The organism is Mycetocola sp. BIGb0189 (genome assembly GCF_024810155.1).
In the GTDB taxonomy this organism is placed as follows: Bacteria; Actinomycetota; Actinomycetes; order Actinomycetales; family Microbacteriaceae; genus Mycetocola; species Mycetocola lacteus.
On record NZ_JANUED010000003.1, the window covers coordinates 340,076 to 397,746 of the forward strand.

Genomic DNA, 57,671 nt, shown 5'->3' on the forward strand with positions numbered 1-57,671 from the left:
GGTCGGGTGACCAACGGTTGGGAGGGGCCCACCCTGGCCCGTCTGGTGGATGCTCTGGGTGGAGTCGAGCCCGATTCCGGGTGGCCCGCGGGCTTCTCGATTGGACAGGTTCCTGTTCTCGGCGTGGGTGGCACCGAGGACGCGGGTTATACCGCTGTGCCGATTCAGGCGCGCACCACGATCTTTGATGACATGATCGATTCGGCCGCCCACGGGGCAACCTATGCCGAGCGGGTCATGCGTGATTTTGCGGCAACCCAGCCGGCCGGCTGCCGGACCCGCTACATCGCGATCGGGTATTCCCAGGGTGCCATGGCGGCGCGCACGCTCGCCCAGGCGCTGCCCGGGCAGATCTCGGCCATCATGACCTTCGGTGATCCCTATCAGCAGCCCGCGGGTGCCGGTAATGAGCGTGAGGTTTCCGGCCAGGGCATCATTCGCTGGTGGATGGGGGAGCAGCAGCGCACGGCAACCGACAACTTCTACGATTTTGCCGGGTTCAAGAGCGCCCTGTGCCACCCCCGCGATCCGGTGTGCAGCTACAGCTGGCTCTGGGGTCTCGGTGCCCTACTCACGGTTCCCGAGCCGCACCTCAACTATCTTGAGGGGCTCGAGGGCACCATTAAGGCGCGCGAACTGGCCGACGTGGCAGCGTCCCTGTGGGCCGGCGATCGCCCGACCGGGCCGGTCGCTCCACGCCCCGCCCCACGAGACAGCACCTCGGATGCGGCGGGGCCACGACCTGTCCCGGCGCCGCTGCCCGCCCTGAACTCGGCAACCTCGGGCCTGGTGGGCCAGTCGATGCTGTTTGGCGCCGAGTCCGGACTCCCCCTGGGGACGCCGGTGCACTATGAGTACGACACCACCGGCAACGGGGTCTTTGACCGCGCGAGCGATTCTCCGCTGCTGGAAATGGTGTTCCAGAGCCCGGGAGAGCACACGGTGACCGTGCGCATGAGCGCCCCCGACCTCGGCACCATCACCCTCACCAAGACCGTGCACATCCTCGAACGTGGGGTACCCGCGACGGCCAGTAGTGCCGCCTCCGATCTTGGCCGGGGGTGCCGGGGAGACCCGATGGTCTAATGCGCAGATGCCGCGCTTGAATCAACGCTGATGGGCATCGTGGGACCCCGGTCGGGTGCGTGCGCATAGCGTGTATCGGTCCGGTGATGTTTGCGTGCGCCCGTGCGGTGTGCGGCACCCGAGGGCGCGTTTCTGGGAGAATGGAGCCATGTCTTCCTCCGCAGCACCTTCCCGTCCCGGACTCTCCACCCGCATCGATGAGCTGTACGCCGCCAAGGCCAGCGCCGATGACGTGTTTGAGTCCTTCCTTGACTGGGCCACCAGCGGCGGGATCACCCCGTATCCGGCGCAGGAGGAAGCGCTGATGGAGCTGGTGTCCGGGGCCAACGTGATCCTCTCCACTCCGACCGGCTCGGGAAAGTCCCTGGTCGCGATGGGGGCGCACTTTGCCGCCCTGGCCGCGGGGGAGCGCACCTATTACACCGCGCCGATCAAGGCGCTGGTGAGCGAGAAGTTCTTTGCCCTGGTGGAGGCCTTCGGGGCCGAAAACGTCGGCATGGTCACCGGTGACTCGGCCGTCAACGCCGACGCCCCGATCATCTGCTGCACCGCGGAGATTCTGGCTAACCAAGCGCTGCGCGAGGGCGAGGACGCCGATATCGGCCAGGTGGTCATGGATGAGTTTCACTTCTACGGCGACCGCGACCGCGGATGGGCCTGGCAGGTTCCGCTGCTGACCCTGCCTAAAACCCAGTTCCTGCTCCTGTCGGCCACCCTGGGCGACGTAACCGACCTCAAGGCCGACCTCAGTCGCCGCACCGGTCGGGACACCGTGGAGGTCACCGGGGCAACCCGTCCGGTCCCGCTGCACTACAGCTACGTCCAGACCCCCGTCCAGGAGACCATCGAGGAACTGCTGCAGACTCAGCGCGCCCCGATCTACGTGGTGCACTTCGCTCAGGCCGCCGCGGCCGAGCGCGCGCAGGCGCTCACCAGCGTCAAGATTGTCAGCCGCGAGCAGCGGGACGAGATCGCCGAGGCGATCGGCGACTTCCGCTTCACCACCGGCTTTGGCAAGACCCTGTCGCGTCTGGTGCGGATGGGTATCGGCGTGCACCACGCCGGCATGCTGCCGCGCTATCGCCGCCTGGTTGAGCAGCTGGCTCAGCGCGGGCAGCTGCGGGTAATCTGCGGCACCGACACGCTCGGTGTGGGCATCAACGTCCCGATCCGCACGGTGTTGCTCTCCGGGCTGACCAAGTACGACGGTGTCAAGATGCGCCAGCTCCAGGCGCGTGAGTTCCACCAGATCGCCGGCCGGGCCGGCCGCGCGGGCTTTGACACCGCCGGCGACGTGGTCCTCGAGGCGCCCGAGCACGAGATCGAAAACCTCAAGCTGATTCAGAAGGCCGGGGACGACCCCAAGAAGAAGCGCAAGATCATCCGCAAGAAGGCGCCGCAGGGCTTTGTCTCCTGGGGTGAGGCGAGCTTCGAACGCATCATCGAGGCGCAGCCCGAGACGCTGGTCAGTCATATGGAGATCACCCACTCGATGATCCTCAACGTGGTTGCCCACGGTCGGGATGCGTTTGCCCGGGTGCGCGCCCTGGTCTTTGACAACCACGAGCCCCGGACGCGCCAGTTTGAGCTGGCCCGGCGCGCGATCGAGATCTATCGGACCCTGGTCTCCGCGGGCATCATCGAGCGCTTCACCGAGGAGGACGGCAGCATCCAGTACCGTCTGACCGTCGAGCTGCAGGCAAACTTTGCCCTCAACCAGCCGCTGTCGCCCTTTGCGATTGCCGCGCTGGAGCTGCTGGATCCCGACGTGCCGACCCACGCGCTGGATGTGATCTCGGTGATCGAGTCCACCCTGGACGATCCGCGTCCGATTATCAACCAGCAGCAGTTCCTCGCCCGCGGTGAGGCCGTCAACTCGATGAAGTCCGAGGGGATCGAATACGACGAGCGGATGGAGCTGCTCGAGGAGGTCACCCACCCCAAGCCGCTGGCCGAGCTGCTGGATGCGGCGTTTGAGATGTACGCGACCGAGCGACCCTGGGCGCGCGACTTCGAGCTGCGTCCCAAGTCCGTGGTGCGCGACCTGTACGAGCGCGCGATGACCTTCACCGAGTACGTGAGCTTCTATAAGATCGCCCGCTCGGAGGGCCTGGTACTGCGCTACCTGTCCGACGCCTACCGGGCGATCAGCCAGAGCGTGCCCGAGGAATTCAAGAGCGAGGAGCTGCGCGACATCATCGAGTGGCTGGGTGAGCTGGTGCGCCAGGTCGACTCGAGCCTGCTGGATGAGTGGGAGGAACTCGCCCACCCGGATCCCGAAAAGCACGCCGAGCAGGCCCAGGCACTCCCGCCGGCACCGCGCAACATTCTCTCCAACCCGCGAGCGTTCCTGGTACTCATCCGCAACGAGATGTTCCGCCGGGTTCAGCTGGCAGCCCGCGACCGCTTCGACGAGCTCGGTGCGCTGGATGGTGCCGCGGGCTTCGATGCCGACGCTTGGTCCGAGGCGATGGATGCGTACTACGAGGACTACGATTCCCTCGGCGATGGCCCGAGTGCCCGCGGTCCTCAGCTGCTCACCGTGGACCAGTCCCCGGCCGAGTCCGAGGGGGTCTGGAAGGTCCGTCAGGTCTTCGAGGACCCCGACGGCGATGGAGACTGGGGGATCTCGGCGGTGGTCGATTTAGCCGAGTCCGTCGAGGCCGGGGAGGCGATCCTGCGGGTCACCGCGGTGGGTCCACTTCTCGGATAGCAGTCGGTATTGGTAGCGTGTCCTTATGACCACTACACAAAGCCGCGAGAAGAGCCCGGCCGACGAGCGCGGTACCGGTACGCTCGTATCTGTTTTCGGACTGGGTGTCTTCCTCTCCGCACTCATCTACTTTGCAACCACCTCCACCGCGCCCGAGACCTCCGTGGGCCCGATCGTGAACACCGTGCTCATCGTGATCGGTGTGCTGCTGGTGCTGTCGGCCTTCTGGAAGCGCCTGAGCACGGGTAACCGCGTGGCCAGCGCCGTTCTGGGACTCGCCCTGATTTTGCTGCCGCTGCTGGTCAACCTGGGTGAGCGTTCGGCCGAGTGGACCATGCACGTGCTCGGTTTCCTCGCGATCACCGGTATCGCCTTCGGTGCGATCATCGGGGTCATCTCCTACATCTCCATGATTCGCGCACCCAAGTCGCGCTAGTTTTTCGCCACGCAAAAAGCCGGCCGTCACGATCACTCGTGACGGCCGGCTTTTTGTCTATCCGGGCCTACTTGTCCTCGGGCTCGGGGACGATCGTGTTGGCGATCGTGTCCGCGCCGGGCTCCTGCGGAGGCTTGACCGCACCCTCGGGCAGGCGCATCGCTCCGTTGGACACCCGCGCTCCGGCCGGTCGCATCGGTGCAGGCCGCTGCGGCAGACCGCGACGGGCATCACCGGGCAGCGGACGGGAGCGACGACCGTAAATCATCTCCGAGGAGTCCAGCAGCCACGGCACCAGGCTCACCGTGACGCCGTGCACCAGCAGCAGGCGCTGCTGGATCTGGCGCGAGCGGTGGTTATGCAGCAGGCGCTCCCACCAGTGGCCCACGATGTAGGTGGGCATGTACACGGTGACCACGGCCGGGCCGTTTTCCACCCGGTCGCGCTTGATGAACTTCGACACCGGGATCGCCACGTCGCGGTAAGGCGAGGGGATGCAGGATATCTCGATCCCTAGATCCAGTGCCTCCCAGTCGGCCTTGAGCTGTTTGCTGCGTTCGGGATCGATCGAGGCGTGCAGCGCGATCAGGCGGTCGTGCTTGGCGGCGCGGGCATAGTCCAGTGCCTTGAGGGTCGGCTTGTCCAGGCGGCCCACCAGGACCACGGCGAGGTCGCCGTCGGATCCGAACCGGATGTCCGGGTCGACCTGGATCTCCTGGGCCACATCGCGGTAGTAGCGGTGCACGCCGGCCATCAGCAGGCCGAGGATCGGCATGATGACAAACACGACCCATGCGCCGTGGGTGAACTTGGTCACGGTCACGATCAGCAGCACAACCAGGGTGAGCGTGGCACCGAGGCCGTTGATCAGCAGACCCGACATCGAGCCCGGAGCCGACTTATTCTCGCGGCGTACCCGCCGCCAGTGCTTCACCATGCCGAACTGTCCCAGCGTGAACGAGAGGAACACCCCGATCACGTAGAGCTGGATCAGCTGGGTCAGGTTGGCCTGGAAGACCAGCAGGATGCCGATGGCGACCAGACCCAGGATGATCACGCCGTTCGAGTAGATCAGGCGGTCGCCACGGGTGTTCAGCGCCTTGGGGGCGTATCCGTCGCGAGCCAGGACCGACCCGAGCATCGGGAAGCCGTTGAAGGCGGTGTTGGCGGCCAGCAGCAGCACCAGGGCGGTCGCGGCCTGCACCAGGAAGAAGAGGAAGCTGCCATCACCAAAGGTGGCCGAGGCCACCTGCGCGATCAGCGAGCGCTGCGGGGTCGAGGCACAATCGGCAAAGCCCTGCAGGTCGCAGGGCTTCTCGGCGTAGTGCACGCCGGTGGTCAGCGCGAGGGCAGTGAGGCCGGCAAACAGCACGATCGCGATCCCGCCCATGGCCACCAGGGTCTTCTGAGCGTTCTGGATCTTGGGCAGGCGGAATGCCTGCACGCCGTTGGAGATCGCCTCGACACCGGTCAGTGCGCTACACCCGCTGGCAAAGGCGCGCAGGATCAGCAGCACCATCGCGGCCTGGGTGAGGCTCTCACCGTGAACCGTATAGTTCGCGGATTCGGCCACCGGGGCGTCGCCGAGGACCATGCGGACAAAGCCCACCACGATCATCAGGAACACGCTGCCGGCAAAGATGTAGGTCGGCAGCGCAAACAGCTTGCTCGACTCGGAGACGCCACGCAGGTTGACCGCGACCAGGATGATCACAAAGCCGATGGCCATCTCGACGCGCCACTCGTTCAGGAACGGTAGGGCGGAGATGATGTTGTCCACACCGGAGGCGATGGACACGGCCACGGTGAGCGCATAGTCCACCAGCAGGGCGGCGGCCACGGTCAGTCCGGCGGTCTCGCCGAGGTTCTTCCGAGCCACCTCGTAGTCGCCACCCCCGGAGGGGTAGGCCTTGATCAGCTGACGGTAGCTCAGCATCACCACGAGCAGCAGGATGACCACGCAGGCGGCGATCCACGGTGCCAGTGACAGGAACGCCAGCCCGCCGATCATCAGGATCATCAAGAGTTCTTGCGGTGCATAGGCAACCGAGGAGAGGGCATCGCTGGCGAAGATCGGCAGGGCCAGTCTCTTCGAGAGCAACTGACCCTCAAGTTTGTCCGTCGGCAGTGGATCGCCGAGAAGGATGCGTTTAGCCGAGCGTTGATCGCCCGGCGAAACTTCGTTATGCACGCTGTGCTCCCCAATAAAAACGTCACCCGACGGGTGCGCCGGATGATTACCTCGTACATTATGCACCTGTAAGTGGCGGCATGCGCAACGGCCCGCTTCCTTCTCGGCAAGGTCGAAGGAAGCGGGCCGTGGGGTAGATCGGCTCGAAGCCGCTACTTTTTAGTGATTTTCCGCGGGAATACGGGCATCGGCGGGGGCGTTAAGCGCGGTGGCCTCGGCCGAGTGTGAGGCGGCCATCTGATAGGAGTGTTGCATCTTATCGATGTACGCCAGGGCGATGGCCGAGACGATAAATGCGAGGTGAATCAGCACCTGCCAGAGGATCGCGGACTCGGTGTCTCCGAGTCCCTTACCATCGGTGGAGAGCTTGCCAATCTCGATGAAGGTCTTCAGCAGGTGGATCGAGGAGATGCTGATAATCGCCACGGCGAGCTTGAGCTTCAGCATGTTGGCGTTCACATGGGCGAGCCAGTCTGGCTCGTCCGGGTGGCCGTCCAGTCGCATGCGTGAGACGAAGATCTCGTAACCACCGATGATGACCATGATCAGCAGGTTTGCCACCATGACCACGTCGATCAGGCCGAGCACGCTCAGCATGATCAGGTTGGAATCGATGTGGGTGCCGTCGGTGATGACGTGCTCCACGAGGTGCCAGAGTTCCACGCCAAAGACGTAGACATAGACCACCTGGGCGATGATCAGTCCCAGGTAGAGCGGTGCCTGGATCCACCGGCTTGCAAAAATAAGGTAGGCCATCGTGCTGGTCCCGGCCGAGTTACGACGGGGTGCGGGGCGCTGGGGAGCGACGGTCTGGTCGGTCACGGAAAATACTCCTCGGTTCGGGGATCGTGAATCGATCAGCCCAATTTTAGGGGACGGGCGTGTCCAGTCCCGCATCGTGCGCCTGAGGCCCGACACGCTGTCGCCTCCGAACGTGCATGAGATATCAGGTGTGGGTCGAGAACAGACTCAGTCTTTGGGCCTACCTTCGCCCCATAGCCGTGCCGTGCCCCCGCGCAGCACCGCTCGTGAGAAACGTGGCTGCGCTCTCCCCAGGCGGTCCGGAGATCCTCCGGTACCGCGCGGTACAACATTCGGAAATCCTCCGAATGTCCAGTGCGGGACCGGTAAAGGGAGAGCATCATGGCACACTATCGTCGTTACACCGCCGCGCTGTTGGCGGTCGTTCTTGTCGCGGGCGGGGCGCCCCTGGCATTCGCTCAGGAAGGTTCACCCGGTCCGCCGCCGGATGCTCGCGAGCGATTGGCTTCGGCACAGGCCGCCGTGCCCGACACTCCCACGCAGACCACCGCAGGCCCGGCCGCGGGCACCGCACCGGTTGCCGTGTTTGTGCAGCTGCGCGGGCCGAGCGCATTCGAGACTTTCTCCACCGCTCGTGGCGGCGATTCCGCTCGGCGCACCCTGGATACCCGGCGGGATATCACCGAACGCGGCCGTCGCTTGGCCTCCGACCTTGGGCAGACCCCGTTATACATCACCACCGACACGCTCCCGGGCGTCGCGCTCACCGCGTCCGCCGACCAGGTGGAGCGGCTGCGGGCGCGAGATGATGTCCGCAAGGTCACCCCGATCGTAACCAAGAAGCGTGCGACCACGGCGGGCCCGGAGCGGCTCGGAGGAGAACCCGTGCGCAACTCCGTCACGGGAGCAACACCGTATAACGCGGGAACCGTGCGGGATACCCGGGCGGCGGCCGCCTGGCGAGAGACCGGGCGCACGGGCACAGACATCACGATCGCGGTGGTGGATACCGGCATCGACTACACTCACGCGGATTTCGGCGGCCCGGGTACCGCCGAGGCGTTTGCCCAGGCTTCGGCGGCCGAGGCACCGCCGGCGGGCCTGTTTGACCCCGCAAAATTTGCCGGCGGTTACGATTTTGCCGGCGACAGCTACGATCCGAGTCCGGACAGCCCCACCTTTCAGCCCACGCCGAAACCCGACGCCAATCCGCTGGACTGTGCGGAGGCCGGGCATGGAACCCACGTGGCGGGCACCGCTGCCGGATACGGAATCCGCGCCGATGGCACCCCGCAAAACGCCGAAACGGACTTCGCCGCGCTGAGTGATGAGGAGCTTGCCACCCAGCGCCCCGGACCGGGTGCGGCACCGCGGGCAAAGCTGCTGTCCTATCGCGTGTTTGGCTGTGCGGGCAGCACCGACCTGGTGCTTCAAGCCCTAGACCGGGTCCTGGATCCCAACGGTGATGGCAATTTTGATGATCGCGCCGACATTGTCAACCTCTCCCTCGGGAGCGACTATGCGCCCGTAGACGATCCGGAGAACGACATGATCGCGGTGCTGGCGCGGGAGGGTGTGCTCCCGGTGATTGCCGCGGGTAATGCGGGAGACCTCTACGACGTGGGGGGATCACCCGGAAATGCGCCGGCTGCGCTCACCGTTGCCAATGCGATCGGGTCGACTCTCGCCCTCGACCGGGCCGAAATCCTGGCACCGACACCCGGGGAGACCACCGGACAGTACAGCGCCGATTTTGCCTACGCTGCGGCGGATCCGGAGGCCTTGACCGGGACCGTCGTGGCCGGACCGTCCGGGGACAACAGCGAGGGCTGTGAGCCATTTAGCACCGAGGATGCGGCTCGAGTCGCGGGAAACTGGGTGTGGTTGCGCTGGGAGGATGATGTGACTGCCCGCGCCTGCGGTTCGGCCGCCCGTTTTGACGCCGCAGCCGCCGCGGGGGCCCGGGGTGTCGTCCTGGATTCGACCCGAAGCTCCTTTGACGCGGGGATCGCCGGGAACACAACCATTCCGGGTATTCAGCTCACCCGGTCCAGTTCGGAGGCGCTGCGTCCCAGTATCGGTGCACTGCGGGTTCGGCTCTCACCCGAGGGCCGCGGGACCGCGCGCGGCGACTCGGGGTTACCGGGAGCACTCGCGGAGAGTTCCTCGCGCGGCCCACACGGATCGATCGGTGTGGTCAAACCCAATGTGGCCGCCCCGGGTACGCAGATCGCCTCGGCGGGGGCGGGCAGCGGGACCGGTGTGCGGGTGGCAACCGGCACCTCGATGTCCTCGCCACAGGTCGCGGGCATCGCGGCCCTGGTTGCCGAGGGGACCGCGCTGCGCGGTAGCGCACTCAAGACGGCAATTGTCAACACCGCAGACACCGATCTGTTTCGCGCCGACAATCTGTTTGGGCCCGGGCGTGTGGGCACGGGCGGCGTTAATGCGCTGGCCGCGATTCGCGCGCACACCACACTCTCCGACAGCGAGAACGCCGCGGGGGTCAGTGTCGAATTCGGGGTTTCCGAGATCGGTGCCGAGCCGGTGGTCCTGGAGCGGGGGATCACGATCACCAATACCGGGACCACCGCGCGCACCTACGATCTGAGTTATCGCGCGGCGACCACCGTGCCCGGTGCCGAGATTGAGATTCCGCGATCGATACGCGTGGGTGCGGGGGAGAGCGCCCGTATCCCGATCACGCTGCGGATCGAAAACCCCGCGGCGCTGCGGAAAAACATCGACGCGACCCGGGACCGATCCACCTGGGGTGTCGCATGGCAGTATCTGTCGGAGGTATCCGGCACGGTGACGGCAAGCACGCGGGGCGAGCCCCCGCTCCGGGTCGCCGTGCACGCCGCCCCCAAACCCACCGCGGATCTGCGGGCGGCGCTGGGACCCATCGGTCCGGGCGAGAGCGTGTCACCGCTCACGCTGAGCGGACGCGAACTCAATCAGGGCACGCTGGGTGGCGACGGCTATACGTCGCTGATCGCACCGCTTCAGCTCGGCGCGGAGAGCCCGCGTCGTGAGGATCTTGATGTGCGAGGGGACGGGGCCGATGTTCCCTCGGTGCGCGCGCTGGACCTCCGGGCAGTCGGCGCGGGTAGCACGCTCCCCGCGCTGCGAGCCGCCGGAGGGGACCTGACCACCGGCACCCTGTCCTTTGGCATCTCGACCTGGGGTAACTGGGCGGCGCTATCGCCAAGCTCGACGATTGAGGTCTATGTGGATAGCACGGGCAGCGGAACCGAGGACTACCGCGTGGACGTCGCGTTCGCCAGTGTGGTGTCACTGGATCTGCCGTTGGCGCGGCTCACCAGGCTCGGGGAGACGCCCGAGGACGATGTGATTGTGGACTCTCAGCCCGTCAATGTGTTGGACGGCTCGGTGGACACCAACACGTTTGATAACAACGTGCTGGTACTGCCGGTAAGCCTGGATTCGCTGGAGATCGATCCGGAGCGGGTGGGGTCGCTGCGCTATCGTGTGGTCACGTCCTCGCCGTTCTGGGCGCCGGATGGCGTCGCGCAGCCGGTGGATCAGACCGAGGCTCTCAGCTTTGACCCGACCAGTCCGGACCTCTGGGTTGATACGGCCACGGGGGAGCCGGGACCCCTCTATCCGGCGCTCACCGATACCGCACTCCGGGTACACCGCGGGCCCGGCGCGACGGCCGAGTCGAGACTCCTGGTGCTCGCCCTGCACAATCCGACCGGGGATCTCGGGGCGGGTGGTGACGGGGGAGCCCGCACGCAGGTGTTGGCGATCCCGGAGACCGACCCCACCTCGACCCCCGATCCGTCGGGATCGGGTGACCCGACCACCCCGGGTGATCCGTCGCCAGATCTGTCGGCGAGTGTTGCGCCCCCGACGGCCTCGGGTGGCGGAGAGCTGGGGAGGACGGGCGTGCCCGACTGGGTGCCGTTGCTGGTGGGTGCGCTGCTGCTCGCCATCGCCGGCGCGGGCATCCGCATCCGACACGCCCGCCGCCCCTAGACGGACACACAAGACCCTCGGGAAGCGGACTTCCCGAGGGTCTGAGTGGTGGCGTGTGAGATTACACGCCGTAGTACAGCTCGAACTCGTGCCGGGTTGGGGAGGTTGCGGACACACAAGACCCTCGGGAAGCGGACTTCCCGAGGGCCTGAGTGGTGGTGTGTGAGATTACACGCCGTAGTACAGCTCGAACTCGTAGGGGTGCGGCCGCAGAGCCAGCGCCTCGATCTCGACCTTACGCTTGTAGCCGATCCAGGTCTCGATGAGCTCCTGGGTGAACACGCCACCGGCGAGCAGGAAGTCGTGGTCCTCTTCCAGGGCGGACAGGGCGGCCTCCAGGTTCGCGGGAACCTGGGGGATCTCCTTGGCCTCCTCCGGGGGCAGCTCGTAGAGGTCCTTGTCTACCGGAGCCATCGGCTCGATGCGGTTCTTGATGCCGTCGAGGCCAGCCATCAGCTGAGCGGCGAAGGCCAGGTACGGGTTACCCGAGGCGTCGGGGGCGCGGAACTCGATGCGCTTGGCCTTGGGGTTGGTTCCGGTGATCGGGATGCGGATCGCGGCGGAGCGGTTACCGGCCGAGTAGACCAGGTTGACCGGTGCCTCATAGCCCGGAACCAGACGCTTGTAGGAGTTGACGGTCGGGTTGGTGAAGGCCAGGACGGCACCGGCGTGCTTCAGCAGACCACCGATGTACCAGCGGGCGGTGTCGGACAGGCCGCCGTAGCCGTTCTCGTCGTAGAACAGCGGCTCACCGTTCAGCCACAGCGACTGGTGGGTGTGCATACCCGAACCGTTGTCACCGAAGATCGGCTTCGGCATGAAGGTTGCGGTCTTGCCCCACTGCTCGGCGGTGTTCTTGACGATGTACTTGAACTTCAGGATGTCATCGGCCGAGTGAACCATGGTGTCGAAGCGGTAGTTGATCTCGCCCTGGCCGGCGGTGCCGACCTCGTGGTGCGAACGCTCGAGGATCAGGCCGGCGTCGATCAGCTTGAGGCAGATGTCGTCGCGCAGGTCGGCGTGCTTGTCGACCGGGCTGACGGGGAAGTATCCACCCTTATAGCCGGTCTTGTTACCGAGGTTTCCGCCCTCTTCCTTGCGGCCGGTGTTCCAGGCGGCCTCGTCGGAGTCCAGCGAGTAGAACGAACCCTGCGGCTTCGACTCGTAACGAATGTCGTCGAAGATGTAGAACTCGGCCTCGGGGGCGAAGAAGGCGGTGTCGGCGATGCCGGTGGAGGCGAGGTAGTCCTCGGCCTTGCGGGCGATCTGACGCGGGTCCTTCGAGTAACGCTCGCCGTTACGCGGGTTGTAGATGTCGAACACCATGATCAGGGTGCGCTCCTTGCGGAACGGGTCGATGTAGGCGGTGGTGACGTCCGGGATCAGCTGCATGTCCGACTCGTGGATGTTTGCGAATCCGCGAATGGACGAACCGTCAAAGAGCTGGCCAATGGCGAAGAAGTCTTCGTCGACGGTCGCGGCCGGGATGTTAAAGTGCTGCTGGACACCGGGCAGGTCGGTGAAGCGAATGTCAACGAACTTAACGTCCGTTTCCTTAATAAACGCAAGCACCTCGGCGGAATCAGTAAACATTTTGTTTGAGCTCCAAAAATCTGTTCAGAGGGGGATGGCAGGGGGAACATCCTGCTCCGAGCGTACGCAGCAGTCATTTCCCGATGGTGTCACCCATGTTTCGGGCATGTTACGAGTCTACTCACCGTAAACTTGAGGTGTGTCAGGTGAAAAACGGCCCACCACCTTTGGTGAACTCGAACCCAGTAAGTATCCCGGCGAGCGGCTGGGGCTGCCCAATCAGGGCCCGCGCAGTATCGCGCGTGTCGGAAGGCGCTTCGTGGCGCTCTGTATCGACTGGGCTATTGCCTCGGCGGTTCTGCTGCCCTTCGGCCTGCCGCTGGGCACCCTGTGGACCCACGTGGCCTTCGGTGTGTTGCAGATTATTTTCATTCCGACCCTCAGCGGTAGCCTCGGTCACCGCATCATGGGGCTGCATCTGGTGCGTCTGGGGGCGGGCGGCTGGATCGGATTCTGGAAGCCCGTGGTGCGCACCCTGCTGCTGATGCTCGTGGTGCCCGCCCTGGTCTGGGACTCGGACCAGCGAGGCTTCCACGACAAGGTTGCCGGGACCGTGCTGATTCGCACCCGCGCCTAGTTCCTCGAAATCTTGGGCCGAGAACGTACACGCGTTCTCGGCCCCTTTCTTTTCATCCGATCGTGCACCCAGACAGTGCCGCGTACACAAAACCGCCCACCGGATTCCGGTGGGCGGTTTTGTGTACAGAAGAGGATTTAGCGGGCGCGCTGCGGGCGAACCTTGAAGGGGTCAACACCCTTGGGGATGGGCAGGTTGTTTCCCAGCGAGGACAGGCGGTTGTTCACCGCGATAACCTCGGGCTTGGTGAGGTTCTTCTTGACCTTGCGCAGGGTCTTGGGGACCTGGTGCAGCGGCACCGAGTCGGGGTCCGGGCCCACGAAGTAGGTGTTGATCGGCACGTTGGGGAGGATGCGGGCGACCTTGCGGCGCTCATCGTCCAGCAGGCGCTTGGTGCGCGACTGCGGGCCCTCGGCAACCAGCGCGATTCCGCCGCGGCCCACGGCGCGGTAGACGGCGTCCTGGGTGCGGGGGTTGACGTGGATGGGCATCTCATCGCCGCGCCATCCGCGGGGCAGCGAGCTGCGGAAGATCGCGCCCACGGCGCCGGGCTGACCCTCGATCTGACCGTAGGCGGCGCGCTCGGCGCGGCGGCCCAGGATGATCATCGCGATCAGGATACCGGCGAACAGGCCGGCGATCAGCCAGAGAACAAGACCAAATACGCTGCCCGAGGCGAGCCAGAGGGCCATTGCCAGACCCACGACGATTCCGCCGATCAGGCCCAGGGCCATGTACCAAACGACACTCGAGTCGTAGCGGCGGGTCATCTGGAAGACCTGCCACATCTGCTTCAAGCGACCGGGTTCCTTCTGCGCCTTTGCGGGCTTTTCCTTACGTGCCATACTCCCAGGATACCGGTTGGCGAGGGCTTGTGTGTACGCCCAGAGCACATCCAACAACAAAGGCCGGGAACTCCGTTCGGAGTTCCCGGCCCAGGCGGGTTCTAACGTGGGTTAGATACCGAGGTTACCCTCGAAGTTCCCGGCCTCAAGGCGAGCCTTGATGGTGGTCAGGAAGCGAGCGGCGTCGGCACCGTCCACGATGCGGTGGTCGTAGGACAGGGCCAGGTAGACGCTGGAGCGGATGGCGATCGAGTCCACGCCACCGTTGGAGATGACGGCGGGCTTCTTGAAGACCACACCGGTACCCAGGATGGCGCTCTGCGGCAGGAAGACCACGGGGGTGTCGAACAGGGCCCCACGCGAACCGGTGTTGGTCAGCGTGAAGGTTCCGCCCGAGAGCTCGTCCGGGGTCAGCTTGTTGTCGCGGGTGCGAGCGGCCAGGTCACCGATCTCGGTGGCCAGGTCGGCGAGCGAGAGCTCGCCGGCATCGCGCACGACCGGGGTCAGCAGGCCACGCTCGGTGTCCACGGCGATCGAGATGTTCTCGGTGGCCGGGTACACGATGCTGTCGCCGTCTACGGTCGCGTTGATGATCGGGAACTGACGCAGCGCCTCGGCGGCGGCCAGGGCGAAGAACGGCAGGAAGGACAGCTTGGCGCCGGTCTTCTCCAGGAACTCACCCTTGAACTTGTCGCGGAGGATGGCGACGTTGGTCACGTCAACCTCAACCACGGTGGTCAGCTGGGCGGTCTGCTGCAGCGAGGCCACGGCACGCTCGGCCACAACCTTGCGCAGGCGGCTCATCTTGACGGTGGTGCCACGCAGCGGCGAGTTCTCCACGACCGGTGCTGCCGCGGCCGAAGCCGATGCTGCCGGTGCGGAGGTGCCCGCGTTGAGGACGTCTTCCTTGCGGATGCGTCCACCCACGCCGGTGCCCACGACGGTGTTCAGGTCGACACCCTGCTGCTGTGCGAGACGACGCACCAGCGGGGTGACATAACCGTTGCCACCGGCGTTTGCTGCCGGTGCGGCGGGTGCTGCTGCTGCCGGAGCAGCGGCGGGAACCGAGACCGGCTTCACTGCCGCGGTGGGCGGCGGTGCAACGGCCTGGGTCGGTGCCGGAGCGGCGGCAACCGGTGCCGGGGCGGCAGCGGGGGCCGGAGCGGCTACCGGTGCCGGCGCAGCGGCGGGTGCCGGTGCGGCGGGTGCCTCGGCGGCGGGGGCAGCGGGTGCCTCGGCGGCCGGAGCCGCGGCGGCGCCCGAGCCATCGCCAATCTTTACCAGGACGGCGCCAACCTCGACGGTCTCGTCCTCTTCAACCAGAATCTCCTCGATAACGCCGGCAATCGGCGAGGGGATCTCGGTGTCTACCTTGTCGGTCGAAACCTCGAGCAGCGGCTCGTCGACCTCGACCTGATCGCCGACGTTCTTCAGCCAGCGGGTAACGGTGCCCTCGGTGACGCTTTCACCCAGAGCCGGCAGGACCACGGATTCACTCATGACCTTGTCTCCTTAAAACCTAAATTGTGTGTGCGGATGTATCGGTGCGTACTAAAGGGTGTGCAGCGGCTTGCCGGCGAGGTACAGGAACGCCTCGCCCAGTGCCTCGTTCTGCGTGGGGTGCGCGTGGATCAGCGGCGCGATGTCTTCGGGGTGTGCTTCCCAGTTGACAACGAGCTGTGCCTCACCGATCAGCTCACCCACGCGGGCGCCGATCATGTGCACGCCGACCACGGGGCCGTCGTTCACACGAACTACCTTGACGTTTCCGGCGGTGCCCAGGATCTCGCTCTTACCGTTACCGGCAAGGTTGTAGTCGTAGCTGGTGATCGCGTCGGCGCCGAACTTCTCCTTGGCCTTGGCCTCGGTGTAGCCGACCGAGGCGACCTCGGGCTCGCTGTAGGTGACCTTGGGGATGTTGACGTCCTCGATGATGACCGGGTTCAGACCGGCAATCTCCTCGGCGACAAAGATGCCCTGCTGGAAACCACGGTGGGCCAGCTGCAGACCCGGAACGATGTCACCGACGGCCCAGAGGTTGGGGATGTTCGTCTGCAGACGCTCGTTGGTGATCACGAAGCCGCGATCGATGGTCACGCCAACCTCTTCGAAACCGAGGTTTGCGGTGGCGGGGCCACGGCCCACGGCAACCAGGAGGATCTCGGCCTCGATGGTCTTGCCGTCTTCCAGGGTGACCACAACGCCGTTTTCGTGCTGGGTGACGCTCTGGAAGCGGATGCCCAGCGAGTAGTTGATTCCGCGCTTGCGGAACGCACGCTCGAGGCCCTTGGAGATGGCCTCGTCCTCGTTGGGAACCAGGTGCGGCAGACCCTCGATGATGGTCACATCCGAACCGAAGGACTTCCACACGCTGGCGAACTCGACGCCAATCACGCCGCCGCCGAGGATCGCAACGGATCCGGGAACGAACGGAAGCTCAAGCGCCTGCTCGGAGGTCATTACGCGACCGCCGATCTCCAGACCCGGCAGCGAACGGCTGTAGGAACCGGTTGCCAGGATGACATCCTTACCCACGATGGTCTGGTCGCCCACCTGGACGGTGTTGGGGGCGACCAGGCGTCCCTCACCCTCGATGGTGGTGATCTTGCGTGCCTTCACCAGACCCTGAAGTCCCTTGTACTTCTTGGCGATGATGTTCTCGCGGTAGGCGGTTACGCCGGCCATGTCCACACCGTTCAGGGTTGCGGAGATACCGAACTGAGCGGCCTCGCGGGTGACATCGGCGACCTCGGCCGCGTGCAGCAGCGCCTTGGTCGGGATGCAGCCGCGGTGCAGGCAGGTGCCGCCCACCTTGTCCTTCTCAATCAGTGCTACCGAGAAGCCGAGCTCGCTTGCGCGCAGGGCTGCCGCGTAGCCTCCACTTCCACCGCCGAGCACGACGATGTCAAAATTCTGCTCCGTCACTGAGCTACTCCCTCATGAGTCTTGAATTGAGCTGTTTTTGCGAGACCATTGTGTGGCTCGCCTGGGTGGTAAAGGCCACCATAAGAACCTTACTACCTACGCGAATATTCTTCGGCAAGCGACAGCAGCAGACGCACGCCCGAGGCGGTTGCGCCGTTGCCGGTGAAGCCGTATGCGGAACCGCCATTATCGGCGGGTCCCGCGATATCCAGGTGTGCCCAGGGGATCGTGGTCTCCGGAGCGTCCGCGCGCGGGGTCGTGAACTCTTTCAGGAAGTGCGCAGCTACGAGCATGCCGCCGTTGCGGTTTCCGACATTGGCGTTCATGATGTCGGCCACGTTGGAGTTCAGGATGCCGCGCAGTTCGGCGGGCATCGGCATGGCCCAGGCGGGCTCGCCCACGAGCTTGGAGTTGGCGATGACCGACTCGACCAGCGCGTCGTCGCCGAGTACACCCATGTAGCGGTCGCCCAGGGCAACCAGGGCGGCACCGGTAAGGGTCGCGATGTCCACGATCGCGTCGGGCTGCTCCTCACCGGCGGCCACCAGACCGTCGGCCAGAACCAGGCGGCCCTCGGCGTCGGTGTTGGTGACCTCGACGGTGCGTCCACCACGGATGGTGATGACGTCTCCGGGACGGATCGCCGAGCCCGAGGGCATGTTCTCGGCCAGGCACAGCCAGCCGGTGAGGCGTACGGGCAGGTTCAGCTCGGCGGCGGCGGTCAGGGTGCCCAGCACCGCGGCGGCTCCGGCCATGTCGAACTTCATGCCCAGCATCGAGTTGGCGGGCTTCAGCGAGAGTCCGCCGGTGTCGAAGGTGATGCCCTTACCCACCAGGGCGAGGTGCTGGGTAGCGCCCTCGGGGGAGTAGCTGATCTTCAGCAGGCGCGGTCCGCGGGTCGAGCCCTGGCCAACGCCGCTCAGACCGCCGAAGCCGTCGGTGGCGAGGGCTTCCTCGTCCCAGACGGTGAACTCGAGGGGCAGCCCCTCGGCAGCCTGGGTGGCCGCGGTCACCATGCTGGCGGGGTACATGTCGTTGGCGGGGGTGTTCACCAGGTCCTTGACCAGCGAGACGGCCTCGGCCACGGCGGCGGCACGGGCGATGATCGCCAGGTGCTCGTCCTCGGTGCCGGTTCCGGCCTCGGTCAGCACGGTCACGGTCTCCACCGCGCTCTTCTGCTCGGCCTGGGTGGCACCACGGTAGTCGATGAACGAGTAGGTACCGAGTGCGGCACCCTCGGTCACGGCCGACAGTTCGGTCACGTCGGCAACCGGGAGCGCCAGGGCTACGTGCTCGACACCGGCAAGCTGACGGATCGCGGATCCGGCGGCCGAACGCAGACGATCGGTGGTGGGCTCGCCGCCCAGGCCAATCACGGCGAGGGTGTCGGCGATACCGGCCACGGCGGGCAGGCGGACCAGACGGTCGGCGGCACCCGAGATGCCCAGCGGGCCAACCAGCTCGGTCACGGCCTCAAAGCCGGCCGGGGCGACCAGGGTGACGTTGTCGCCGGTTCCGTGGGCGGCGAGAACCAGAACGGTCGCGGCCGCGGAATCGGCAGGGGTGGTGGAGATATTAAGAACGGGAACGGTCATGCCACCATGCTATGCCCATGTGTGCTCGAACCGCCCGTGTGCGCGCGGGTTGCATGCGTGTTCGCTGATGGCAAAGCGGGAGCGACCAAAAACGGAGGATTGTTCCGGTTGTGAGCCCTAGAGTGGATTCATGGCTGACTCCGACCGACTCTTTTCCCTCAGCGCCACCCCCGCGGACATCCCCGCCGGGCTTGATCTTGTGGTGGCTCTCACCGGGTATTCGGATGCCGGTAGCGCCTCGGCACAGTTCATCGACTTCGTCCGGGAAAACCTGGATTCCCGGGTCGTGGCCACCTTCGATAACGACGCACTGCTGGATTACCGCGCCCGTCGCCCGATCGCGACCTTCGATGAGGATCACCTCTCGGACTATGTGCCGCCGCGCCTGGAGCTGACCCTCGTCCACGATGAGCTCTCCCAGCCCTTCCTCTTCCTCAGCGGCTACGAGCCCGATTTTAGGTGGGAGACGTTTGTGCGCTCGATCACCGGACTGATCGACACCCTGGGCATCGCCCGCACCACCTGGCTGCACGCGGTTCCCATGCCGGTGCCGCACACCCGCCCGGTCCCGGTGACCGTGAGTGGAACCCGGGCCGACCTGATCGAGTCGCTGACAGTTTGGCGGCCGCAGACCCAGCTGCCCGCCAACGTCCTGCACCTGCTGGAGTATCGCCTGACCGAGCATGGCCTCGCCGTGGCCGGGCTCGCGCTGCTCACCCCGCACTATCTGAGCGACACCCAGTACCCCGATGTCCTGATCGCGGCGATCGAGTATGTGGGCGCGGCCACCGGGCTGATCCTGCCCACCGACGGTCTGCGTGACCAGGCACGGGAATTTGTGGAGCGTCTGAACGAGCAGGTCGCCGGGAACGATGAGCTGCGTCGCCTGGTGGCCACTCTGGAGGAGCGGCACGACTCCTATATGGAATCGAATATGCCGGCCTCGCCGTTTGTGGCGATGGACGGGTCGCTGCCCTCGGCGGATGAGATTGCCGCCGAGCTCGAGCGCTTCCTGGCCGGACGTCCCGATGGCGAGGACAACGGCGACGACCTGCGCGAGCCGGGGGAGTAGCCCCGCCGCTCGGAGGGCGTGCAGCCGCGGATCACAAGTGTGCAGTGCATCCGATGGCGGGGCGGATCGAATCGTTGCGAGTGGCCCGATAAGCTGAATTGGTGAATACGCGCACCTCCTGGATTGTTTTTTGGATCGGTGCCCTGGCATACATGGTGGCCGTCCTGCAGCGCGCCACGATGGGTGTCGCCGGGGTAGCCGCCGTCGAGCGTTTTGACGCATCAGCCGCGGCGTTTTCGACGCTCGCGGTCATGCAGCTGGTCATCTATGCGGCCATGCAGGTGCCGGTGGGTGTGCTTATCGATCGCCTGGGGCCGCGTGTCCTAATCCTCTTCGGTTTGGGGCTGCTCGCGGTGGGTCAGGTCATCCTGGCGATTGCCGACCAGCTCGGTATTGCGGTCCTCGGACGCATCCTGGTGGGTGCGGGTGATGCGGCGATCTTCGTCTCGGTGCTCCGACTGATCTCCTCCTGGTTTACCGGCAAGTGGGTTCCGCAGCTCTCGCAGTGGATCGGAAACATCGGGCAGCTGGGCCAGGTCCTCTCGGCGCTGCCCTTCGCCTGGGTGCTGCACCGCTTTGGCTGGAGCCCGGCGTTCTTGAGCGCGGCCGCCCTCTGCGTCCTGGCGCTGGTGTTAGTGCTGGCGACCGTGCGTGATCGTCCGCGGGACGCCCCGGTTCCGCCGCCCGTGGGTACCTGGGGACAGTCCGTGCGCGAGCTGGGTATGGCGCTGCGCCGCCCGGGAACCCAGCTGGGATTCTGGTCACACTTCACCACCCAGTCTCCGGGAACCGTGTTCTCGCTGCTCTGGGGGATTCCCTTTATGGTCTACGGCCTAGGGTTCACCGAGGGTTTCGCGGCGGCCATGCTGCTCGTCGTGGTGGCCTCCGGTATTGCAATCGGTCCGGTTCTGGGTCTGCTGAGTGCACGCTACCCGTACCGGCGCAGCAACATCGTGCTGGGCCTGGTCTTCGCGATCGCCGTGGCCTGGGCCGCCGTGCTGCTCTGGCCCGGGACACCGCCACTCTGGCTGGTCATCATCCTGCTCGTCGCGATGGGTGCCGGGGGACCGGGCTCGCTGATCGGCTTCGACTTTGCCCGCACCTATAACCCCTCGCGGGTGCTCGGGTCGGCCAATGGGCTGGTCAACGTGGGCGGATTCAGTGCCAGCTTTGTGATCATGTTCCTGATGGGCGTGATTCTGGACCTCGTTGGTGGCCACGGTGGCCCGCCCGCCGAGGTGTACTCCCTGCACTCGTTCCGGTTTGCGATGATCGTCCAGTTTGTGGTGATCGCCTTTGGTGTGGTGATGCTGTTCCGCGCCCGTCGCCGCACCCGTTCGATTCTTTCCGAGGACGGAATCGAGGTCGGGCCCGTCTGGGTGGCGATGATTGCACGTTTGCGCCGTAAAGATGGTCGCGACGGTCATGACGCATCCTGACATATCCCCAGTTTGGGAATAAAACCGCAGATCCAGGGGTTAAATTCACTGTTCCCCCGCCAAAAAACCACGCCAATACCCCATGATTTGCCCACTGCGCAAGGGGTCGTGGCAAAAAGACCTTCCAAAGCATGGCATAATGGAGGGAAGGACCCGTTCTTGACCGAGCGTGAGGTGGCTTAATTGCCGCGCAACACATTCGGACTTGACATGGGTCCTCGTAATGTCCGAAAACTATCGTGGATTGAGGATGGGTGGGGGATACCACGTACCCCTCCTCAAGACTGAAAGGTGCCTCCATGGCAACCAAGAAAGTGCAGGCTTCGGAAGCCACCGAAGCTGAAACTGTAGCGCCCGCAAAGGCGACTCGGAAAACACCAGTAAGGAAGGCCGCCGCGGCCGAACCGGCAAAGAAGCCGGCGACCAAGCGTGCCGCAAAGAAGGATGCGGTGGACGAGGTTCTCGACGCACCCGACATCGAGGAGGGCGCAGACGAGGAGGAAACCGACAAGAAGTCGGACATTCCCGAGAACCTGCCCCAGGACGCCCTGGTTCTGTCCTCGCAGAACGACGAGGATGAGGTTCCGGTCTATTCGGCAGCCATCACCGGTGCCACCGCCGACCCCGTCAAGGACTACCTCAAGCAGATCGGTAAGGTTGCGCTGCTGAACGCCGCCGAGGAGGTTGAGCTTGCGATGCGTATCGAGGCCGGCCTGTTCGCGGAGGACAAGCTTGCCAACGAGGCCGACGGCATGACCCCGCAGCTCAAGCGTGAGCTGATGTGGGTAGCCAAGGACGGTCAGCGCGCCAAGAGTCACCTGCTCGGCGCGAACCTCCGTCTGGTGGTGTCGCTGGCTAAGCGCTACACCGGTCGTGGCATGCAGTTCCTGGACCTGATCCAGGAGGGTAACCTCGGCCTGATCCGCGCGGTGGAGAAGTTCGACTACACCAAGGGCTTCAAGTTCTCGACGTACGCCACCTGGTGGATCCGTCAGGCGATCACCCGCGCGATGGCCGACCAGGCTCGCACGATCCGTATCCCCGTGCACATGGTTGAGGTCATCAACAAGCTGGCCCGCGTGCAGCGCCAGATGCTGCAGGACCTGGGCCGCGAGCCCACCCCCGAGGAGCTGTCGAAGGAACTCGACATGACCCCGGAGAAGGTCATCGAGGTGCAGAAGTACGGCCGCGAGCCCATCTCCCTGCACACGCCGCTGGGTGAAGACGGTGACAGCGAGTTCGGTGACCTCATCGAGGACACCGAGGCCGTGGTTCCCGCCGACGCCGTGGGCTTCACCATGCTGCAGAAGCAGCTGGAGTCGCTGCTGGACTCGCTCTCCGAGCGTGAGGCCGGCGTGATCCGGATGCGCTTCGGCCTGGGTGATGGCATGCCCAAGACCCTGGACCAGATCGGTGACACCTTCGGGGTGACCCGAGAGCGGATCCGTCAGATCGAGTCGAAGACGATGGCCAAGCTGCGCCACCCGTCCCGCTCGCAGTCGCTGCGTGACTACCTTGAGTAAGCCGGGCGGCGTGAAGTACGTCCTGCCGATCCTCGCCGGACGGGCCGCGCGTTTCGCGACCCGTCTGCGCGGGGGCGGCAGCGCCCTGCCGGGAGTGGTTGTCCAGAAGCTCGCGCCCAACGTCATGCGTGACGTGGCGGCGGGCCTCCCGCACGGCGTGGTGTTCATCCTGGGTTCCAACGGGAAGTCCACCACCACCAACATCATGACCGACGTTGTGCGTGCACACGGCCTCAAGGTGTTCACCAACCCCAGTGGTGCCAACATGCCTCAGGGCATCGCCTCGGCGCTGCTCAAGGAGACCTCGCTGACCGGTCGCCTGGACGCGGATATCGCGATCCTGGAGATCGATGAGGGCTACGGTGTGGTGATTGCCGAGCAGCTGCGTCCGCGCGCCGCGGTGATCCTCAACCTGCTGGTTGATCAGATCTACCGTTTCGGTGAGCCCGACCGGGTCGCGACCATGTTCCGCAACATCGCTCACGCGGTGGATGGCTACGTGGCGCTGAACCGTGACGACAACTTCCTGGCCAAGCTCGGTACCGAGCTGGAGCAGGGTGGCAAGCACCGGGTGGAGTACTTCGGTTCGACCCCCGAGGCGCTGGCCTCGGCCCCGCACGGTCAGGCTTCGGCTCGGGACTACTCGGAGATCGAGGCGTCGGCTAACGGCGCGCACCCGGTCGCCGAGGTGGTTTCGGCCGCCGGTAACGAGGCGGTCATCCGCTTCGCCGGCACCGACTACCCGATCACCATGCCGAGCCGCGGACTGCACTATGCGGTCGACGTGGCCGCCACGCTGACCCTCGCCGCGCACACCCTGGGTGAGCGCTTCGACGTCAATATCGCGCTGAAGGCCGTCCAGGCCGGTAAGACCGTGTACGGTCGCGGCGAGATCATGACCGTGGGTGACCGCGAGGTTGAGATCCTGATGCTCAAGAACCTGGCGTCGCTGCAGCTGAACCTGGATTCGCTCACCTATGAGCCGGACTCGGTACTGTTTGCCTACGATGAGTCGTCCTACGATCCCTCCTGGCTCTACAACGCCGATCTGTCCAAGATCAAGCACGTGGATGTCATCTCGGGCCCCAAGGGTGCGTTTGTCGCGACCCGACTGGCCTATGAGGGCAAGACCTTTGACCGGATCATCCCGGACGTGACCGAGGCCGTGCAGGCAGTGCTTGACGGGCCGCGCCCGGCGAGCGGACGCCACACGTTCTTCCTCGACTATGACCAGATGATGGCAACCCGGAAGTACCTGGGTTATAAGGACCTGGAAGCAGGTGCGGCCTCGTGACCGTCTCCATTCTTGAACTCTTCTCCAACGACCTGGCCCTGAACGGGGACACCGGCAACCGGCGTGCGCTCGCGCACCGTCTGGAGCTCGCCGGTATCGAGGTCGAGCAGCGCACCTACAACCCGGGGGACACCCTGGGTATCCTCCCGGACATCGTGGTGGTGGGCACCGGATCCTCGAGTGCACAGCGTGCCCTCGCCCCGGAGTTTGCGCAGATCGCCGAGCAGCTGCGCGAGTGGGCGAAGGCGGGTGTGGTCTTCCTGGCCGCCGGTGCCGGGTTCCACCTGCTGGGCAAGACGATCAAGCTCGATTCGAATACCGTGATCGAGGGTGCCGGGGTCTTTGACGTGACCGTGGATGCTACCGCGGCGCGGATTGTGACCGAGGCATTTGGTATCGATGGGCAGTTTGGTCTGCTGATCGGCACCGAGAACCACTCGGCCGTGACCACGTTGGCCCAGGGCATGGCGCCGATCGGTGCGGTGCGCAACGGCTTCGGTAACGGCGACGGCCTGGAGGGCGCGGTTGTGGGCAATGCCTACGGCACGCACCTGCACGGCCCGGCGCTGGTCCTGAACCCGGTGTTTGCCGATCACCTGATCAGCCTCGCCGTGGCCCGCACCGGAGACACCTACATCAAGAACGACAAGCACGATGAGCTGGATCAGACCATCGATCTCGCCCGCGAGATCCTGATTGGCAAGCTTCCCCGCTAAGCCGTTCAACCACTAAAATACCCCGCCCGAACCTCGGTTCCGGCGGGGTGTTTTTGTTGGTGAATGGTGTCCACACACCAAAACGTCGCCGTCCGGTTTCCCGGACGGCGACGCGTGGTTTGGGGACTCGCCGCTCTCGCGCTGTATCAGCAGCGCCGGCGAGTGTGGGCGAGCCTTAGGCGCGAGCCTCGCTGAGGCGGGCGCTCTCGTCGTGCCAGTTCGAGGCGACGGCGGCAAGCTTCTCCTGGTACTTCTTACCGTGGTGAGCGCAGAACATGAGCTCGCCATTGGCAAGGGTTACCCGGACGTAGGCCTGTGCACCGCAGCTGTCGCAACGGTCGGCCGCGGTCAGTGCCGGGGCGTCCACCACGCTCGGAGCGCTTTCGGTGATCTGTGTCATGTTTTCCTCCTGACCGGTGAGGAGGCCAATCGTTCGGCCTCACGTCTTATCCAACCACGTCCGGGGGCATTTTCATTCCGTTCCGGGGCAATTTCGCTAGGCGCGTACGCTCAGGCCGTTCACAACGTGTCGGTGGCAGGCGATGTCGGGGGTTTTCGGTAGAATTTATCCCTGTGACCACTGAATACTCCGCGCGCCACCTCTCCGTCCTCGAGGGCCTTGAGGCGGTGCGGAAGCGACCCGGTATGTACATCGGGTCCACCGACTCCCGCGGCCTCATGCACTGCCTCTGGGAGATCATCGACAACTCGGTGGATGAGGCGCTGGCGGGCTTCGGAACCAAGATCAATATCCTGCTGCACCACGACGGCTCCGTCGAGGTGCGCGACACCGCCCGTGGTATCCCGGTAGACATCGAGCCCAAGACCGGGCTGAGCGGTGTCGAGGTCGTCTTCACCAAGTTGCACGCCGGTGGAAAGTTTGGCTCGGGCTCCTATGCAGCCTCGGGTGGTCTGCACGGTGTGGGTGCCTCGGTGGTCAACGCGCTGAGTGCACGCCTCGATGTCGAGGTGGATCGCGGTGGCAAGACCTGGCTGATGTCCTTCAAGCGCGGTGTGCCCGGCGTCTTCGAAGACACCGGCGCGCCCACCCCCGATGCTCCGTTCACCCCGTTCACCGAGTTCGGCGAGCCCGCACTGCGGCCGATCGGCAAGGTCGCCAAGGCCAAGACCGGTACCCGTGTGCGCTACTGGGCCGACCCGCAGATCTTCACCAAGGGTGCCAACTTCCAGATGGACGACCTGATCGGTCGCGCCAAGCAGACGGCATTCCTGATCCCCGGCCTCGGCATCGCCATCGAGGACTCCCGCGGCGAGGAGACCGAATCACACGCCTTCGAGTTTGACGGCGGCATCTCCGAGTTTGTGGACCACCTGGCCCCGGATGCGGCGATCACCGATGTGTGGCGCCTGACCGGAACCTCGACCTTCACCGAGACCGTGCCCGTGCTGACCGACGGTGGGGCGATGGTACCCACCGAGGTGGAGCGCGAGTGCACCGTGGATATCGCGCTGCGCTGGGGCACCGGCTATGAGACGGTGATGCGCAGCTTTGTGAACATCATCGCCACCCCGAAGGGCGGCTCCCACCAGACCGGTTTTGACCAGGGGCTGCTGCGCTTCCTGCGCGCCCAGGTCGAGGCCAACGCGCGTCGCCTGAAGGCCGGAAATGACAAGCTGGATAAGGACGACGTCCTGGCCGGGCTGACCGCGGTCCTGACCGTGCGTCTGGCCGAGCCGCAGTTTGAGGGTCAGACCAAGGAGATCCTGGGTACCCCCGCGGTGCGCGCGATTGTTGCCTCGGTGGTCTCCGGACAGCTCAAGGAACGCTTCGCCTCGACCAAGCGGGATGACAAGACCCAGACCGCCCTGGTGCTGGACAAGGTTGTCGCCGAGATGAAGTCGCGCATTTCCGCGCGCACCCACAAGGAGACACAGCGTCGCAAGAACGCGCTGGAGTCCTCCTCGCTGCCCGCGAAGCTGGTGGATTGCCGCAGCAACGATGTGGAAACCTCCGAGCTGTTCATCGTCGAGGGTGACTCGGCGCTGGGCACCGCCAAGAACGCCCGCGACAGCGAGCACCAGGCGCTGCTGCCGATCCGTGGCAAGATCCTCAACGTGCAGAAGTCCTCGGTGTCCGACATGCTTTCCAACGCCGAGTGCGCGGCGATCATTCAGGTGATCGGTGCCGGATCGGGCCGCAGTTTTGATCTGGACGCCGCCCGCTATGGCAAGGTCATCATCATGAGCGACGCCGATGTGGACGGTGCGCACATTCGTACCCTGCTGCTCACGCTGTTCTTCCGCTACATGCGGCCGATGATCGATGCGGGCCGGGTCTACGCGGCGGTGCCCCCGCTGCACCGGGTGGTGCAGATCAACCCGGGCTCCAAGCCCAATGAGACGATCTACACGTACTCCGAGCAGGAGCTGCACGACCTGCTGGCCGAATTCAAGGCCACCGGAAAGCGCTACCAGGATCCGCAGCGGTACAAGGGTCTGGGCGAGATGGATGCCGACCAGCTGGCAGAAACCACGATGGAACGCTCGGGACGAACCCTGCGCCGCGTACGCATGGGCGACGCCGAGCGAGCTTCCAAGGTTTTTGAGCTGTTGATGGGAAGCGACGTGGCACCGCGTAAGGACTTCATCGTGGAGCACTCGGCGGATCTCAGCCGCGAACGCATCGACGTCTAACCTGCTCCGGCGGATGCCGAATCGCCGCGGGGCACACCACGTCACCTCGGCGCACCAAATCATAAAGGGGCCCGGTCCCACTCATCTGAGTGAGACCGGGCCCCTTTATTGTGGGACCTATTCCAGATCGAGGTCCAGTGCGACCGTCTCGGTGGGTTCCACCGAAAGCACGCCGTCGGTGTCAAAGCCGAGTGGCTGGGCCGGGGTGGCCGAGGCGCGGGCGGGGATCCGGATCACGTCGCCATCCTCGAACGAGGGGGCATCCAGGGGGCCACCCTGCGGAGCGTCACCATCGGACGCGGCGGCAGAGCCGGAGCCGGTGTCGGGCTGGATCGCCCGTCCCAGATAGGTCACCACCTGCTCAAGCGCGGCACCCGAGGCGTCGCGGCGGCCCACCGGCTCGGGCAGCGGACGCGCCGAGCCCTCGACCGAGAGCGCACGCACGGGACCGGGTCCCACCCAGGCGCGTTCGAGGTGGGACTCACCCTTGAGGAACGCGTGGGCCCGGACACCACCGGTCGCACGACCCTTGGCCGGGAAATCGGCAAACGTCGAGGTCTTGGCTCGGCCCGGATCGGTGCCGGGGATCGTGCCCTCGGCCACCGAAATCGTGGTCACCATAATCTCCTCGGCATGCGGCGCCGCGCCAAAGAACAGCACGCGAGCGCTCCCCACCAGCGCGACACCGGCCATACCACCCGCCGGAGCACCCTGCGGGCGCACCGAGGAGGCGACAAAGTGCAGGAGCTTGGCGTCCGAGGTGACAAAAATCAGTTCATCGGTTTCGGCCGGCTGGCTTACTCCCACAACCTCATCGCCGGGCTTCAGCGCGATCACCTCAAACTCGGGCTTATTCGGCCAGGCGTTCGCGGTCACCCGCTTGACCACACCCTGCGCGGTACCCAGCGCAACCGGGCGATCGCTGCCCAGATCAACCAGGGCCAGCACCCGCTCCTTTTTATTGGTCAGCGCGATGTAGTCGGAGATCTTCACACCCGCGGCCAGATGGATCGATGCGGCGGGCACGGCCGGGAGGTCGATGGGGGAGAAGCGGATCAGGCGCCCCAGGTTGGTGACCGCACCGATCTCGGTGCGTGAGGTGGTCTCCAGCACCGAGGCAATCGCGTCGTGCTTGGCGCGGCGCGGAGGCGCGGTGATCGTGACCTCCTCGCCCGCCGGGCGGTCCACCCGCAGCGCGCGGCCGGTGGCACTCAGGAAAATGGTGCAGGCCACATCGGCGACCTCAAGAACAACACCGGCCTTCTTCCGTGCGGACCCGGCGATGCTCGGTGCCGCCTCGGTCAGCATGGTGCGGCGCGGGGTCCCGAACTTCTCGGCCACGGCCTCAAGCTCCTTGGACACCTGGGTGCGGATCCGACGGGTGCTGCTCAGCAGCTTCTCCAGCTCGGCGATCTGTGCCTGCAGCTCATCCCGCTCGGTTTCCAGCTCCATCCGCGAGAACTTGGTCAGGCGACGCAGCCGCAGCTCGAGAATGTACTCGGCCTGCACCTTGGAGAGGTCAAACACCTCCTGAAGCTTCTTGCGAGCAATCTCCGAGTCATCGCTGGCGCGGATGACCTGGATGACCTCGTCGATATCGACAATCGCGATCAGGAGTCCCAGCACCAGGTGCAGGCGTTCCTTGCGTCGAGCCAGGCGGTACTTGGAGCGGCGGGTGACCACCTGAATGCGGTGATCCACGTAGACCTGCAGCAGTTCTCGCAGACCCAGGGTCCGCGGCCCGCCATCCACCAGGGCGACGTTGTTGATGCTGAAGCCATCCTCCAACGGGGTGAACCGGTAGAGCTGTTCCAGCACCGCCTCGGGGCTGAATCCGGTCTTGATGCCGATGACCAGGCGCAGACCGTTGGTCCGGTCGGTGAGGTCGGTGACGTCCGAGATGCCCGAAAGCTTCTTGTTGTTGACGCCGTCCTTGATCTTCTCGATCACCCGCTCGGGCCCCACCAGATAGGGCAGCTCGGTGACCACCAGGCCCTTCTTTCGCGGGGTCAGGTTTTCGACCGTGACCTTGGCGCGGGTTTTGAAAGCGCCGCGGCCGGTTGCGTAGGCATCCTTGATGCCGGCAAGGCCCACGATCGTCCCGCCGGTGGGCAGGTCGGGGCCGGGCACGTACGCCATCAGCTCCTCGAGGGTGGCCTTGGGCTTCTCCAGCAGGAAGCGCGCGGCACCCACAACCTCGATCAGGTTGTGCGGGGCCATGTTGGTGGCCATACCCACGGCAATACCGCTGCCGCCGTTGACCAGGAGGTTCGGATAGGCCGCGGGGAGAACATCGGGCTGCATGAGGGCGCCGTCATAGTTGGGGATGAAGTCCACGACGTCCTCGTCGAGGTTTTCGGTCATCGCCAGCGCGGTCGCGTCCAGGCGCGCCTCGGTGTAGCGCGGGGCCGCGGGACCATCATCCAGCGATCCGAAGTTTCCGTGGCCGTCGATCAGCGGCAGGCGCATCGTGAACGGCTGGGCCAGGCGCACCAGAGCATCGTAAATGGGGGCGTCACCGTGCGGGTGCAGCTTACCCATGACCTCGCCCACCACGCGGGCGGACTTCACATGGTTGCGGTCGGGGCGCAGACCCATGTCGGCCATTTGGTACAGGATGCGGCGCTGCACCGGCTTGAGTCCGTCGCGCGCATCCGGGAGCGCGCGCGAGTAGATGACCGAGTAGGCGTACTCCAGGAAGGAGCCCTCCATCTCATCGGTCACATCAACATCGAGGATGCGTTCGGCGGGGGCAGCGCTGGTGGAAGCGGAGTCTTTTCGGGTCATTCCATAGTTTCGGATGGCCGCGCGAGGAGAACGGCGCGAGGGCGGATGGGAGCCGGGTAAACCATGCCTTCTATGGCACACTTAACCCGATGCCTTCAATGTTACCGACACGCACCGACGTTTCCCGCAGCCAAGCCGATATCCTGCCGAATCTTGTCGCCACTCTGCACCCCGAAACGGGCCTGCCGACGCCCGCGGCGATGCCCGGTGTGCCCCTCGGTCCGGTCCAGTCGGCCATCCTGATCGTGGTGGACGGATTGGGTGCTCAGCAGCTGCGTGCGGCCAAGCCCTATGCGCGCTTTTTGACGGCCCAGAAATTTCCCACCCTGCAGTCGGTGTTCCCCAGCACCACCGCGGCCAGCCTCACCGCGATCATGACCGGTGCCTGGCCCGGAGAGCATGGCGTCGTGGGCTACGAGATGCGCGATGCTCAACACGATCGCATCGTTAACGGACTCACCGGCTGGGATGAGCGGATGGTTCCCGAAACCTGGCAGCTCCGCGAGCCGCTCTTTGAACACGCCGGCCGGCTGGGCCTGCGTCCCTTCGCCGTGGGTACCGGGAAATATGCCACCAGTGGCATGACCCGCGCGATCCTGCGCGGCGCCACCTATGTTCCCGCGGACCGCATCGCCGAGCGCTTCGCACAGGCGGCCAAACTCGCCGAAACCCCCGGGGCGCTGGTGTACCTCTATGTGCCCGAGCTTGATCAGATCGCCCACCGGTTCGGCGTGGCCGATGAGCGCTGGTTGGCCGCGCTGGAGGATCTCGACGCCGAGGTTCGCAAGCTGCATGCGCGCGTGGGATCCGGGGTGGGGATCGCCCTGAGCGCCGACCACGGCATCGTGGATGTCCCCGACTATGCGCACGTACTCTTCGACCAGGATCCCGACCTGGTGGCCGGGATCGGCCTGATCGGCGGGGAGCCTCGAATGCGGCACCTCTACTTTGACGCGGGTGTTTCCCCCGAGCGACGGGCTGCGACCCTCGGTGCCTGGCAGGAGAGCGAGGGGGAGCGCGCCTGGGTGCTCTCCCGGGACGAGGCGATCGCGGCGGGCCTGTTTGGCACTGTGAATCCCACCGTGGTCCCGCGGATTGGCGACGTTCTGGTGGCCGCACGCAAGCGCATTGCCTACTACGATTCGCGACCGACCGATCAGAGCTCGAGGCGAATGGTGGGCCAGCACGGGTCCCTCACCGAGGACGAGGTGCTGGTGCCGTGGATTACCCTCGGAGCCTGGGCCCCGCCGGGCCGCGGCTAGCGGCCGCGCGGTTTCTCGCCCCGATCGCCCTGGCGGCGCAAGCCTGCCTTCGCGGCTGCCGCCCTGCGAGCCAACGATGCTCGGGGAACGATGCTCGGGGTCGGAACCTCGCTGAGCGGGTTCCGACCCCGAGCCGGAAGATCTCCTGGATTCCCGGGGCCTGCGCCCCGGGAATCCAGAAAAGTCCGTGGCGTTAGCCTCGCTGAGCCCGCGCGCGACGCACGGCACCGAGTGCGATACCTGCGGCCATCAGCAGCAGCGCGATGATCGCGCCCGCCTGACCGGCGGCACCGGTCTGGGGGAGACCTCCGCCCGGCTGAGCGCTCGGCGCGGCGATCACGCCGGGGGTTGCGGCGCCGCCGTCACCCGGGGTGACCGGGGTCGGGGTAACCGAGGGGGTGCCGGGGTCCGGAGTCTCCGCATCCACGGCGACCTGAACCTTTCCGGACCAGCTGGCGCTAGCCGAGACGTTTCCGGCGGCATCCACCGCGCGCACCTCAACGCTGTGGTCACCGTTCCCCAGGACGATCGGTCCGTCGGCGGGGATCCACTCGGCGTCGTCCTCGGCAGCGACCTCATCCTGCGCAGCATTCTCGTCCTGAACGGCGGCGGCCAGGGCCACCGACTCGACCCGGGCGGCCGGTTCGGTGGCGACGGTTCCTGCGGGCAGGAAGCGATACTCGACCCGGGGTGCCGGAAGGAAGTCATCCGATGCCGTCACCGTGAGGGTGACCTTCTTGGTGTAGAAGCCGTTGGGGCCCGGCGCCGCGGGGTCCGCGGTGATCGAGACGGTCGGGGCACTGCGATCCACGCCGGGGTAGGACACCACCTGAGCGGTCATGGTGGCGGGGGAGCCGCCCTTGACCTGGGCGCCGGTGCCGTTGATGACGTGGTTGATACCGCCGGTGCCGTTGAGGAACACCGAGGTCAGCGACTCGAAGCGCACGTTGGCGTTCTGCGGTGCCTGAACACCACTCTCGGCGTACACGTGGTTGCCGTTGTTCCGGGTGTCATCGAAGAACGAGTACACACCCATACCCTGCGCCAGGTGGCTGGTTACCGTGTCGGCCACCCGGTAGGAGGAGTATCCCAGCCGGGTGCCGTCCATGTAGTCGGCCTGGGTGGGCGGGTCGTAGGGAAGTTCACTCTGGTAGAAGATGGTGCGGCCGTTGTTGCCGTTCCAGATCACCTGGTTCTTGCCATAGTGCTCCACAAACAGACCGGTCGCGGTCACGTTGTCCGCATTGACCACCACGCCGTGGTCGCCCACGTTGGTGTGCCAGTCCACGCCGTCGCCGTGGTCGGCGCGCCAGGCCCAGATGTGGTCGAGGAGGGTGTTCGGGGTGTTGACCTCGATCGAGGTGGTCGCGTTTCCGGCCCAGGGTCCACCCACGCGGATGAAGACGTCGGACAGCGTGGTGGGGTTCGCCACATCGGCGGCGGTGGCACCCCGGGGGCCCACCTGAACCAGCACGTCGGAATTCTTGGTGTGTGCGTCCACGGTGATTCCCGCAAGCTTCACGCCGGGGACGTCGGCAATCTCGATGGCCGCGGTGCCGTTGTTCGGTACCAGCGATGCGTAGCCGAGACCCAGGACCACGGTGTTGGCCCGGGTGACCTTGATCGGGGCGTTCAGGTAGTACACCTCGGGGGTCAGCAGGAGGTTTTTACCGGAGGCGAGGGCCGCGTTAATAGATGCTGCGGTGTCGCCGGCCTTGGCAATGTAGAAGTCGCTAATCGGCAGGGACTGTCCGGCCGAGGCGTCGGTGGACCAGTTGGTGCCGGTGGAGTTCGTGTGTGCCTTGGGGACAAAGACCTTGAAGTTGTTGCCGTCCTTGTACAGGAACGGAATCTCGCGGGACACCGGGGTCTTATCGACGTTGGTGGTCACGCCGACGCCGCCGGCGCGGGGCTGGCCGAAGTCGGTGGCCGGAGCGTTGGTGACCCCGGAGAAGACGTTGTTCCAGACGCCGCCGTCCCAGCTACCCACCTCGGAGTTCCGGGTGAACCACTGCTGCTGGGAACCGGTGGAGATCGTACCGTCGACCCTGCTGTCAGCCAGGTATCCACCGCTGGCATACTCGCCAAATCGGCCGAAGACCGTCAGATCACCCTTGACGTGGATGCGGCGCAGTGGGGCTGCCTGGGATACCGCGAACCGCATCGTGTTCTCATCGGTGATACCGCTGGGGGTCGGACGCTGGGCGTCCACACCAACGGGCTGCTGGAACGGATTGAAGGCCAGGTTACTCATTGAGCGCCAGAAGCGGGTGAGCGATCCGGGCTGCTGGCAGTCCCAGGGATTGGGCTCACAGGTACGCTCGGGCTCGACGTGAATCGCCCCGTTGATGAGCACATCATCGGGGGATGCCCCGAGGCCCGACACCGACTGGTAGTAGCCCAGGTCCGAGTTAATGATGGTCCCCGGCGCGGGCGTCTGTCCCTGTGCCGGAGGCGTGCCGTAGGTGCCGGGGGCGAAGAAGAACTGGTGGCGCTTGAGACTAAATTCTCCCTCGTGGGAGGCGGCCTGAAGAGCGGAATTGATCGCGTCCACACTCCAGTTTTCGTCAAAGATCGTGACGTTGGGACCAAAGAGTGGATCGGCACCGTGCGCGGCGGGTGCCGAGACAATCGTTCCGGCCGCTGCCAACGCAAGAATCGCGGCGGCCGACACGGCTAAATTTGGCCCATTTTTTTCACGCAATAATTTGGATCGCATGTGTTCTCCCTTGAACAAATGTGAGGGGCGTTTCATCGACTTCGGCGTCGACAGGTGCAGGCTAGCGATTTACTTACTTACCTGTCAACAAGTAAATTTCTACCCGATTCGAAAACCCCGGAATTTCGCGGAATATCGGGCTATTTCCGTATATTCATCCCGGTTTACAAACTGCCCAATTTGGCGAAAATGCCGGATGGCCTCCCTCGGCTGAAGGCACCGAGGTAGGCGTCGAGGTGGCTCGTTTTTGAGTCGATTAATCGGCCCAAAATAGACGCTCGGGGAGGGGGTAAAGCCATCCAAAATCGGGAGGGCCGTCGGCCCCGAGTTGACTTAGTTGGGAGCGCTCTCATAGGATCGGGGACACCGATTGGGAGCGCTCTCACAGCGTCTCAATCCAGAGCGATGAAGCTCACCCCACCACCACGAAGGAGTGATTGTGAACAAGAGTGCTTTCCGCAAGAGTGCGGGCGCCGTTGCGCTGGTATCCGCCGCCGCACTGGTCCTGGCCGGCTGCGCGAGCGACGGCGGCGAGGCGGGATCGGGGGATGGCAAGATTACCCTGACCGTGGCCACGTTTAACGACTTTGGCTACACCGATGCGCTGCTCAAGGAGTACAGCGATGCCCACCCGAACGTCACGGTAGTGCACAACCGGGCGGCGACCAGCAACGACGCCCGAGCAAACTACTTCCAGAAGCTCGGCAAGTCCGGTCTGGCGGACATCGAGGCAATCGAGGTGGACTGGCTGCCCGAGGTAATGAAGTACTCGGACATGCTGGCCCCGGTGCCCGCGAAGCTGCACGATCGCTGGCTGGACTGGAAGGTCAACGCCGCCACCGACTCCGACAAGAACCTGATCGGATACGGCACCGACATCGGCCCCGAGGCCATCTGCTACCGCGGCGACCTGTTTGCCGAGGCAGGGCTGCCCACCGACCGTGCCGAGGTCACCGCGCTGCTGACCGGCGGTTGGGACAAGTACTTCGAGGTGGGTAACGAGTACACCACCAAGACCGGCAAGCCGTTCTTCGACTCCGCCGGCGGCACCTACCAGGGCATGATCAACCAGGTCGAGGCGGCCTATGAGAACCCCAAGACCGGCGACGTCACCGCGACCGATAACCCCGACGTACGCAAGATTTACGACGAGGTACTCGCGGCCAGCAAGACCCAGTCCGCAAAGCTCGGCCAGTGGTCCGATGACTGGAACGCCGGCCTCGCCGACGGTGCCTTCGCCACCATGCTGTGCCCCGGATGGATGCTCGGTGTGATCGAGGGTAACGCCAAGAACGTGACCGGCTGGGACATCGCCAACGTCTTCCCCGGTGGCGGTGGAAACTGGGGAGGTTCCTACCTGACCGTCCCCGCCAAGGGCAAGAACGTCGAGGCCGCCCAGGAGCTCGCCGACTGGCTGACCGCGCCCGAGCAGCAGATCAAGGCGTTTAGCAACTCCGGCAACTTCCCGAGCCAGAACGAGGCCCTCACCAACGCGACCCTGCTTGAGGCCACCAACGAGTACTTCAACACTGCCCCGATCGGGTCGATCTTCTCCGAGCGTGCTCAGGCGGTCACCGTGTCTCCGTTCAAGGGCGAGAAGTACTTCCAGATCAACGATGCGATGCAGAAGGCGCTCACCCGCGTCGAGGAGGGTACGCAGGACGCGGACACCTCCTGGAAGCAGTGGGTTTCCGAGGTCAAGGCCATTAAGTAACGAGGTACCCGGGTGGGGCGGCGACACAGCCGCCCCACCCTCTTTCCCCGTCAAACGTTCTGTCTAGGAGCATCGTGTCCTCTTCCACCACCGCGCCCGGCGGCGCCCGATCCCGCCCCCGTGCTACCCGCCGCGTGGGTTTCGGCGGCGGCCTGTCCCGCTGGGATCTTAAGCTTTCCCCCTACCTCTACATCTCCCCGTTTTTCATCCTGTTCGCGGTCGTGGGACTCTTTCCGATCGCCTTCACCGCGGTCATCTCCTTCATGGAGTGGGACCTGGTGCGCGGCACCGGTGAGTTCATCGGGTTTGAGCAGTACGCCTACGTCCTCGGCCAGCCCAAGTTCTGGCTGGCCCTGCGCAACACGTTCAGCATCTTCCTGCTCTCCAGCGTTCCGCAGCTGATCGTGGCCGTGTTCATCGCCTCACTGCTGGACAAAAACATCCGTGCCAAGACTTTCTGGCGGATGGGTGTGCTGGTGCCCTACGTGATGGCCCCGGTGGCCGTGGCCCTGATTTTCAGCAACATGTTTGGTGACCGCTACGGCATCATCAACACCCTGATCCAGACGATCGGCCTGGAGCCGATTCCCTGGCACTCCAACGCCTTCTTCAGCCACGTCGCCATCGCCACGATGGTGAACTTCCGCTGGACCGGTTATAACATCCTGATTCTGCTGGCCGCGATGCAGGCGGTCTCCCGGGACTACTACGAGGCAGCCACCGTGGACGGTGCCGGCCCCATCCGCCAGTTCTTCTCGATCACCCTGCCGAGCCTCAAGCCCACGCTGATCTTTGTGATCATCACCTCGACTATTGGTGGTCTGCAGATCTTCGACGAGCCGCGCATGTATGACCGGCCCGGCACCGGAGGACCCAACAGCCAGTGGCTGACCATCTCGCTCTACCTCTACAACACCGGCTGGGGGGAGTGGAACTTCGGTCGTGCCGCGGCGCTGGCCTGGATCCTGTTCATCATCATTCTGCTGATCGGTGTGATCAACCTGTTTGTCACCCGCAATCTGGTTCGGGACGAGGGTGGGCACCGTCCGCCCACCCGGCGCGAGCGCCGTATCGCCGCACGCGACCGGGCCTCCGTGTCCGCCTCGGCAGTATCCAGTTCGAAATCTCAGGAGGTATCGCGATGAGCGCACCCACCCTGTCGCCGTCTCGCGCGACCCCGGCCCCCGCGCCGCGCCGCCGCCGAACCGTGCGCGGCTCCCGTCCCGGCTGGATCGTCTACGGGATTCTCGGGGCGATGATTGCCGGGAGCCTGTTCCCGTTCTGGTGGTCGTTCCTGATCGGTTCGGGGGATGCTCAGACCATTCGTAACCCCTCCTGGATTCCCGGCGGAAACTTCATTGACAACGCCCTCACGGTGATCAACGACCCGGCGGTGAACTTCTGGCTGGCACTCTGGAACTCCTTCTACAGCTCGGCACTGATCGCGCTCTCGGTGGTGTTCTTCTCCACGCTGGCCGGCTGGGCCTTTGCCAAACTCAAGTTCCGCGGCGGCAATGTGCTGCTGATCTTTGTGATCGCGACCATGGCCGTGCCGACCCAGCTGGGTGTGGTTCCGCTGTACATCCTGTTCTCGGACCTGGGCTGGACCGGCACCATCGGGGCGATTATCGTGCCCGCGCTGACCAGCGCGTTTGGGGTGTTCTGGATGACCCAGTACCTGCGTCAGGCGGTACCCGATGAGCTCCTGGAGGCCGCCCGGGTGGATGGCGCCAGCTCCTTCCGCACCTTCCTGACCGTGGGGCTGCCCGCCGCCCGTCCGGCGGCGGCGATGCTGGCGCTGTTTACCTTCATTTCCTCCTGGAACAATTTTTTCTGGCCGTTTATCGTGCTGGATCGTCAAAACCCGACCCTTCCGGTGGCCCTCTCGCTGCTGCAGTCGAACCACTTTGTGGACTATTCGATCGTGCTGGCCGGAGTGCTACTGTCCACGATTCCGCTGCTTGTCCTGTTTGTCTTCACCGGCAAGCAGCTGGTGAGTGGGATCATGGCAGGAGCGGTCAAGGGTTAGTTCGTTTCTCAAGAAAGAGATCACCATGTCATCACCACGCTCCTTCCCTCGGGACTTCGTTTTTGGTGCGGCCACGGCCGCATACCAGATCGAGGGTGCCGCCTTTGAAGATGGACGCACCGCGTCGATCTGGGATGAGTTTGCCCGGGTGCCGGGTGCCGTCATCAACGCCGATAATGGCGATGTGGCCTGCGACCACTACCACCGCTATCGCGAGGATGTGGCGCTGATGAAGGGGCTCGGCCTGGAGTCCTACCGCTTCTCGACGTCCTGGTCGCGGGTGCGGCCGGATGCGGGTGCCGTCAATCCGGCGGGGATCGACTTCTACAGTCGTCTGGTGGATGAGCTCCTGGAGGCTGGCATCATGCCCTGGCTGACCCTGTATCACTGGGACATGCCTCAGGCCCTCCAGGAGCGCGGTGGCTGGACGATTCGCGAATCCGCCGATCTGTTCACCGAGTACGCGCTCTCGGTCCACGATGCGCTGGGGGACCGGGTTACCAACTGGGCGACCCTGAACGAGCCCTGGTGCTCCTCGTTCCTCAGCCACATCGCCGGCGCACACGCCCCCGGACACCAGGACGCCGGTGAGGGACTGCTCGCCGCGCACCACCTGCTGCTCGGACACGGGCAGGTGGTGCGCGAGCTGCGCGCGCGTGATGAGTCGCTGAACCTGGGGATCACCCTCAACCTGACGGTGGCCGACCCGGTGGACCCGCACGATGCACGCGACCAAAAGGCCGCCCGCAAACTCGACGGGCAGTTCAACCGTTGGTTCCTGGATCCGGTGTTCCGCGGCGTCTACCCGGCAGATATCCTGTCCGATATCCGAACCGAGGAACCGCTGGCTCTGAAGCGCCTGGAGGCGGCGGTGCACGAGGGTGACCTCGATGTGATTTCGACGCCGATCGACACCCTGGGCGTGAACTACTATCAGGGCGAGTTTGTGTCGGGTACCGCCCCGGCGGTCCCCCCGATCGAGCTTGAGGCGCCCACCGATCGCGCGATTCGTGCCCCCTGGCCGGCCCCGGCCGACATCCACCCGCACGAGCGAGGCCTGGCCCGCACCGGACAGGGGTGGGAGGTTCAGCCCGAGGGCCTGACCCGCGTGCTCACCCGGGTGTGGGAGGAGTATGCGCGGCCCACCGACACCGTCCTGTTTGTCACCGAAAACGGTGCCGCCTACGATGACGAGGTGGTGATCGAGGACGCTCAGGAGCGTGTGCACGATGTGGAGCGGACCGCGTTCTTGCGATCGCATCTGGGTGCCGTGCTGGACGCGGCCGAGGCCGGAGTGGACGTGCGTGGATACTTCTACTGGTCCCTGATGGACAACTATGAGTGGGCCTGGGGATATCGGAAGCGTTTCGGTATCGTGCGCGTGGATTACGACACTCAGCAGCGCACGCTCAAGGACAGTGCCATGGAGTATCATCGGATCATTCGGAACCGGACCCTGTCCGTTCCGACGTACACGGGTGTGCCGCTGTACCTGCACACGCACTAGTCAAGGAGGCGCCGAGTGGGCCCCGCACAACCCCCGGTCACACTCGAGGCGGTCGCCGCCCTGTCGGGCGTTTCTCGTTCCACCGTTTCCCGTGTGGTTAACGGTGCCCAGGCGGTGAGTCCGGCCGCTCGCGAGGCCGTAGAACGTGCGATCGCCGAGCTTTCCTATGTGCCGAACCAGGCTGCGCGCAGCCTGGTTCGGCGCCAGACCAAGGCCATCGCGCTGGTGGTCCCCGAGGACACCAGCCGCTTTTTCGGCGATCCGTTCTTTGCCACCGTGGTCTCCGGGGTGCACCGCCGCCTCAGCCAGTCCGACTACGTACTCAACATCTTTATCGCCACCGATGATGATGGCGACAAGACCACCGCCTATCTGCGCGGCGGCAATGTGGATGGGGCGATCGTGATCTCCCATCACGCGCGGGACCGCTTCGTGGACCGCATCGCCGATGCCCTTCCCGTCGTGTTTGGTGGACGTCCCAATCGGATGCGCGGCACTGTGGGCGACTATTTTGTGGACATCGATAACGCCGAGGGCGCACGCATGGCCACCCGCTACCTGATCGAGCGTGGGGCGCGGCGCATTGCCACGATCACCGGTCCGCAGGACATGCCCGCGGGCCGCGACCGGCTGACCGGTTTTCAGGAGGCCCTGCGCGCGGCGAACCTGCCGGACAACCTGGTGGAGCTCGGCGACTTCTCCGAGCACAGCGGGGAACTGGCGATGGAACGGCTCCTGCAGCGTGGCGGGATCGACGGGCTCTTTGTGGCCAGTGACCTGATGGCGCGCGGAGCCCTCCGCACGCTGACTAGCGCGGGCATCATGGTGCCCGAGGATCTTCCCCTGGTCGGATTTGACGACTCCTCGGTGGCCACCGAGGTGAGCCCCGCGCTGACCACCGTGCGTCAGCCCTCGGGCCTTCAGGGGGAACTGATCGCCCAGCGTCTGTTGGAAATTCTGGCGGGGGAGTCCCCGGAGGTGGAAACCATCGTGTCGGCCGAGCTGATCATTCGCGAGTCGGCCTAGCCACAAGCGGGCGGCCACGTACATACGTGACCGCCCGCTTTGTGGTCTGGGTGGCTAGTCCTCCTCGGTGCGTGCCCCGAAGACGATCTCATCCCAGGACGGCATGGCCTTGCGTCCGCGGCGGTTACGGATGGCTCCGGTCGAGTTATCAACCTGTGCGGTGTGGGAGGCGGGTGCCTGCTCGATGCTCGGGGTGGATGCGGTGTGGTCGAACGTTCCGGCGTCCGTACCACGGCGCGTGTCCTCGGTGGATGCCTCGGACTGAACCGGGACCTCGCCGGTCAGGGTTTCGAAGTTTTCCAGCGGCACGTCTACCGGACGCAGACCAAACCCGGTGTCGGCGTCCGCGGCGGGCTCCACCTGGCGCTGGTCGTGTTCCAGACGCGATTCCCGCTCGGCACGGTTCTCGCGCTCTCCACGGCGCTTGCGCAGCGCCTGGAGCAGATCGGCGGTGTGCTGGTTACCCTCGTCGCCACGATCCTCGGCGCGGTTGATTGCGGCATCGGCGGCGGCGTTGGGTCCGCGACGGTGTGACTCCACCGCGTGGGCGGGCTCAACCCGGCGCTGTCCCATCAGGCTGGCAACCGACTCGGTGGGGGCCTCGGTCGGGGCCGCCGGGGTGAGCGGGGCGATGACCCCGGTCTCAAACGCATCGGTACTGAACCGTGCCTCGCTGGGATCCACGGTGGGCTCCACGGCGCGCAGGCGAGGGATCAGGGGGGCGGCAATCTCGCCCTGCTTGGAGAGGGTCACGGCCTCGCTGTTGTGCGGGCTCAGGACGTGGCGCTTGGGATCGAAGGTCCAGCGGGCATCGTGTTCGACGCGGGCCGCGGTGAAGGACAGCTTCACGATCCAGCCCTCCTCCTCGTCCTTCCAGCTGGTCCAGCGCTCTCCCTCGGCCTCGAGGGACTCCAGGCGGGCACGGATGGCCGAACCGAAGTTGGCCTCACCCTCCTCGGTTCCGGGCACGGAGGCGGCCACCACGGGCACGCTGAGTGCCGCGGCGACCATGTGTTCGCGCTCGGCCAGGATCGGACCTTCGAAGCGGCGAACATAGTCGGCATCGGCGCCGGTCAGTTCGGCAATCTCCTCGGCGGAGAGTCCGGCACGGATGTGTGCCTGAACCTCGCGCGGCCTAATCTTCGGGGTCGCCGCAAGCGGCGACTTCATCCGACGGAGCTGCGACTGCAGCACCTCATCGATTTCCAGTTTGAAGCGGTCCCCATTTTCCGCAGCAGCGATGAGGGCCCCATCCTCGATGCCAACAACCTTCAATTCCTGCATGTGCCCTGCCTCTTTCGGCGTCATAAATCCTGTGAACAATGGTGCCATGAATGCCGGGTGAAACGCGTAATCGCGCGGGCGCGGCGTGTGTTCCCGACAAAACGCTGGGAAAAAACGTCGCTCGGTTTGCTATTGAGCGCGGAATGTTGCAAACTATGGCCGCCGATTCAGATCGGTAAAGGCGAAGAGAAGTGGAAAAACATGGCAACGGATTACGACGCACCTCGCAAAAGCGACGACGATTCCGAATCGATCGAAGCGCTTAAGGAGCGCGTGCCGGACAAACTCTCGGGCGCTGTAGGTGACGAGGATGCGGACAACCCCGGTGGCTTCGAGCTGCCCGGTGCCGACCTCTCGGACCTCGACCTCGACGTGGTCGTTCTGCCCCCGCAGGCGGACGAATTCACCTGTGTGAGCTGCTTCCTGGTGAAGTTCCGCTCCCAGATCGACCACGAGACCAAGCTCGGCCCGGTTTGTGTGGAGTGCGCCGCCTAGGCTCTAACAACACAGTGTCAAAAGGCCCTCACGATGAAAATCGTGAGGGCCTTTTGTGTGCCCGGTGCCGGCTTCGCGCGGGACCGTGCGGCGGCGGGAAGCATCCGCCCCCGGAGGGCGTATGTGGGTGCTGTCCCGTCGGTTTCGCGACGGGCGAACATGCGCCGTGTCGGCGACGAAGACTAGGCGGCTTCGACCTGTTCCCGGCGGGCGGCCTCGATCGCCGCGGCCAGTTCCCCCGCGCGGCGGGTCGAGATCAGCCAGTACGGGGTGGGGTCCTGTTCATCGGTGACCGGGACCTTCACCGCCTGCTGCGCCCACGCATTGAGCAGCAGGTAGGCCCGAGCGTGCAGGTTCACGCCGCGCTCGGCACGCGCGGCCTCACCGGTGAAGGCCTCGGGGGTGCCCAGTTCGGTCACCGGGATACGGGCGCGTCCGGCCCGCAGTACCCCGTCGTTGATCGACACCGTGGGGGCCATCGTCAAAAACAGGGCAACCGAGCCCAGATACAGCACCGCGGCCACCACGTATCCCACTGTCAGTGAGATCGGGAAGAACACCAGAATGCTCGCGGGGATCACCAGGGCGGTGGCGACAAACACCATTACGGAAGGGAAAAGTCGTTCGTGATACTGGGTCATGTCTCAATCATTCATCGATGTGCATTACCCTCGATCTGTGACCGAAAGTGTTGATATCCCTATTATCGCCCGAGAAGCCCCGCGCTATGCGCAACCGGGCGATGCGGGTGCCGACCTGATGGCCGCCGAGGCTGTCACCCTCGCCCCGGGCCAGCGTGCCCTGGTGGGTACCGGTGTCTCGATCGCGCTGCCCGATGGGCATGCCGCGTTTGTGGTTCCGCGCAGCGGATTGGCCGCCAAGCACGGGATCACCGTGGTGAACTCCCCGGGCACCATCGACGCCGGCTATCGCGGCGAGATCAAGGTCATCCTGCTGAACACCGATTCCTCGACCCCGTATGAGATTGCGGTGGGGGATCGGATTGCACAGATCATCATCATGCCGGTCACCCAGGCACGCTTCATTCCGGTAGATGTGTTACCTGAAAGCGAACGCGGTGAGACAGGATTCGGTTCGACCGGGTATGGTCGTCCTCAGACAGGAGCACAGGCATGATTAGGAAAAAGAACAGCACCGCCCCCGCCACCGACGCGGTGGACGTTGTGGATGCAGAGGACACCGCCGCCGAGAGCGTCGCCGAGCCCATCGATGCGAAGTCGGCCCCGGCCGACCGCGTGGAGGGTGGCCCGTACGACGAGAGCGAGGCGAACCCGGTTCGTCCCTACATCGACCTGGGCGGCGTCAAGATCCTCCCGCGTGAGGGTCTGAACCTGCGCCTCGAGGTGGAGGAATCCACCCAGCGCATCATCGCCGTGGGCCTCGACTATGCCGGTTCGACCCTGCAGGTGCAGGCATTTGCCGCGCCGCGCAGCTCGGGCCTCTGGCACGAGACCCGTGAGCAGATCACCGTGGGGATCAACGGTCAGGGCGGCAAGGTTCGCGAGGTCGAGACCATTCTCGGCCCGGAGCTGTTTGCGACCCTGCCGGGCGAGACCACCCCCGAGAACCCGGGCGGCGCACGCGCGGCCCGCTTCATCGGTGTGGATGGCCCCCGCTGGTTCCTGCGCGGCGTTGTGGCCGGTGCCGGTGCCGAGGAGGGCAACACCGAGGCCATTGAAGCCATCGATGACCTGTTCCGTAGCGTCGTGGTTGTCCGCGGCAACACCCCGATGCCTCCGCGCGACCTGCTCGCGCTGAAGATGCCGGTGGCCCCGGGAACCGAGTAGGGCATGACCTCGCCCGACTCGACCACCCCGCCGGAGTCACAACAGTCAGGGGCACACCAGCCCGCCACCACCCCGCCGGAACCCACGGACGGCGAGGAAATCTCGCCCAAGCTCAGTGAGACGCTGGCCCAGGTGGCGGCGCGCTCGTCACTGGGCGCACTGGCCTCCGGTGGCAGTAACACCGGGACCGCCCTGTTGGGTGCGATCGGTGGCGTCCGTGGCATCATCGAGGCCGTGGTTCCGGGCCTGCTCTTTGTCATCGTTTTTACGCTGACCCAGAGCCTGCCCTGGGCCGCCGGGCTCGCGGTGGGGATCGCCGTGGTGGCGACCCTGGCGCGGCTGATCGGCAAGTCCTCGGTCACCGCCGCGATCGGTGGCCTGGTGGGCGTGGTGGCCTCGGCCGTCCTGGCGCTCACCACCGGCCGCGCCGAAGACAACTTTGTACTGGGGTTCTACGTGAACTCCGGGTATGCCCTCGGTCTGCTGATCTCGATCGCCGTCCGTTGGCCGCTGATCGGTGTGCTGGCCGGATACCTGATGGGCGACGGCGTGGCCTGGCGTCACGACCGCTTTAAGCGGCGCGTGTTCACCTGGCTGACCCTGGCCTGGGTGGGCATGTTTGTGGCCCGCCTCGCGGTCCAGCTGCCCTTCTACTTCTCCGGAAACGTCGCGGCGCTGGGTCTGACCCGGATCGCGATGGGCCTGCCGCTCTACGCCCCGGTCCTGGTTTTGACCTGGCTGATCGTCCGCTCGGTGTATCGCCGCGGCGAAACGGCGGATAAACGTTCCTAGAACACTCGTGAACTCCTCTGCGACCCCCACCCGGAAACGGGCGGGGGTCGCGGTCGTTTACCCACACGCCACGCACGGATGTGAGCGACACCGCGTCGGAATACTGATAGAATTATCTCGACATCAAGATAAATAAGGACAGCCTTAGTCGCGACGTAGCGAACATGCGAACCAAGGCACCGAGTTCCCCGCTGTTGCGGCAGGGGAGGAGGGTCCTTGAACGCAGGTGCGGGCGCGCCTGTCTAGCCAGAGGAGAACGCGTAGTGTCTACCGTCAATAGCTTTGGTGCGAAGCAGAATCTGACCGTCGGGGGAACCGACTACCAGATTTTCCGCCTCGACACCGTCCCGGGACATGAGAAGCTCCCGTTTGGTCTGAAGGTCCTCCTGGAGAACCTGCTGCGCACCGAAGATGGTGCCAACGTCACCAAGGCCCAGATCGAAGCCCTCGGTTCGTGGAACCCCACCGAGGAGCCCAACACCGAGATCCAGTTCAGCCCGGCCCGCGTGGTCATGCAGGACTTCACCGGTGTTCCCTGCATCGTGGACCTCGCCACCATGCGCGAGGCCGTCTCCGCCCTCGGCGGCGACCCCACTAAGATCAACCCGCTGGCACCGGCAGAGATGGTCATCGACCACTCCGTCATTGCCGACCTCTTCGGTCAGTCCGACGCCTTCGAGCGCAACGTGGAGATCGAGTACGAGCGCAACGGTGAGCGCTACCAGTTCCTGCGCTGGGGCCAGACCGCATTCAACGACTTCAAGGTGGTGCCCCCGGGCACCGGAATCGTGCACCAGGTCAACATCGAGCACCTGGCCCGCGTCACCATGACCCGCGAGGTCGGCGGCGCCCTCCAGGCCTACCCGGACTCCTGTGTGGGTACCGACTCGCACACGACCATGGTCAACGGCCTGGGTGTGCTCGGCTGGGGTGTGGGTGGCATCGAGGCCGAGGCCGCGATGCTCGGCCAGCCCGTGTCGATGCTGATCCCCAAGGTGGTCGGATTCAAGCTCAACGGCGCGATCCCCGCCGGCGTGACCGCCACCGACGTGGTGCTCACCATCACCGAGATGCTGCGCAAGCAGGGTGTCGTGGGTAAGTTCGTGGAGTTCTACGGCCCCTCGGTGGCCCAGGTTCCGCTGGCTAACCGCGCGACCATCGGTAACATGAGCCCCGAGTTCGGCTCGACCGCCGCGGTCTTCCCGATCGATGACGTGACCCTCGACTACCTGCGCCTCACCGGCCGCAGCGAGGAGCAGGTTGCGCTGGTCGAGGCCTACTCGAAGATCCAGGGTCTGTGGCACAACGCCGACCACGAGCCCGTGTACTCCGAGTACATGGAGCTCGACCTGGCCACCGTGGTGCCCTCGATCGCCGGTCCGAAGCGTCCCCAGGACCGCATCGAGCTCTCGGCCGCCAAGTCGCAGTTCGAGAACGACCTGCCCGTGTACGCACAGCCGGCCGAGCTCAGCACCGACGAACTGCTCGCCACCGCGCTGACCAGCCCGGCCCCGGCCGCCGCGTCCAAGCCGACCACCGTGACCCTCGCCGACGGTGAGTCCTTCACGATCGACCACGGCGCCGTCGCGATTGCCGCGATCACCTCGTGCACCAACACCTCGAACCCCTCGGTCATGATGGCCGCCGGGCTCCTGGCCCGCAACGCCAGCAAGCTGGGCCTCAAGGCCAAGCCGTGGGTCAAGACCACCCTGGCACCGGGCTCGAAGGTTGTCACCGACTACTACGACAAGGCCGGTCTGACCGAGTCCCTCGAGGACCTCGGCTTCTACCTGGTCGGCTACGGCTGCACCACCTGCATCGGTAACTCCGGTCCGCTGCTCGAGGAGATCTCGGCCGGCGTCAACCAGAACGACCTCGCGGTCACCGCCGTGCTCTCGGGTAACCGTAACTTCGAGGGTCGCATCAACCCCGACGTGAAGATGAACTACCTGGCCTCCCCGCCGCTGGTCATCGCCTACGCCCTGGCCGGTTCGATGAGCTTCGACTTCGAAAACGACTCCCTGGGCGACGACCTCAACGGCAACCCGGTGTTCCTCAAGGACATCTGGCCCGCCGCCGAGGAGGTCCAGAAGGTCATCGACGAGTCGATCGACACCGCGATGTTCGACAAGCAGTACTCGAGCGTATTCGAGGGTGACGAGCGCTGGCGTTCGCTGCCCACCCCGGATGGCGCGACCTTCGAGTGGGACGATGAGTCCACCTACGTGCGTCGCCCCCCGTACTTCGAGGGCATGACCATGGAGACCACCCCGGTGTCCGACATCGTGGGTGCTCGCGTGCTGGCTAAGCTGGGCGACTCGGTCACCACCGACCACATCAGCCCCGCCGGTGCCATCAAGGCCGACACCCCGGCCGGTCGCTACCTGACCGAGCACGGCGTCTCGCGTGGAAACTTCAACTCCTACGGTTCGCGTCGTGGAAACCACGAGGTCATGATTCGCGGTACCTTCGCGAACATCCGTCTGCGCAACCAGCTGCTGAACGACGTCGAGGGTGGCTACACCCGCGACTTCACCCAGGAGGGTGGCCCGCAGTCCTTCATCTACGACGCCTCGCAGAACTACCAGGCCGCCGGCACCCCGCTGGTGATCTTCGGTGGCAAGGAGTACGGTTCGGGATCCAGCCGCGACTGGGCCGCCAAGGGCACCTCGCTGCTCGGCGTGAGGGCCGTCATCACCGAGAGCTTCGAGCGGATCCACCGTTCGAACCTGATCGGTATGGGTGTTGTTCCGCTGCAGTTCCCGGCCGGCGAGAGTGCCGAGTCGCTGGGCCTCGACGGTACCGAAATCGTCTCGATCGCCGGTATCGAGGAGCTCAACAACGGCACAACCCCGAAGACCGTCCGCGTGACCGCCGTCCCGAGCGAGTTCTCCGCTCCGGGCAAGGCCGTGGTCGAGTTCGACGCCGTGGTTCGTATCGACACCCCCGGTGAGGCCGACTACTACCGCAACGGTGGAATCCTGCAGTACGTGCTGCGCAGCCTCGTTGGCTAGTCCGTAACCACGAAAGTCCGGCCCCGGAAGGAAACTTCCGGGGCCGGCTTTGGTTTGTCCGGCGCGCGGCTCACACCCAATATGTGCTCGGATCACCTAAACTATCCCTGTGCCTCGGACGCTGTCCGATCCACGAGTCCGCGCCCCCGCGCAGGCAGACAGCGAAGGAGTACCCATGTCGATTCTTGAGAAGATTTCATCCCCCCGTGATCTGGATGGTTTGACCGAGTCGCAGCTCAAGGTGCTGGCCCTGGAAATCCGCGAGTTCCTGATCAATAAGGTTGCGCTCACCGGGGGACACCTGGGACCGAACCTCGGGGTGGTGGAGCTGACCCTGGCGATTCACCGGGTCTTTGACTCTCCGAACGATCCCATCGTGTTTGATACCGGACACCAGTCCTACGTGCACAAGCTGCTGACCGGCCGCCAGGACTTTAGCCACCTGCGTGAGCGTGGGGGATTGGCCGGATACCCGCAGCGCAGCGAATCCGACCACGACATCGTGGAGTCCTCACACGCCTCCAGCTCCCTGAGCTGGGCCGACGGAATCTCCCGGGGATTTGCGATGACCGGACAGTCCGATCGCGCGGTTGTCGCGGTGGTGGGCGACGGCTCGCTGACCGGCGGCATGACCTGGGAAGCGCTCAACAACATGACCGACGACAATGCTCGTCGCATGGTCATCGTGGTCAACGATAACGGCCGTTCCTACGCGCCGACCATCGGCGGCATGGCACGCTACCTTAACGATGTCCGCACCCGGAAGTCCTACCGTTCGCTGCGACGCAGCAGTGAGCAGTTCTTTGCCAAGCTTGGTGCTCCCGGCCGCGCCCTCTACCGCGGCGTCCGCGGTGGCACCCACGGGTTCCTGTCCCGCGCCAGCAACAACGAGGCCCTCTACTCGAACCTCGACATTAAGTACATCGGCCCGATCGACGGACACGACCTCCACGCGATGGAGGAGGCGCTGACCCAGGCCAAGAACTACGGTGCCCCGGTCATCGTGCACGCAATCACCGAGAAGGGCCGCGGATACCAGCCCGCCCGCGACGATCAGGACGATCAGTTCCACGCGGTGGGCAAGATCGATCCCGTGACCGGCCGTGCGCTGAGCACCAGTTCACAGCAGAGCTGGACGGGCGTCTTTAGCGACGCCCTGCTGACCGAGGGAACCCGGAATAAGAAGGTCGTGGCAATCACCGCCGCGATGCTGCGTCCCACCGGTCTGCACGCCTTCGCCGAGCGCTTCCCCACCCGGGTCCACGATGTGGGCATCGCCGAGCAGCACGCGGTGACCTCCGCGGCCGGCCTCGCCTATGCGGGTCTGCACCCGGTGGTGGCGATGTATGCGACCTTTGTAAACCGTGCGTTCGACCAGATCCTGATGGATGTGGCCCTGCACAAGGCCGGCGTCACGTTTGTGCTCGACCGCGCCGGAGTGACCGGCCCCGACGGCCCCTCTCACCACGGCATGTGGGATCTCTCGATCCTGCAGGTTGTCCCGGGTATCCGCATCGCCGCCCCGCGTGACGCGATCCGGGTGCGGGAGGAACTGTCCGAGGCCGTGGCCGTGGATGACGCCCCGACCGTAATCCGGTTCCCCAAGGGATCGGCACCCGAGGAGATCGCCGCGCTGCGTCGCACCGACGGCGGGGTGGATGTCCTGGCCGAGGGCGACCGTGAGGACGTGCTGATCGTCGCGGTGGGCCCGATGGCTACCATCGCGCTGGATGTGGCCGAGCGTCTGCGGGCGCAGGGCATCGGCGCGACCGTCGTGGACCCCCGCTGGGTCGTCCCGGTGAACGAAGACGTGGTGGAGTTGGCGCGTCGCCACCGCCTGGTGATCACGCTCGAGGACGGCGTGCGCGTGGGCGGCATCGGTACCCGCATCCGTCAGCGTCTGCGTGAGGCCGGAGTGGACACCGCGGTGGACGAGCTGGGTCTGCCCGACCTGTTTATCGATCACGCCTCGCGTGAGCAGATCCTCACCGATGCCGGGCTGACCGGCCAGCAGATCGCCCGCGACGTGGTCGCCCAGGTACTCGGCAGCCGCATCCCCGTCGCCCGTCCGGATGGCGAGGACCCGCACCCGGCCACGAGCCCCGGCTTCGACGCCGTCACCGGGAAATAGCGGTTTCCCCCGGCATGTGGGCCCGGCACTCAACGCAGTGCCGGGCCCACATGCACGCTTGGTGCTATTCGCGCGGAAGGCCGGGCGGGTTGACCTGGGAGCGCTCCAACCCCTCCGACTCAACCGACCAGCGCGCGAGAACCCGGGCGTAGGTGCCGTCGGCAATTAGGGCGTCGAGGACGATCCGAATCGGTTCCGCCAGGCCGTTGCCGCGCGCGGTGACCGCACCGATCTCGGCGTTGGCGGGATAGCCGCCGTTGATCGCTCCCACCAGCTTGGTTTCCCCGGTGGTTGCCGCACGGTAGGCATTGGTTGCGTTGGGGCCCAGGGTGGCATCCACCCGGCCCGAGGTGAGGGCCAGGGTGGCGGCCGCCACATCGTCAAAGTACACGGCCTCGCCCGGCGGGAGTCCGGCCGCCTCATTGGCGGCAAACCACCCCAGCAGCACCTTTTCCTGATTGGTTCCGCTGCCCACCACAACCTTCTTTCCTGAGACGTCCTTGGCCTCACTGATGCGGGTGATGGCGCTGTCCTTGGCGACCGCAAAGGAGACGACGTCATCCCGGTAGGTCGCGAAGTCGAAGAGGTCCTTTCGCTCCTCGGTCACGGTGATGTTTGAGGCTCCGATGTCGTATTTTCCCGACTGCACCCCGAGTGGCCAGTCGGCCCAGGACACCGATTTGGGTGCGTAGGTGAGCCCGAGCCCATCGGCGATCAGCTGGGCAAAATCGGCGTCGCTGCCCAGGATCGTCTTGTTGTCGTCCTCGGCGAGAAACAGAATCGGGGGTGTGAACGGTGCATGGGCCACGGTCAGCGTCCCGGACTTTGCGGGGGTGAATCCCGAGGCCTGGAGCGCGGCCACCGCCTCGGGAACCGGATCGATGCGGGGCCGGTCCCGCACGTTTTTTGTGGTCAGATCAAACGGGCCCGTACTGGGTGCCGATGCCCGAGGTTCGGCGGCGCATCCGGCGAGCAGGAGCCCCAGTGCGGTGAGTGCGGCACCGAGGATCAGGCCTCGGCGACGCCGTGTGATGCGGATATTCATGATGCTTCTCCCTCATACTTGTGGTGCGTTGATGGGGGAGGCGGGTGATTCACGGTCCGATTCGGGGGTTTCGGTGGCGGTGGGGTGGCGCAGGAATGCGCGGGTACGGGCATGTGACGGATTTACCAGGACAACATCCGGCGGACCCTGCTCGCGAATTCTCCCGTGGTCGAGGAACACCACGTGATCGGATACCTCGCGGGCGAACCCGATCTCATGGGTAACGATGATCAGGGTGGTACCGCCGTGTGCGAGTTCACGGATAACCGCGAGCACCTCGCCGACCAGCTCGGGGTCCAGGGCGCTGGTTGGCTCGTCAAAGAGCAGGACGGCAGGCTCGAGTGCGAGGGCCCGGGCGATCGCAACCCGTTGCTGCTGGCCGCCGGAGAGTCGTCGCGGATACGCCTCGGCGTACTCGGCCAGGCCCACCCGGGCGAGCAGTTCACGCGCCCGCGCCTCGGCGGCCGGTCGGTCCGCGCGGCGCAGCGACAGCGGCGCAATGACGATATTCTCCAGCACCGTCAGGTGCGGAAACAGGTGGAAGTTCTGGAACACCATGCCCACCGCGGTGCGCCGCCGCAGCACCTCGCTCTCACGGAGCTCATACAACCGATCGCCGTGACGGGTGTAGCCAATATAGTTTCCGTCGATGGTGATCGAGCCCGCATCGATGGTTTCCAAGTGGTTGATCGCGCGTAACAGCGTGGATTTGCCCGAGCCCGAGGGCCCCACCAGTGCGATCACGGATCCGGGCTCGACCGTCAGGGACACCCCGTCGAGAACCCTGCGGGTACCAAATGACTTACTCACGCCGTCGATCCGAATCCGGCCCAGACGATCGGTCGCCGCCGGCACCACGGCGCTCATGCCCGGGCTCCCGAGGGGCTGCCCGTGTGTGTGGCGGTGTCGACGTCTCGACTCGGGCGTCGCCGAATCACCGCCCACAGTCGGGCACCGGGAGTGGGCGGAAGGGCCCGCTGGGCACCGCGGGCAAAGCGGCGCTCGATCAGATTCTGAAGCAGGCTCAGCGCCGTGGTGAACACCGTGTACCAGATCACCGCCACCAAAAGCAGCGGGATCACCAGCTGATTGCGGTTATAGATGACCTGGACCGTGTAGAACAGCTCGGGAATCGCCAGCACAAAAACAACCGAGGTCCCCTTGAGAAGCCCGATCACCTCGTTGAACGCGTTGGGGATGATCGCCGGGGCCGCCTGGGGCAACACGATGCGGAAGAACCGGGTGTGCCGGGGGAGACCAAGCGCGGCCGACGCCTCGAACTGCCCGCGATCCACCGAGAGGATTCCGGCCCGAATGATCTCGGCCGAGTAGGCGGCCTGATGCAGGGAGAGCCCGAGAACGGCGGCCGCGCCGGCGGAGATGAGCTGATTGGTATTAAACTCGACGATCCAGAAATCGTAGGTGAAGGGCCACCCGAGCCCAATCGTGGAGAACAGGTACCCGAGGTTGTACCAGATGACGAGTTGCACAACGAGCGGTATGGACCGAAAGAACCAGATGAAACCCCAGGCGAATGACCGCAGCAGCGGGGAAGCCGAGAGCCTGGCGAGGGCGAGGAGCGCACCCAGCACAAACCCCAGCACCGCGGAAACCGCGGTCAGCCAGAGCGTGAGCCACAGGCCGTTGATGATGGAGGGCGCGAACAGATAGTCGGCCACGGTATCCCACCGCCAGCGCGGATTCGAGAACAGCGTCCAGACCAGCTGCGCAACAGCGAAGACAACCAGGAATCCGAAGACCCAGCGCCAGGGATGCCGCAGCGGCACCACCCGGAGGGGAGTGGCCTCCCCGGATGGTGGCGTGGGATCATGATGGTTATCGGTGGAGACGGAGGCCGCGGTGACATGTGTGGTCATGGGGTTCCTTTCGATCGCCGGTACACAGCTAGTTCGCCCGAATGTCCCGGGTGAGCAGCGGGGACCGGGGAAGGTCTAACACGTCGCGCAGGGTGGTGCCCTCCGGATACTCGGTGCGGTACACGCCGCGCTCCTGCAGCTCGGGGATGACCCGATCCACAAAGGTGTCGAGTCCGTGTGGTTGTAGGTGCGGGACCAGCACATATCCGTCCACACGGCCCGAGGCCACGTCGGCGGCGATCCGCTCCGCCACGCCAGCCGGGGTGCCCACCAGGGTGAAGGAACTGATCTTCCGCGTCACCACCTCACGCAGGCTCAGCCCCTCCGCCTGAGCGTGTTCCTGCCAGTCGGCGGCGATCTTCCGACGCTCCCCGAGATGCGGCGCCTGCCCGCGCCGCAGTTCATCCTCACCGGGCTCCTCGTGCGGGAGGGGTCCGTCCGGATCGAGATTCGAGAGATCGCGCCCCCAGATACGCTCTACCGTGGCAATGGCCGTCTGTGGGGTGACCTGGGCGCGAGCAATCTCCCGCGCATTTTCCTGAGCCTCGGCTTCGGTGTCACCCAGAGCGAAGGTTGCCGAGGGAAGGATGCGCAGATCCTCCCGGGTGCGACCAAACCGCGCCAGACGCTCGGTGAGGTCCGCGGCCAGGCGCGCGGCGGGTTCGGGATCGGCATGCGGAGAGAACACAACCTCGGCGTATTCGGCGGCAAACTCGCGCCCGTCGGCGGAGTCTCCGGCCTGCACGATCACCGGCGCGCCCTGCGGGCCGGGGGTCACACCCGGGACTCGGTCAAGGCGGATATGCGCCCCGCGGAATCCGAATTCGGCACCGGGACGTGCCCGCCACAGTGCCGCGGCCGCCCGGAGAACCTCGGCAGCGCGGTCGTAACGGTCGTCGCGGTCAAGATACCCACCCCGGCGGAAGTTGGCTCCGAAGAACGCCTCGGAGCTGGTGACGACGTTCCACCCGGCTCGACCGGCCGAGAGATGGTCCAGCGTGGCAAACTGCCGCGCCAGGTCGGCGGGGTCATTGAAGGTGGAGTTGACGGTCGCGACCAGGCCGATGCGCTCGGTCACGGTGGACAGGGCCGACAACAGCGGGAGTGCGGCGGGCCTGCCCACCACGTCGAGGTCATGGATCTCGCCCTTGTGCTCGCGCAGCCGAAGCCCCTCGGCCAGAAACACGTAGTCGAAGAGGCCGCGCTCGGCGGTGCGCGCGAGGTGTGCAAACGAGTCAAATTCCACCTGACTACCCGAGCCGGGGTCCGACCAGACCGTCGAGTGATTCACGCCGGGGAAATAACCCACCAGGTGTACCTGCCGTGCGGTGCGCGCGTTATTCACCGGGGGCACCCACCTTCGCAAGACGAGCCTCCGCAAACGCATTGCGCGCAGGCTGCAATCCGAGCAGGGCTCGCAGGCTCGGCGTTGAACGGCCGTGGGTGGGCGGAAGCCCGAGGCCCCACAGCTCGGCCAGGAGTCGGGTGTCCAGATTCTCGGGTCCGCCGGGGAGGATCGTGGGCCGTAGGAGAATTCCGGTGACCCCATCGCGGTGCCAGTGTAGGGCGCGCTCGGCAAGTGCCGAGACGGCCTCCGGCCCGGACGGCGGCACAACCTCGATCACAATCCGCGTGGCCCCGGCCTCGCGCAACGCCCGGAGGGTGTGTTCCGGGTGTGTGCCCGAGGTGGCATCGAGGATGATGGTGTCCGCATACTCGAGGGCAAAATCACGCTCTGCACGCGCCAGTCGGCCCGCCGCCTCCGCATCCGAAAGCGCGGGGACTCGAAGGAACAGGGGTGGCGATCCCTGTGGCGATCGAGGGACATAGGACGGCCCCAGAATCGTGAACCGGGAACCTCGATAATCCACCCGGTGTACCCGATCCCGATCGATATAGCGCCCGGTGGCCACATCGCGAATCTCGGCGTCCTCCTCCCAGCTGTCAAACAGGAGGCGGCTCGCCGCGATGGTTTCGGAGGCATCCTCGATGTCCTCTCGCACGCCCCCGGCCCCGGCGGGCCCCGGGCGCACCAGCCAGCCCGCACGTCCACGAGACAGGTGATCAAGCGTCTGGACCGCGGCGGCCAGATGGAACGGTTCGAGCGCGCCGGTGATGACCTCGGGGACCAGCGCGATTCTCTCCGCTGCCGGTGCCAAGGCGGAGGCCAGAAGTACCGGGTCTAGTCCGGGCGCCGCGCCCGCGGAGGATCCGGCGAAGAGCACCTGGTCATATCCGCCACCCTCGGCGGCGTGCACAAGCCCGGCCCAATACGCGCGGTCAAAGCGCAGGGTGGGAGCGGTGTCGGGAGGCAGCGGCCCGCCGGGATCCAGCACGATCCCCACGGTAAACGGGGTCGGGGTGGCGGGAATGGAATCGGTGCGTGCGGTCATGGGGTAACGCTAGGCCCGATTGGCCGACAAAAACGTAGGGTGAACGCGGATGACAGCACGCAACCAAAGATGACGAATTCCCCTGGACGCTCGGATGAATCCCAGCTAGGTGCGACACAAAGCCGCCCCGGACCAAACGGTCCGGGGCGGCTCGCGGGCTTCTGGTTCGCGGGTTACAGCCCGCGAATCTGCGGGTCGTGGAAGCTCGCACCAAATTTGCGCTCGCTCGCCCCGACGCGGTCCAGATACGGGGTGATCCCGCCGTCGATGAAGGGCCAACCGGCCCCCAGGATCAGGCACAGGTCGATGTCCTCGGCGGCGTGCACCACGTCGTCCTCAAGCATCAGGTGGATCTCGGTGGCCAGGCCATCCTGCACCCGGCGCAGGATCTCTGCCTCGGACACCGGGCTCTTGCCGCCCGAGACGAGCTTCAGCGCCCCCTTATCGAACCCCTTGACCTTGCCCTTGGCGTCCCGCTCCAGCAGCGTGCCGTAGTCGGCCAGCTTGTGCAGGTTCTCCGAGCGGTAGAAGCGCTCGGGGAAGGCGTTGTGATGGGTGTCCAGCACGTGTGCCCCCACCTTGAGACCCACCAGGTCCAGCAGCGCCGAGGGAGCCATCGGCAGGCCCAGCGGAGCCAGGGCCGAGTCCACGGCAGCGAAACCGGTGCCGGCATCCACCGCGCGCATGGCCTCGCCCAGCAGGACCGCCAGCACGCGGTTGACCACGAAACCCGGGGTATCGCGGGTGATCACCGCGTTCTTGCGCAGGTTCTTGGCCACCACCATCGCGGTGGAGAGGGTCTCATCGTTGGTGGCGGGTGCCTTGACCACCTCGATCAGCGGCATCACCGCGACCGGGTTGAAGAAGTGGAAGCCGACCAGGCGCTCGGGATGAGCAAGCTTAGCCCCGATCTTCTCGACCGAAAGCGAGGAGGTGTTGGTGGCCAGGATGGTGTCCTCGCGCACAATCTTCTCGAAGTCTGCGAACACGTTCTGCTTGATCTCCAGCTCCTCGAACACCGCCTCGATGACCCAGTCGCAGTCGGCAAACTCGGCCCGATCGGTGGTCCCGTGGATCAGCGCGGCGAGACGGTTGGCCTCGTCGCCGGAGATGCGGCCCTTCTCGGCCAGCGCCCGGATCTCATCGCGAATGTGCGACACACCCTTGTCCACCCGCGCCTGGTCGAGGTCGGTGATGACCACCGGCACCTGCAGGCGACGCACAAACAGCAGCGCGAACTGGCTGGCCATCAGGCCCGCCCCGATCACACCCACCTTGGTGATCTTCTTGGCGAGGGCCTTATCGGGGGCACCCGCGGGCCGCTTGGCGCGCTTTTGCACCAGGTTGAAAGCATAGATCGAGGCGCGGAACTGGTCGCCGGCGATCAGCGTGGTGAGCGCCTCGTCCTCGAGGGCGAAGCCCTCCTCACGCGAGACGGACTTGGCCGCCTTGATCAGGTCCAGTGCCAGATACGGGGCGACCGGCTCGGTGCCGATCTTCGACTCCAGCGTCTTGCGGGCGATGCCCAGGGCGATGTCCCACTTGGCCAGGCGCTCAAGCTTGCCCGGCACGTTCGGACGCGACACCTTGGTGGTGCCCTCGATGACCCCGGAGGCCCAGGCGAGCGAGGACTCCAGGAACGTCGCCGACCCGAAACTCGCATCGGCGATCCCGAGCTCCAGGACCTGCGCCGGACGCAGCATCCGGTTCATCTTGAGCGGGTTCTCGATGATGACCTTGAGCGCGTTTTCGATGCCGATCAGGTTGGGCAGCAGCCAGGACCCACCCCAGCCGGGGATGAGGCCCAGGAAGACCTCGGGCAGGCCGATCCCCGCGGCCGAGGCATCCACCGTGCGGTAGTCGCTGTTCAGGGCGATCTCCAGGCCGCCGCCCAGGGCGAGGCCATTGATGAAGGTGAAGGTGGGCACACCGAGGGTGTGCAGCTTGCCAAACACGTGGTGGCCGAGTCGGGGGAGCAGGCGTGCGACCTCGATGCTGTCGAGATCCCCCACCTTGGAAAGGTCGGCACCCGCGGCCAGGATGAACGGCTTACCGGTGATGGCGACGCCGGCAATCTCGCCGGCGGAGGCGCGCAGACGCAGCGCGTCCAGGCGCTCACCGAGTTCGATCAGCGTGGCCGGCCCGAACGTGTTGGGGCGGGTGTGGTCCCGGCCGTTGTCCAGGGTGATCAGGGCCAGGGTCTTGCCCGAGGCCAGTCGAACATCCTGCACAAAGCTGTGGGTAACCACCTCATCGGCGGAGGCTTCGACAAGCGGGGAAAAGTCGATGGTGGAGTAGTCGGTCATAATCTACTTCTTTCCGTTCCAGTTCGGGTTCTCCCAGATGACGGTGCCACCCTGGCCG

General features: G+C 65.5%; 42 protein-coding genes (2 of these 42 running past the window's edge). 23 read left to right on the forward strand and 19 right to left on the reverse strand.

The genetic code is table 11. The features are described from left to right. The 3 genes from M2390_RS06400 to M2390_RS06410 form a co-directional block, all read left to right on the forward strand. Nucleotides 1–1,086, forward strand: partial view of a cutinase family protein gene (locus M2390_RS06400; protein ID WP_259177673.1) — the 3' portion only. It extends 204 nt beyond the left edge of the window; the window shows 1,086 of its 1,290 coding nt (coding positions 205–1,290); its start codon lies off the left edge, out of view; the stop codon is at nucleotides 1,084–1,086. 148 nt (nucleotides 1,087–1,234) lie between these two features. Then, nucleotides 1,235–3,799, forward strand: coding sequence for an RNA helicase (locus M2390_RS06405; RefSeq protein ID WP_259177674.1), 2,565 nt, complete (start codon nucleotides 1,235–1,237; stop codon nucleotides 3,797–3,799). Nucleotides 3,800–3,824: 25 nt separating this feature from the next. Continuing rightward, nucleotides 3,825–4,235, forward strand: a complete 411-nt coding sequence (locus tag M2390_RS06410; protein ID WP_259177675.1) for a hypothetical protein — start codon at nucleotides 3,825–3,827, stop codon at nucleotides 4,233–4,235. A 67-nt stretch (nucleotides 4,236–4,302) separates the two neighbouring features. Here the strand turns inward: M2390_RS06410 and M2390_RS06415 are convergent, their stop codons facing one another. Together M2390_RS06415 and M2390_RS06420 are read right to left on the reverse strand one after the other, a co-directional pair. Next, a complete protein-coding gene (locus M2390_RS06415) occupies nucleotides 4,303–6,426 on the reverse strand; it encodes an APC family permease (protein WP_259177676.1) in 2,124 nt (707 codons plus the stop codon). A 159-nt stretch (nucleotides 6,427–6,585) separates the two neighbouring features. Then, nucleotides 6,586–7,248, reverse strand: a complete 663-nt coding sequence (locus M2390_RS06420; protein ID WP_259177677.1) for a TIGR00645 family protein — start codon at nucleotides 7,246–7,248, stop codon at nucleotides 6,586–6,588. A gap of 321 nt (nucleotides 7,249–7,569) precedes the next feature. On the opposite strand from M2390_RS06420, the gene M2390_RS06425 reads away from it, so the two are divergent. Further along, nucleotides 7,570–11,190 carry a S8 family serine peptidase gene (locus M2390_RS06425; protein ID WP_259177678.1) on the forward strand — a complete coding sequence of 1,207 codons (3,621 nt, stop codon included), beginning with the start codon at nucleotides 7,570–7,572 and terminating at the stop codon, nucleotides 11,188–11,190. A gap of 168 nt (nucleotides 11,191–11,358) precedes the next feature. Here M2390_RS06425 and glnA read toward each other — a convergent pair whose 3' ends face one another. Further along, nucleotides 11,359–12,783: a type I glutamate--ammonia ligase gene (gene glnA / locus M2390_RS06430; RefSeq protein WP_121688683.1), complete on the reverse strand. Its 1,425-nt coding sequence runs from the start codon at nucleotides 12,781–12,783 to the stop codon at nucleotides 11,359–11,361. A 139-nt stretch (nucleotides 12,784–12,922) separates the two neighbouring features. Here glnA and M2390_RS06435 point away from each other — a divergent pair, with 139 nt between their 5' ends. Next, the gene (locus tag M2390_RS06435) at nucleotides 12,923–13,360 is read left to right on the forward strand and encodes an RDD family protein (protein WP_259177679.1); all 438 of its coding nucleotides are present in this window, start codon (nucleotides 12,923–12,925) and stop codon (nucleotides 13,358–13,360) included. A 137-nt stretch (nucleotides 13,361–13,497) separates the two neighbouring features. Here the strand turns inward: M2390_RS06435 and M2390_RS06440 are convergent, their stop codons facing one another. The 4 genes from M2390_RS06440 to M2390_RS06455 all read right to left on the reverse strand — a co-directional run bounded on the left by M2390_RS06440 (nucleotide 13,498) and on the right by M2390_RS06455 (nucleotide 18,725). After that, complete coding sequence (locus M2390_RS06440) at nucleotides 13,498–14,205, reverse strand: DUF4191 domain-containing protein (RefSeq protein ID WP_030143601.1); 708 nt, start codon at nucleotides 14,203–14,205, stop codon at nucleotides 13,498–13,500. Nucleotides 14,206–14,316: 111 nt separating this feature from the next. Further along, a complete protein-coding gene (gene sucB / locus M2390_RS06445) occupies nucleotides 14,317–15,705 on the reverse strand; it encodes a 2-oxoglutarate dehydrogenase, E2 component, dihydrolipoamide succinyltransferase (RefSeq protein WP_259177680.1) in 1,389 nt (462 codons plus the stop codon). A 51-nt stretch (nucleotides 15,706–15,756) separates the two neighbouring features. Further along, the gene (gene lpdA, locus M2390_RS06450) at nucleotides 15,757–17,130 is read right to left on the reverse strand and encodes a dihydrolipoyl dehydrogenase (protein ID WP_030143599.1); all 1,374 of its coding nucleotides are present in this window, start codon (nucleotides 17,128–17,130) and stop codon (nucleotides 15,757–15,759) included. Between the two features lie 92 nt (nucleotides 17,131–17,222). Next, nucleotides 17,223–18,725, reverse strand: a complete 1,503-nt coding sequence (locus M2390_RS06455; protein ID WP_259177681.1) for a leucyl aminopeptidase — start codon at nucleotides 18,723–18,725, stop codon at nucleotides 17,223–17,225. Nucleotides 18,726–18,855: 130 nt separating this feature from the next. Between M2390_RS06455 and M2390_RS06460 the strand changes: the two genes are divergently transcribed. The 5 genes from M2390_RS06460 (at nucleotide 18,856) to M2390_RS06480 (ending at nucleotide 24,769) form a co-directional block, all read left to right on the forward strand. Continuing rightward, nucleotides 18,856–19,797, forward strand: a complete 942-nt coding sequence (locus M2390_RS06460; RefSeq protein ID WP_259177682.1) for a proteasome assembly chaperone family protein — start codon at nucleotides 18,856–18,858, stop codon at nucleotides 19,795–19,797. A gap of 101 nt (nucleotides 19,798–19,898) precedes the next feature. Continuing rightward, nucleotides 19,899–21,236: a nitrate/nitrite transporter gene (locus M2390_RS06465; RefSeq protein WP_259177683.1), complete on the forward strand. Its 1,338-nt coding sequence runs from the start codon at nucleotides 19,899–19,901 to the stop codon at nucleotides 21,234–21,236. 299 nt (nucleotides 21,237–21,535) lie between these two features. Then, complete coding sequence (locus M2390_RS06470) at nucleotides 21,536–22,759, forward strand: RNA polymerase sigma factor (RefSeq protein ID WP_030143595.1); 1,224 nt, start codon at nucleotides 21,536–21,538, stop codon at nucleotides 22,757–22,759. Next, nucleotides 22,743–24,053, forward strand: a complete 1,311-nt coding sequence (locus M2390_RS06475; RefSeq protein ID WP_147441676.1) for a Mur ligase family protein — start codon at nucleotides 22,743–22,745, stop codon at nucleotides 24,051–24,053. Before M2390_RS06470 ends, M2390_RS06475 begins: the two co-directional genes overlap by 17 nt. Next, nucleotides 24,050–24,769, forward strand: a complete 720-nt coding sequence (locus M2390_RS06480; RefSeq protein WP_121688676.1) for a type 1 glutamine amidotransferase — start codon at nucleotides 24,050–24,052, stop codon at nucleotides 24,767–24,769. Before M2390_RS06475 ends, M2390_RS06480 begins: the two co-directional genes overlap by 4 nt. A gap of 175 nt (nucleotides 24,770–24,944) precedes the next feature. Here M2390_RS06480 and M2390_RS06485 read toward each other — a convergent pair whose 3' ends face one another. After that, on the reverse strand, nucleotides 24,945–25,169 hold the full coding sequence (locus M2390_RS06485) for a hypothetical protein (RefSeq protein ID WP_030143592.1): 225 nt from the start codon (nucleotides 25,167–25,169) through the stop codon (nucleotides 24,945–24,947). 173 nt (nucleotides 25,170–25,342) lie between these two features. Between M2390_RS06485 and M2390_RS06490 the strand changes: the two genes are divergently transcribed. Further along, on the forward strand, nucleotides 25,343–27,424 hold the full coding sequence (locus tag M2390_RS06490; RefSeq protein ID WP_121688675.1) for a type IIA DNA topoisomerase subunit B: 2,082 nt from the start codon (nucleotides 25,343–25,345) through the stop codon (nucleotides 27,422–27,424). A gap of 117 nt (nucleotides 27,425–27,541) precedes the next feature. Here M2390_RS06490 and M2390_RS06495 read toward each other — a convergent pair whose 3' ends face one another. Next, nucleotides 27,542–30,211, reverse strand: a complete 2,670-nt coding sequence (locus tag M2390_RS06495) for a DNA topoisomerase (ATP-hydrolyzing) subunit A (protein ID WP_259177684.1) — start codon at nucleotides 30,209–30,211, stop codon at nucleotides 27,542–27,544. An 89-nt stretch (nucleotides 30,212–30,300) separates the two neighbouring features. On the opposite strand from M2390_RS06495, the gene M2390_RS06500 reads away from it, so the two are divergent. After that, nucleotides 30,301–31,473, forward strand: a complete 1,173-nt coding sequence (locus tag M2390_RS06500; protein WP_259177685.1) for an alkaline phosphatase family protein — start codon at nucleotides 30,301–30,303, stop codon at nucleotides 31,471–31,473. Nucleotides 31,474–31,666: 193 nt separating this feature from the next. On the opposite strand, the gene M2390_RS06505 is transcribed toward M2390_RS06500, so the two are convergent. Then, nucleotides 31,667–34,147, reverse strand: a complete 2,481-nt coding sequence (locus tag M2390_RS06505) for an adenylyl cyclase (RefSeq protein ID WP_259177686.1) — start codon at nucleotides 34,145–34,147, stop codon at nucleotides 31,667–31,669. 484 nt (nucleotides 34,148–34,631) lie between these two features. Here M2390_RS06505 and M2390_RS06510 point away from each other — a divergent pair, with 484 nt between their 5' ends. From M2390_RS06510 to M2390_RS06530, 5 genes are all read left to right on the forward strand, one after another. Continuing rightward, nucleotides 34,632–35,906, forward strand: a complete 1,275-nt coding sequence (locus M2390_RS06510; protein ID WP_259177687.1) for an ABC transporter substrate-binding protein — start codon at nucleotides 34,632–34,634, stop codon at nucleotides 35,904–35,906. A 71-nt stretch (nucleotides 35,907–35,977) separates the two neighbouring features. Continuing rightward, a complete protein-coding gene (locus M2390_RS06515; RefSeq protein ID WP_396822698.1) occupies nucleotides 35,978–37,051 on the forward strand; it encodes a carbohydrate ABC transporter permease in 1,074 nt (357 codons plus the stop codon). Further along, nucleotides 37,048–37,935 carry a carbohydrate ABC transporter permease gene (locus M2390_RS06520; protein WP_259177689.1) on the forward strand — a complete coding sequence of 296 codons (888 nt, stop codon included), beginning with the start codon at nucleotides 37,048–37,050 and terminating at the stop codon, nucleotides 37,933–37,935. Before M2390_RS06515 ends, M2390_RS06520 begins: the two co-directional genes overlap by 4 nt. A 25-nt stretch (nucleotides 37,936–37,960) precedes the next feature. Beyond that, complete coding sequence (locus tag M2390_RS06525; protein ID WP_259177690.1) at nucleotides 37,961–39,442, forward strand: GH1 family beta-glucosidase; 1,482 nt, start codon at nucleotides 37,961–37,963, stop codon at nucleotides 39,440–39,442. Nucleotides 39,443–39,457: 15 nt separating this feature from the next. After that, a complete protein-coding gene (locus tag M2390_RS06530) occupies nucleotides 39,458–40,468 on the forward strand; it encodes a LacI family DNA-binding transcriptional regulator (protein WP_259177691.1) in 1,011 nt (336 codons plus the stop codon). 54 nt (nucleotides 40,469–40,522) lie between these two features. Here M2390_RS06530 and sepH read toward each other — a convergent pair whose 3' ends face one another. Then, on the reverse strand, nucleotides 40,523–41,752 hold the full coding sequence (sepH, locus tag M2390_RS06535) for a septation protein SepH (RefSeq protein WP_259177692.1): 1,230 nt from the start codon (nucleotides 41,750–41,752) through the stop codon (nucleotides 40,523–40,525). Between the two features lie 201 nt (nucleotides 41,753–41,953). Between sepH and M2390_RS06540 the strand changes: the two genes are divergently transcribed. Next, complete coding sequence (locus M2390_RS06540; RefSeq protein ID WP_030143580.1) at nucleotides 41,954–42,247, forward strand: DUF4193 domain-containing protein; 294 nt, start codon at nucleotides 41,954–41,956, stop codon at nucleotides 42,245–42,247. A gap of 182 nt (nucleotides 42,248–42,429) precedes the next feature. Here the strand turns inward: M2390_RS06540 and M2390_RS06545 are convergent, their stop codons facing one another. Beyond that, nucleotides 42,430–42,888 (reverse strand): DUF3093 domain-containing protein, encoded by a 459-nt coding sequence (locus tag M2390_RS06545; protein WP_259177693.1) that lies wholly within the window; start codon nucleotides 42,886–42,888, stop codon nucleotides 42,430–42,432. Nucleotides 42,889–42,925: 37 nt separating this feature from the next. Here M2390_RS06545 and dut point away from each other — a divergent pair, with 37 nt between their 5' ends. The 5 genes from dut (at nucleotide 42,926) to dxs (ending at nucleotide 49,992) form a co-directional block, all read left to right on the forward strand. After that, nucleotides 42,926–43,384 carry a dUTP diphosphatase gene (gene dut, locus M2390_RS06550; RefSeq protein WP_259177694.1) on the forward strand — a complete coding sequence of 153 codons (459 nt, stop codon included), beginning with the start codon at nucleotides 42,926–42,928 and terminating at the stop codon, nucleotides 43,382–43,384. Then, on the forward strand, nucleotides 43,381–44,055 hold the full coding sequence (locus M2390_RS06555; protein WP_121688664.1) for a DUF3710 domain-containing protein: 675 nt from the start codon (nucleotides 43,381–43,383) through the stop codon (nucleotides 44,053–44,055). The genes dut and M2390_RS06555 overlap by 4 nt, the downstream gene beginning before the upstream one ends. 3 nt (nucleotides 44,056–44,058) lie before the next feature. Beyond that, nucleotides 44,059–44,847, forward strand: coding sequence for a DUF3159 domain-containing protein (locus M2390_RS06560; protein ID WP_259177695.1), 789 nt, complete (start codon nucleotides 44,059–44,061; stop codon nucleotides 44,845–44,847). Nucleotides 44,848–45,110: 263 nt separating this feature from the next. Further along, nucleotides 45,111–47,861, forward strand: coding sequence for an aconitate hydratase AcnA (gene acnA / locus M2390_RS06565; RefSeq protein ID WP_259177696.1), 2,751 nt, complete (start codon nucleotides 45,111–45,113; stop codon nucleotides 47,859–47,861). Nucleotides 47,862–48,036: 175 nt separating this feature from the next. Then, nucleotides 48,037–49,992, forward strand: coding sequence for a 1-deoxy-D-xylulose-5-phosphate synthase (gene dxs / locus M2390_RS06570; protein WP_259177697.1), 1,956 nt, complete (start codon nucleotides 48,037–48,039; stop codon nucleotides 49,990–49,992). A 64-nt stretch (nucleotides 49,993–50,056) separates the two neighbouring features. On the opposite strand, the gene M2390_RS06575 is transcribed toward dxs, so the two are convergent. From M2390_RS06575 to M2390_RS06605, 7 genes are all read right to left on the reverse strand, one after another. Further along, a complete protein-coding gene (locus tag M2390_RS06575; RefSeq protein ID WP_259177698.1) occupies nucleotides 50,057–51,037 on the reverse strand; it encodes an ABC transporter substrate-binding protein in 981 nt (326 codons plus the stop codon). A 12-nt stretch (nucleotides 51,038–51,049) separates the two neighbouring features. Continuing rightward, nucleotides 51,050–51,904 carry an amino acid ABC transporter ATP-binding protein gene (locus M2390_RS06580; protein WP_259177699.1) on the reverse strand — a complete coding sequence of 285 codons (855 nt, stop codon included), beginning with the start codon at nucleotides 51,902–51,904 and terminating at the stop codon, nucleotides 51,050–51,052. Beyond that, on the reverse strand, nucleotides 51,901–52,914 hold the full coding sequence (locus M2390_RS06585) for an amino acid ABC transporter permease (RefSeq protein WP_259177700.1): 1,014 nt from the start codon (nucleotides 52,912–52,914) through the stop codon (nucleotides 51,901–51,903). The genes M2390_RS06580 and M2390_RS06585 overlap by 4 nt, the downstream gene beginning before the upstream one ends. A gap of 28 nt (nucleotides 52,915–52,942) precedes the next feature. After that, on the reverse strand, nucleotides 52,943–54,259 hold the full coding sequence (locus tag M2390_RS06590; RefSeq protein WP_259177701.1) for an LLM class flavin-dependent oxidoreductase: 1,317 nt from the start codon (nucleotides 54,257–54,259) through the stop codon (nucleotides 52,943–52,945). Then, nucleotides 54,252–55,307 (reverse strand): LLM class flavin-dependent oxidoreductase, encoded by a 1,056-nt coding sequence (locus tag M2390_RS06595; protein WP_259177702.1) that lies wholly within the window; start codon nucleotides 55,305–55,307, stop codon nucleotides 54,252–54,254. Before M2390_RS06595 ends, M2390_RS06590 begins: the two co-directional genes overlap by 8 nt. 173 nt (nucleotides 55,308–55,480) lie before the next feature. Next, on the reverse strand, nucleotides 55,481–57,613 hold the full coding sequence (locus tag M2390_RS06600) for a 3-hydroxyacyl-CoA dehydrogenase NAD-binding domain-containing protein (protein WP_259177703.1): 2,133 nt from the start codon (nucleotides 57,611–57,613) through the stop codon (nucleotides 55,481–55,483). 3 nt (nucleotides 57,614–57,616) lie between these two features. After that, nucleotides 57,617–57,671, reverse strand: partial view of a thiolase family protein gene (locus M2390_RS06605; RefSeq protein WP_259177704.1) — the 3' portion only. Its footprint extends 1,142 nt past the window's final position; the window shows 55 of its 1,197 coding nt (coding positions 1,143–1,197); its start codon lies off the right edge, out of view; its stop codon occupies nucleotides 57,617–57,619.

What these genes read in the sequence shown, in the direction of transcription:
- M2390_RS06405 (WP_259177674.1), top strand. Translation starts at nt 1,235, where the DNA reads ATGTCTTCCTCCGCAGCACCTTCCCGTCCCGGACTCTCCACCCGCATC.
- M2390_RS06410 (WP_259177675.1), top strand. Translation starts at nt 3,825, where the DNA reads ATGACCACTACACAAAGCCGCGAGAAGAGCCCGGCCGACGAGCGCGGT.
- M2390_RS06425 (WP_259177678.1), top strand. Translation starts at nt 7,570, where the DNA reads ATGGCACACTATCGTCGTTACACCGCCGCGCTGTTGGCGGTCGTTCTT.
- glnA (WP_121688683.1), bottom strand. Translation starts at nt 12,783, where the DNA reads ATGTTTACTGATTCCGCCGAGGTGCTTGCGTTTATTAAGGAAACGGAC.
- M2390_RS06440 (WP_030143601.1), bottom strand. Translation starts at nt 14,205, where the DNA reads ATGGCACGTAAGGAAAAGCCCGCAAAGGCGCAGAAGGAACCCGGTCGC.
- sucB (WP_259177680.1), bottom strand. Translation starts at nt 15,705, where the DNA reads ATGAGTGAATCCGTGGTCCTGCCGGCTCTGGGTGAAAGCGTCACCGAG.
- M2390_RS06455 (WP_259177681.1), bottom strand. Translation starts at nt 18,725, where the DNA reads ATGACCGTTCCCGTTCTTAATATCTCCACCACCCCTGCCGATTCCGCG.
- M2390_RS06460 (WP_259177682.1), top strand. Translation starts at nt 18,856, where the DNA reads ATGGCTGACTCCGACCGACTCTTTTCCCTCAGCGCCACCCCCGCGGAC.
- M2390_RS06470 (WP_030143595.1), top strand. Translation starts at nt 21,536, where the DNA reads ATGGCAACCAAGAAAGTGCAGGCTTCGGAAGCCACCGAAGCTGAAACT.
- M2390_RS06485 (WP_030143592.1), bottom strand. Translation starts at nt 25,169, where the DNA reads ATGACACAGATCACCGAAAGCGCTCCGAGCGTGGTGGACGCCCCGGCA.
- M2390_RS06495 (WP_259177684.1), bottom strand. Translation starts at nt 30,211, where the DNA reads ATGACCCGAAAAGACTCCGCTTCCACCAGCGCTGCCCCCGCCGAACGC.
- M2390_RS06500 (WP_259177685.1), top strand. Translation starts at nt 30,301, where the DNA reads ATGCCTTCAATGTTACCGACACGCACCGACGTTTCCCGCAGCCAAGCC.
- M2390_RS06520 (WP_259177689.1), top strand. Translation starts at nt 37,048, where the DNA reads ATGAGCGCACCCACCCTGTCGCCGTCTCGCGCGACCCCGGCCCCCGCG.
- M2390_RS06525 (WP_259177690.1), top strand. Translation starts at nt 37,961, where the DNA reads ATGTCATCACCACGCTCCTTCCCTCGGGACTTCGTTTTTGGTGCGGCC.
- sepH (WP_259177692.1), bottom strand. Translation starts at nt 41,752, where the DNA reads ATGCAGGAATTGAAGGTTGTTGGCATCGAGGATGGGGCCCTCATCGCT.
- M2390_RS06540 (WP_030143580.1), top strand. Translation starts at nt 41,954, where the DNA reads ATGGCAACGGATTACGACGCACCTCGCAAAAGCGACGACGATTCCGAA.
- M2390_RS06545 (WP_259177693.1), bottom strand. Translation starts at nt 42,888, where the DNA reads ATGACCCAGTATCACGAACGACTTTTCCCTTCCGTAATGGTGTTTGTC.
- M2390_RS06555 (WP_121688664.1), top strand. Translation starts at nt 43,381, where the DNA reads ATGATTAGGAAAAAGAACAGCACCGCCCCCGCCACCGACGCGGTGGAC.
- M2390_RS06560 (WP_259177695.1), top strand. Translation starts at nt 44,059, where the DNA reads ATGACCTCGCCCGACTCGACCACCCCGCCGGAGTCACAACAGTCAGGG.
- dxs (WP_259177697.1), top strand. Translation starts at nt 48,037, where the DNA reads ATGTCGATTCTTGAGAAGATTTCATCCCCCCGTGATCTGGATGGTTTG.
- M2390_RS06575 (WP_259177698.1), bottom strand. Translation starts at nt 51,037, where the DNA reads ATGAATATCCGCATCACACGGCGTCGCCGAGGCCTGATCCTCGGTGCC.
- M2390_RS06580 (WP_259177699.1), bottom strand. Translation starts at nt 51,904, where the DNA reads ATGAGCGCCGTGGTGCCGGCGGCGACCGATCGTCTGGGCCGGATTCGG.
- M2390_RS06585 (WP_259177700.1), bottom strand. Translation starts at nt 52,914, where the DNA reads ATGACCACACATGTCACCGCGGCCTCCGTCTCCACCGATAACCATCAT.
- M2390_RS06595 (WP_259177702.1), bottom strand. Translation starts at nt 55,307, where the DNA reads ATGACCGCACGCACCGATTCCATTCCCGCCACCCCGACCCCGTTTACC.
- M2390_RS06600 (WP_259177703.1), bottom strand. Translation starts at nt 57,613, where the DNA reads ATGACCGACTACTCCACCATCGACTTTTCCCCGCTTGTCGAAGCCTCC.